The organism is Salinivibrio sp. ML323, from assembly GCF_001995745.1.
GTDB classification, from domain to species: Bacteria; Pseudomonadota; Gammaproteobacteria; order Enterobacterales; family Vibrionaceae; genus Salinivibrio; species Salinivibrio kushneri.
This window is the reverse complement of the sequence record NZ_MUES01000003.1, coordinates 115343-173013: the sequence shown is the minus strand read 5'-3', so window position 1 is coordinate 173013 and position 57671 is coordinate 115343. Positions and strand designations below refer to the sequence as shown.

The window sequence follows — 57671 nt, the reverse complement described above, 5'->3', positions numbered from 1 at the left end:
GCAACATGCACGACGCGAAACATACGATCGCCGACTTAATCAAACAGCTTGAACACTTGTCTTTCTCCTATGGCGAGCGCATTTTTGCCATCAGTGCCAGTGTGGGGTTAGTGGATGTGAACGATGCGACATTAACCCTCTCGGATTTGATGAGTCGCGCCGATGTGGCGATGTATGAGGCTAAATCGTCAGGGCGCGGCCAGATAGTGGATTACAACGATATCTCAGGAACCGCGCAGGGACGCCACAGTGACATGCAAATGGTGGGAAGAATTACACGGGCACTGACTGAAAACCGCTTTGCGCTCTATGGCCAACAGGTCGCCCCCGCACAAGGGCCTGTGGTTGAACACTGGTACGAGCTGTTAATACGCATGATAGATACCGACGGCCATATTATGAATCCGGGGGAATTTATTCCTGCTGCCGAAGCCTTTGGTTACATTCGCGATATCGATGGCTGGGTAGTGAACTATGTGCTCAATACGCGCGCCGCGGAGTTGGCAGAGTCAGGACTCAGGTTCAACATCAACCTCTCAGCAAACTCAATCAGTGACCCAAAATTTCAGGCACAACTCAAACAGCTATTAAGCGCTTCTGTCCTTCCTGCCGAGCGACTGTGTTTTGAGATCACTGAATCAGCACTCATTAGTCATTTAAACACAGCCGTCTCTTTTATCGACGAACTACGCCACCATGGCGCGCATGTCGCGCTGGATGATTTTGGTGCCGGTCTCTGCTCGTTTCATTACTTAAAGCTGTTCAATGTGGATGTGGTTAAAGTTGATGGCCAATTTGTGGCTAACCTGACCGACCGAGAAAACAAAATCGATCGCGTCATACTGGAGTCCATTGTCAGCATTTGTGACACCATGGGTTACAAAACGGTCGCGGAATGGGTCTCCGACGAAGAAAAACTTGCCTGCGTACAAGAAATTGGCATTAACTACGTGCAAGGGTTTCTTATCGACTACCCAACACCGCTTGATACACTGCTTGCCACGCATACCCTCACACCGCCGAGTCACTGACGGTGCCCGACGACCACCGACTACTGTTTGACTCATTCACCTAATACGCAGTGGCGATGGTGGTTGCACACGTCCAATAAAAAAGGCAATTTAGAGGTTTTGCTTGGACGGCTACCTCATGAACCGATATACGCTGGCCGGATGCGGCGCCATCATGCTTTGGAGCAGCAATGTCGCCTTTATCCGTCATGTCACCGAACTGCTTGGGCCACTCGGTGGGGCAGCGGCGATCTATACGCTTGCCTCTCTTTGTTTGATTGTCGTCGTCGGCCTCCCCAAACTCAACACCTTCCCGCGCCAATATTTGCTGATTGGCGGCGTTTTATTTGTCGTGTATGAATTGTGCTTAGCGCTCTCACTGGCTTGGGCGAATACCCGCACCCAAGCGATCGAAATGGGGGTGATCAACTACCTCTGGCCGTGCTTAACTGTCTTGTTTTCGGTTATTTTGACCCGTCAGAAAGTAAGCCTGTGGCTCTATCCTGCGTTAGTCGTCGCCTTTATGGGCGTGGTGTGGACAGTAGGAGGCAAGCAAGGCGTATCTTGGTCTCACCTTGTGGCCAACATTCAGTCGAACCCGGTTAGCTATATATTGGCGTTTAGCGGTGCGATTATTTGGGCGATTTACTGTAACCTCACCAAGATGCGCGCGCAGGGTAAGAACGGGATCACCTGGTTTTTCTGTGCCACCGCGGTCACTTTGTGGGTGGGCTATCTCGCCTCTGACGCACCCGCCATGCATCTTTCATGGCAAACCAGCGGCTATGTGCTGCTCGCTGGACTCGCCATGGGAGGCGGTTATGGGCTGTGGAATATAGGTATTCTCAAGGGCAATTTGATGGTCTTGGCCACCCTATCCTATTTCATCCCTATTTTGTCGACCTTATTGTCGGCCGTGTTACTTTCGACTTCGTTGACGCTCACCTTTTGGCAAGGCGTGGCCATGGTCACATTTGGCTCACTGGCCAGCTGGTGGCTAACGCGTGAGCCCGTAAAAGCCGCCAATGAACAACTCCCACTAAACGCTGCGCGTTTTGACGGAGTTTCAAAAAGAAAGCCTAAGCTGCCTCTTTAGGCTGGTTCCCAGCCTGAATACCTAACGCCCAGTTTAAATTAACTTGCGCACTGGCTACATCTCGGGGCTTCTCACAGCCACAATCGCATGAGTGCCAGCGATCAGTTAAGGTTTTTTTCTTCTTAGCTCCGCAGTCTGGGCAGGTTTGACTTGGCTTAACTTGCTTTGTTGGTACTTCAACGTATTCGCTACCAGCTTCTTCCGCTTTATAGGACAGCAAATTAAGAGTCATGGCTGGCGCGGTATTCAGGGTTTCCCGATTCAAGCCAGCCTTTTGTTTTACGTTCTTCCCATGCTTCTCAGCAGTCCCTTTGGCGGTGCTGGTCATGTTCTTAACGGTTAGTTTTTCAGTGGCAATTAATGCCGCCACTTTCACTAATTTTGTAGTTTCTTTATGAGTAAAATCGAGTCGTTGACGGGCGATTTTTTGGTGCAATTTAGCAATTCTGTGCTTCAGTTTGCGATGGGCGCGAGTCCCCCTTTTTGCTAACGCAAGGTCGCGTTGCAAAGAAGCTAATCGCTCTTTGCTGTTTCTCAGGTAGCGAGGGTTTTCGACTTGCTCAAAATGACCATCTTGATCGATGGTTGAAAAATAATGAGAAACACCCCAATCAAGACCAATGGCTTTAGTGCCACACTGTCTTTCAATGGAATCGTATTCCATTGAAACCGAGATAAACCACTCACCATTCTTGCGAATGATCTCGGCAGTTTTTGGCTTACCGCCAGCGTTTCTGGCTTTGCCTCGGATCTTAACGATGCCGACATTAGCCAGATAAACTGCGCCATGTTTTTTCTCTTTTAGGTGAAGTTTCCATCCATCACCATGCGCTTTGTAACCCCAGCCTTTAAATCGTTGAAATGGCTTAAATCGTGGAAAGCCAGCTTTCTTATCGCCTTTCTTCAATCGACGAAAAAATCCGTCAAAAGCCAATGCAACACGCTTTAAAGTGACCTGCTCGCTCTGAGCGTTGGCATTGAAAATGCCATGCGCTTTGCGAGTGTTGCGCCAGAGAGTATTAATTTTGCACTGCTCTGAAAAGCTAAGGCCATAATCAGAATTGCGGTAAGTTTCGATGCGATCACGTAAAGCCCAGTTGTACAACTGGTGATGATGCACAAACAAATCCATCAGCGACTCTTCTTGAGAAGCCGATGGTTTCAGTTTGTATGTGACTTTACGGATTGCTTTTTTCATACAAATGATTATATTTAGTTGTTATGAAAAAACAAGCTCTAAACACGCTTTATCACAGCGTTTATAACATTCACTACCATTTGGTTCTTGTGACTAAATATCGCCGTCATTGTATCACGCCAGAGGTTGCTGCGTACTTAGAGTCTCAGTATAAAAGATTACTGGAAGCTTGGGATTGTGAACTCTTGGAGTGCAACGGTGAACCAGATCATCTTCACCTTTTGATTTCTGCGAACCCCAAAATACAACCAAGCAAAATGGTGAACAGCTTAAAAACTTCCACATCAAGACTTGTTAGAAAGAAGTTTTCTGAGTACTTGGGTAAGTTTTACTGGAAGCCAGTTTTTTACAGCAGAAGTTATTGTCTGGTTAGTTGCGGAGGTGCGCCACTTGAGATCGTGAAGCAATACCTAGATCAGCAAGAAGGGTTTGATTAAAGCCACCACTTCGTGGTGGTGCGCCTTTCACCACCACCTAAATTAATTTCGCTTAGGCTCATTATATTTAGATGGAGCACTTGGCGCTTTCGGGTAGACGTCAACAAGTGAGCGCTCAATGACGCCTGAACGCCCTCATTATATGAGGCGTGGCGGCGAGATGACACAGGCGACTAGCCGCGAGTGGCGGCTAGTCGCCCAGAAAGTTAGGACTCGATGGCGGCCATCGACGGGGACGGCGTCGCGACGCCATAATACAGACAAATGCGCTGCCCGTTTATCTCCTCCACTTCAAAATCAATCTCGTAAATCTGCTCCATGATGGGTTTAGTCACCACATCTTTTACTCGACCACTGGCAACAACCTCACCCGCTTTCATCGCAATCATGTTATCGGCATAACACGCACTAAAATTAATATCGTGCATCACGACCACGACCGCCTTATTGTATCGGTGTGCCAACTCTCGTACCGTTTTCATGATCGCCACAGAATGACGAATATCGAGATTGTTGAGTGGCTCGTCGAGGAAAACATAGTCAGTGTTTTGCGCGACCACCATGGCAATGAATGCCATTTGCCGTTGGCCACCACTGAGCTGATCAATAAAGCGATCTTGCAACTCTGTTAGCCCCAGCTGCGCTAACGCATCGTCAATCATGGCATTGTCTTGTTCGGATAGCCGCCCTTTGGAATGGGGAAAGCGTCCAAACGCCACCAGTTCACGCACCCGGAAGCGCATATTGACGTTGTTTGCTTGACGCAACACGGCCAGCCTTTTTGCTAATGCCTCATTGCTCCATTCACTGAGCGGTTTATCGCCAATCAAGACTTCACCCGCATCACTGTCTGTCAGCCGGCTCGCCATCGACAGCAGCGTACTTTTCCCCGCCCCGTTAGGGCCGATGATAGCGGTCACTTTACCGAGAGGAAACAGAGCACTGGCTTGATTCACCACCTGTGTTTGGCCGTAAGCTTTCGATAATCCAATTAATTCAATCATAATGTTAAAACTTGTTTTTCGTCAGGAGATACAAAAAGTAAGCCCCACCGACAAAGTTAATGATCACACTCACCGTGGTCTCAAACCCAAACCATTGCTCGACAACATACTGGCCACTTAACAACAAAAATGCCGCCAACACACTCGTGGCCACAATTAAAAATCGATGCTCATAACTGACAAACATTTGCCGCGCAAGGCTCACCACAATCAAACCAAAAAAGAGCACCGGCCCGACCAAAGCGGTTGATAAGGCAATCATCACCGCAATCACCATCATTACCTTTAGGGTGAGTCGACGTGTATCGATGCCAAGGCTGGTCGCGTTATCCTCACCCAACAAGCACACATCAAGCTGATTGCTCAATCGATAGAGCACCAGCAAACAGGCAGCGAGTACCGGCACACTGACATAGACCAGTTCACGGTTGGCATTATTGAAACTGGCGAACATCGCATCTTGCAATACAGCGAACTCACTCGGGTCAACCAACAAGGTAAAAAACTGACTGATACTGCCAAATACGCTACCTAGCACGATACCAATCAACAGCAGGGTGTAGATGTTGGCGCGATGGCGACGAAAGTAAAGTGTGAACAACACAGTCGCGCTGATCGTCATTAGCACCACACTGGCGGTAAAGTTCGCGTAAGCATTGATCAGCAATACGCTACTTGAGCCGAATACCACCAATAAAACGGTTTGCAAAAGGACGTATAAACTATCGAAGCCCAGAATCGAAGGCGTCAAAATCCGATTGTTGGTGATGGTTTGAAACACCAGCGAAGAAGCCGAGATCGCCACGGCAGCGAGCGTAATAGCTAAGACCTTAGGGGTTCGTCGTGAAAGAAAATACGCGTAATTATCCGCCGTTAATCCATGCCCTAAAAAGTACCCTGCTACGAGCACCACACCCATTGCGACAAGAGAGAGCTTGATACCATCACGCATTGGCTTTGTCCCTCATCACCAGATAGATAAACACCGCACCGCCTAAGATAGAAATAATCATCGCGATCGGGACTTCATAGGGGAAGATAATGACGCGGCCCAGAATGTCGCAGCTCAGCACCAACACCACGCCCCAAAAGGCTGTCCAAGGTAGGTTACGTTTAATGTTATCGCCCATAAAAAGCGAGACAACATTAGGCACAATTAAGCCAAGGAAAGGGATAACGCCGACAATCATCACCACAGCGGAAGACAACAACGCAACCACCATGACACCAAATAGCACCACCTTTTGATAATCAAGGCCGATGTTTTTGGCAAAGCTTTCACCAATACTGGCGGCGCTGAATTGGCTGGCATACGCATAGGCGATACCACATACTGGAATAGCCACAAAAAGCACTTCGTAATTTCCCGCCAGCACCGACGAAAAGTTGGCGACCGTCCACGCTTGCAAGGTTTGAATCAGATCGTACTTATAAGCTAAAAACTGGGTCAGCGAAGAGACCACATTGCCGTACATGATCCCTATCAAGGGAACCAGCACGGTATTCTTAAACTTCAGACGTTGGAGAAAGTGGACGAACAACCAGGTGCCGGCCATTGCCATTCCCACAATAACGGACAGATCCAGCCATTGGCTGGCCCCCCCAAACATAACCAACGTCAGTACATAACCCAGCAGCGCACAATCAATGGTGCCCGTGGTATCAGGCGCGGCAAAGCGGTTTTGGCATATCTGCTGCATGATGAGTCCAGCCACACTTAAGCCCGCACCAGCCAGACAAATAGCCAGTAAACGAGGAATACGGCTGGTGGTAAAAATCGTCCACGCTTCTGGGTCGCCCGCCCATAAGCTCGCGAGGGACACATGCGCCACACCAATGGATATCGACAAGATCGCCAACACCACAAGGACAGGAATAGAAAGATACTTCACAGAATCACTACCGTTGAGGTCTAGAACCACAAAGACCCAGGTCCAGCCTGGGTCTGCTTGTTTGTCGTATGATGATTAAAGCACGCGGTTTACATCATCAATCATCTTATCCATCGCCGTCATGCCAGCCATAGTGATGTACCAAGCGGTTGGGTCGAGATAGCTGATACGTTGCTGTTGGTGAGCTTGCGTTTTATTGACCAAAGGATTGTCAAAACGCGCTTTCGCCTTGCCTTCACCTTCCCCAATCGCCTGCTCACGATCAAGGACTAATAAGACATCTGGGTTGGCGTCAGCAATATATTCGAATGAAATCAAGTTACCGTGTGAGCCGGCGACTTCCACATCGTCGCTTGTCGCTGGCTTTAAGCCTAGCTCATCAAACACCATACCAAAACGACTATTCTCGCCAAACATCGCCACTTTACTACCGTTACTCATGACCATCAGCGCGTTAAAGTTGTCCGCCACCGCTTTCTCATGCGTCTGCGCAATTTTGCTGCTCATTTGCTCAATAATTGCGTCGACTTTATCTTGCTTATTAAACACTTCGCCAAGCATGCGCCAGTTGGCTTGCACACTTTGCCAATAGTGCTCGTAGTCGGCTTTAAACATGATAGTCGGCGCAATTTCCTCTAACTCGCCCATGAGCGATGCCATACGCGCTTCCGCAATGATCAAATCAGGCTTTGCGGTAAAAATGGCTTCATAGTCAGGCTCTTTCACCGTCCCGACCGCAACATATTTATCGTCTTGATAGGTTTTAGCGAGATAATCCGGCATTAAGGACTTCACCACGCCAACAGGCTCAACGCCAAGACGATCGAGTACATCTAAACTGCCTTGCCCCAAGACAACGACGCGTTGTGGTACGCCGTCGATTTCAACCGTGCCCATCGCATGGGTGATTGTTTTCGCCGCAGCATGGCCGCTTAGCACTAAGGAAACAGTAAGAAAAATAAATTGAAAAAATGAACGAAAAGCTTGCATAGCCCTTTCCTCGTAAAAATCGGTGGAGGAATGCTAACGCAGTTGAATAATTAAGTCACGAATAGAAGTGAGAATTATTCATATTTATAATGTTATTGATCAAGCGCATGGCATGAGGCGATAGGTTTTGCACGCACAAACCAGTCATCATGTCTTGCATTCAAGCATACCAACGACGCTTACCAAAACTGTTTTGATCTTGCGCAAAAAAACCGCAATTGAGTCGACGACATGCGGACAATGCGTCACTAGCACGCGTTATAGAAACGAAAAAACCGCGCGACTTGCGCAAAACGCAAGCGATTGCATCGACACTATCAACATATTTAGTAATCATTAAGGGTTTTACGCGCTAATATGGGGATAGTTGTGATCAGGATCGCGCGTAAATGCGCACGGGTTACATACACTGGGCCCATCTCATGCGGAACCACTTAAAAGACAATAAAGACAGCTATGACTGTCGCAATTTAGGTACCGATTTGAGCTGGACTGCACCTAACTAGATGTTTGAGGGTTATAATGAACGAAATTTTACTTGCGGTCGTCGCTGGTGCCATCGTTGGCTTTTTCTTCAGCGCGATCAAGTTACCATTGCCTGCTCCCCCGGTCATTTCTGGGATCATGGGCATTGTTGGTATCTACCTTGGCGGCATGGCTTACCAAGCCGTGATCGAACGCTTTTTCTCTTAACTAAAGATAATTGGAGCACACTATGGCTACCCCACATATTAATGCTGTAGACGGCGCATTTGCTGAAACTGTCCTCATGCCTGGTGATCCGCTGCGTGCGCAGTACATTGCCGAAAACTTTCTCGAGAACGCGGAGCGCGTAACCGACGTGCGTAACATGTTCGGCTACACCGGTACCTACAAAGGCAAAAAAGTGTCTGTCATGGGTCACGGCATGGGGATCCCATCTTGCTCAATCTACGTCCATGAGTTGATCAAAGATTACGGTGTTAAAAACGTGATCCGCGTCGGCAGCTGTGGTGCGGTTAAAGACGATGTCAAGCTGATGGATGTCATCATCGCACAAGGTGCGTCCACGGATGCGAAAGTCAACCGTACACGCTTTGGGGGTCACGACTTTGCAGCGATCTCAGACTACCACCTGCTTGAAACAGCAGTCGGTGAAGCACGTAAGCAGAATGTTGCCGTGCGTGTCGGGAACATCTTCTCTGCCGATCTGTTCTACAGCCCAGAAGCTGATTTGTTCAACAAAATGGATAACCTAGGTATTCTGGCGGTGGATATGGAAGCGGCCGGTATCTATGGTGTCGCTGCAGAGCTGGGCGCTCGTGCACTGACCATCCTGACTGTGTCTGATCATATTATTCGCGGTGAAGCACTTAGCTCAGATGAACGTCAAAAATCATTTAACGAGATGATGACTGTTTCGCTAGAAACCGCAATCAACCTGTAAGTGTTGGTCGGAGGAAACGTGTCTAGCGGTAAACTGCCCCTCGCGGCCGGTGATTTACAGCTGAACTTCTGTAAAACCCTCACCTGCCCGAATTTTGGGTCAAAGGATGAGCAAGATTACTTGGTTCAGCACACCAATCCAGCACGACCAACCTTGGTGTGCCGTGAGTGTGGCGCGTTTCCTCCACTGTTAAATAACCATGATGTTCACGCTGAGCTAATTACTCAGCGCCAACTTCATGCCGATGGCTTGTGTGCCTGCACCAACCCAGAATGTGAACATTTAGGCAAACCCGTGCTCACGCATCGGCATTGTTATCATGCGTTCGGCTATAGTGGCGATCGTCAACGCTATCGTTGCAAAAGCTGCCAAAGCACCTTTGTCGATCGCTGGTCTGGGATCAACAAAAAAAGTGAGTTACAGCAAAAACTGTTGGCCTTTCTTTTTACTGGCCACACAGTGCGTGACATCTGCCGGCGGCTGTCGCTGAATCCGAAAACCTTCTACGATCATCTTAACCAAATAGCCGCACGTTGCCGACAAAAGCTTGCCGCTTACGATAGTCGGTTTTTAGCTGATACCTCAACCGGTCACCTAGCCAGTGTCCACACCGCATTGCAGCCCAAGAGCGACAATGGCGTGCAATGGCTAGCAACGGGTGAAGCGCATAGTGGCTACGTGCTGCAGCAAGATGTGAATTATCATGCGGATGACCATCACCACTTGACCACACACCATGACCCTTACCAACCTGATTGTCGGTTTATGTCGACGCACAGTGCGGGTCAGCCGCAAGAAACAGTGGCACGGCCAGAAGGATTATTGGGTCGGGTTGATGCCAAATACCGCGATGTCTTTGCCCGCTCGAATGTCGAAGATCCTTATACGCAGCCACTGCATTTTATTTATCCTAATCGCGGCACGCTGATCCGCCCTCAATACACCACGTATGCACACTACCTCAACCTCAAGCCGTTAATCGAACATTGGCAGCAAATTGTGGTGTTTTCGCCACAAGAGCCTTTATTGCGCTCCGCTTGCCTCTCCGTTTTTGAGGCCGATATTCGCGATAAGCGCGTCAGCCATGTATACGTCGAGCAAGATGCCGGTTGGCAGCCCGGATCAGAGCCAGAAAAAATTGATATCGTTTTGCTAAGCTGGTGGCGTGACCGTTGGGCCTTTACTCGCCGTGGCGACGGCGCTAAGGCGATCTGCGATCATGGCCAAAACAAAGGTCAAGAGGCCTATTGGTTAACCCATGCAAGCTGTGATGCATTAAAAAAATATCAACAGCACTTCCACCAGCAGTTTTCACTGTTGGTCAATGAGCCGAGACGCCGACTGCGCCCGGGTGGACTGCTACCCTTGCTTGATATCTATCGCGCATGGCACAACTTATGTTGGCAAGACCGCGCGCATCTCACCCCAGCCCAACGGCTTGGCTTGACCGAACGCCCTTTGACCTTGGCGGATCTGATGCTCTGATTGATATCGCGCGCATTCACTTGACGTGCATCGAGGTTTTTTGCCTAAATGCCCAATATCGCCGAGAAGGAAACCGCCATTGGACATTCAACTCCTGCGCACATTTATTGAAGTCAGCAAGACACGTCACTTCGGTCGTGCAGCGGACAACCTTTACCTGACCCAGTCCGCTGTGAGCTTTCGCATTCGACAACTCGAAACGCAGCTGAATACATCCCTGTTTATTCGTCAGCGCAATAATGTTCGTCTGACCGATGCGGGGGAGCGATTACTTCCTTACGCTGAAACCATGCTGCAAACCTGGCAGCGCGCCCAACAGGACGTCAGTGCGATGCACCACGCGAGCGCGCAACTGACGCTAGCCGCCTCCCCGATGCTGTGGGAACTCGATGGCGTCAGCGCATGGGTAAACCGCGTCTGTGCGGCACACGGAGACTGGTTGATCCGTACCGAATCGACGCCAGCCCAGTTGCTAGCACGCCATTTGATTGAAAAACGTATTGATGCCGGGTTGACCTCAGAGCTGCCTAAGCTTGAAGGATTACAATCGCATCACTTAGGCGATTACCAACTTCAGTTAGTCAGCCATATACCGGGGCTCACGCTGGACACGAGCGAGACCCTCCCCCTGATCTATCTCGATTGGGGCACTCGCTTTTCGCTCGAGCAAAGCCAAATTGCGTCCCTGCAACGTTCACCTGTGTTACACACCCAGTCATGCCAACTCGCATTAAACTATTTACTCGTACACGGTGGCGTCGCGTTTCTACCGTCATTAGCGGTTCATCCTTATCTCGACAATGGACAACTCCACCTGATTGACCACGGCCATATGTTGACCCATCCTCTTTACCTTACCTGGCTAACCAATAGTGATAAAAGCAACCTAATCAATGATTTAGTATCATCCGCCGGTCAGTTATAAGGGCACAGAAAAAATCGCTAAATTCACGCCTATTTCACTAGTCGACGGTCAATTTTTAGGCTATCTTAGAATCGTTAGGCAAACATTATGTGTCTAACACTTCGGCTACACATAGCACTGACAATCAACAAGCGTTAGGAAAACACCACCATGGCACAGTGGGATCAATGGTTAAAACACGGCTCGCAACAAAAAGAGAAGTTTAAATCTCGCCACCACGACGATTTTGATGACGATATGCCACGCGGCAAAAAAGACAAGAAGCGCCATAACAAACGCGCGCAACGCTCTCAATACGACGACAGTTATTTTGGAGAGGATCGCTAATCGCGAGGTAAGGCTCGCGGCATGAAGCACTGGTCATTGATAGGATAAAGGCAACGGTATCGCGTTGCCTTTTTGTTGTGGTTTTTAGACACTGGAGCACTCACTCAGGCTTGTTGCGCTTGCCACTCTGCTGCGTGTCGTTTAATCGCACGCTGTGCTAGCTGCCAACGCGGATCTTGCTGTAAGCGTTGCCAATCCACGGTTTGGCGCACCCGCAACCTGTCAGCCGCAGTAACCGACTGAATCGGCAACGCGTCGAGCACCGACACCGCACTGTGACGATCATTGCATATCAAGGCCATGTCGCATCCCGCATCAAGCGCCGCTTTGGCACGCGCGGGCGCGTCACCGAACAAATGCGCACCGCCCATACTTAAATCATCCGAGAAAATAATCCCTTTAAACCCAAGCTGTTGGCGCAAAATCTGGCTAAGCCAGTATGGCGAGCCGCTCGCAGGCAAGGCATCATGTTGTGGGTAAATCACATGCGCAGGCATCATCGCATCCACGAGCCCCTGCTCAATAAACGATTGGAAAATCGCAAAATCGTCTGAGTGCAAAATATCGCGCGTGTCCTCAGGTGTCACTAAGTGCGAGTCTTCTTTCACCCCTCCGTGTCCCGGAAAATGTTTCCCTGTCGTGGCCATGCCCGCCAGGCGCATCCCCTTAGCAAAGGCGCCGGCATAGTCGGTGATAGCTTGATGTGTTGCGCCAAAGGCGCGGTCTTTGATTGCCGCACACCCAAACCCTAAATCCAGCACAGGTGCAAAGCTAAGATCAATCCCATGGGCGATCAGCTCCATTGCCATTATCCAACCCGCCTGCTCCGCCAGCGCTGGACTGGCGCTCAACGCACCATATGACTGCGCGGCGGGGATGGGCGTAAACGCGTCGCGAAATCGCTGAACACGTCCGCCCTCTTGGTCGACGCCAATTAAGATCTCACGCCCAGCCGCAACACGAATCGATTGCGTTAGTGCACGAAGCTGCTCTGAATCGTAATAGTTGCGCGCAAATAAAATGACGCCGCCAACACTCGGGTGGGCCAAGATTTCTTTTTCTTCGTTATCGAGCTGCTCTGCATGCACATCCAGCCAAACCGGTCCCATTGTTTCTCCTTCATACGCTTGTCAACCCACTGACAACCATGCTCGGTATTCTCCACCATCATGTCTTACCGACTGATAAGATGTCAGTATCACAGACGCATAATCAAGCACTTTGCCACGTATCGCAATCTGTTTATACTCAGTGCGTTTTACCTCATCGCCATCTTATTGTTTGACTAACGTAAGGAAACACCCGATGTCACAGCCCGCCGCCGATATCTATATAGGTGTCATGTCAGGGACGAGCTTAGATAGTATCGATGTCGTCGCTGTAAGGTTTACTCACGCCGGTTACGTGGAGTCTATCGCCCGCCACAGCGATCCGCTTCCCCAAGATATTAAAACCACGGTGATTACCTTGAGCCGAGGCCATCCGATGTCGGTCAAAGCTTTGGGTGAACTCGATCGTCGTTTAGGGGAATGTTATGCCAATGCTATCAATACCTTACTTGAACAAGCAGCATTACGGCCCAAGCATGTCGCCGCCGTCGGTTGTCATGGTCAAACCGTCTATCACCAACCCAGCGGTGATTATCCATTCACCATGCAGCTTGGCGACGCCAATGTGATTGCAGCGCGAACCGGCATTACCACCGTCGCTGATTTTAGGCGCAAAGACATGGCGTATGGCGGCCAAGGCGCGCCTTTGGTGCCCGCCTTTCACAATGATTACTTTGCTGATAGCGAACAAGCCACCGCGGTGGTGAATATCGGCGGTATTGCCAACGTATCGATGATTTGCCCTGACCGCCCCTTGTATGGCTTTGATACGGGCCCTGGGAATATGTTGATGGATGCCTGGACGCAGCGTCACCGCCATCAAGCCTATGATAAAGATGGCGAGTGGGCAGCCACCAGCTGCGCGTATCAACCCTTACTCAACCGCCTGTTGTCTGACGCCTACTTCTCACGTCCCGCCCCCAAAAGTACCGGGCGGGAATACTTCAATCTTGACTGGCTCGATCGCCAACTGCTCGCGTTTTCACTCTCTCCAGACCAAGTGCAAGCGACCTTGCTGGCATTGACCGCCGAAAGTATTGCATTAGCCATTCGTCCATTAGAACGTGGCCGCGTCTTCGTGTGTGGCGGTGGCGCGCACAATCAAGCATTGATGCATGCGCTACAACAGGCACTTCCGCAATGGTCGATTGCACAAACTGACGATGCCGGGATCAGTTGCGACGATATGGAAGCTATTGCCTTTGCTTGGCTAGCCAGACAAACCCTTAATCACCAACCAGGCAACGTGCCCGCCGTGACGGGCGCAACGCAAGCCTGTTGCCTTGGTGCCATTTATCTACCTTACTGAGGAACGATTATGTCAGCCCCCAGCGTCGATCAGCTAAAAGGCTTACTCTCAGAAACACGCAACCCGCATACACTGACGATCGACCAACAAGACACACTGGGCTTGGTGGCGATGATTAACGCAGAAGATAAAGGAGTCGCCGCCGCCGTGCAGACGCAGCTCCCTGCGATTGCCAACGCGGTCGATGCGATTGCGGCAAGCTTTAACCAAGGCGGCCGTCTTATCTACATCGGGGCGGGAACCAGTGGTCGACTTGGCGTGCTTGACGCCGTGGAATGCCCGCCCACCTTTGGGGTTAATAATCAGCAGGTCATAGGACTGATTGCCGGTGGCGAACCTGCCATGTTCGTTGCCCAAGAAGGTGCCGAAGATAACCCTGATGCGGGTAAATCGGATTTGGTCGCGCAACACCTCACCGCGAAGGATGTAGTGGTCGGCATCGCCGCCAGTGGTCGCACCCCTTATGTCCTCGGTGCACTCGATTATGCCCAGAAAATCGACGCGGTGACGGTCGCGCTGTCATGTAATCCCCATGCGGCGATCAACACCCACGCCCAGATTGCCATTACACCCGAGGTTGGCCCCGAAGCGCTCACGGGCTCAACCCGAATGAAATCAGGTACGGCGCAAAAAATGGTATTAAATATGCTAAGCACCGCCGCGATGATAAAGACAGGCAAGTGCTATCAAAATTTGATGGTCGATGTAAAAGCTAGCAACGATAAACTGGCGACCCGTTCAACGTTGATCGTGATGGAAGCGACAGGGTGTGAAGAAGATACCGCGACACATGCCCTTTCACGCGCTGATGGCGAAGTAAAAGTCGCGATCTTGATGATCTTGGCCGACCAGGATCCCGCTACAGCCCGGCAACGCCTTCAGCAGGCCAATGGGCACCTGCGTGATGCGCTGGCGTTAGGGTAATACTCGACAAGCCTTATCCATCTGAGGAGGAGCGCAGGCTTTTCTCTTGCAATATCGCCGTCGGTTGCACACTGTCCATGCGCTCAACATAAGCCTGATATTGTTGGAACGGAAGCGGCCGAGAGTAATAATAGCCTTGTGACACATCGACGCCATACCGGCGTAACAGGGCCTCCGCTTCCTCTGTTTCCACGCCCTCAGCAACAACCATTACCCCTAGTGAGCGGGCCATGTCTGTGGTGGCGCGAACAATGCTTTGATGACGGCCGCTCTTGTGCAGATCTCGCACAAAACTGCGATCAATTTTAAGCTCAGTGAATGGGAGTTGAGAAAGGAAATACAACGAGGAATAGCCCGTGCCGTAATCATCGATCGATACTTCAATCCCACTGGCAGACAGTGCTGAAATCAGTTGTTTTAGCCAGTTATAGTCCTCGACCATCACTGATTCTGTCAGTTCCAACGAGATGAGGTTTGTCGGTATATGATATCGGTGCGCCAGCTCGACCACACGATTAGCCAGATCCGGTATATAAATATCAGACGCACTGATATTGATGGAAAGGCGGCGGCAATGGCCGTTACGGATAAGCTGCGCTTGTTGTTGAAACGCGCGTTTCATCACCCATAAAGTAAGATTATTAATGATCCCAACATCTTCCGCCATTTGCACAAAGACTTCAGGCGATATTTGCCCGTACTCAGGGTGCGTCCAGCGCGCTAAGACTTCCGAACCATGGATAGAGCCAGTGCGCAAGTCAATCTGCGGTTGATGATAAAGCTCGAGCTGATCATTCTCGATGGCGTCTCTTAAATCGGTCACGAGTGAAACATGCAGTTGATGATGTCGCTGCTCGTCGGAGTTAAAGCGTGCATAGTGAGTAGTGAGTGACTGGTGTTGAGCAATAGCGCTTAGGGCACGGCTGATTAATAAGCTCGGATGATCACCATCGGTGGGGTAGTGACAAGCACCAATCCGGACTCTCACTTGTGTGACAAACCCACCAACACACAATGCACCATTTAACTCTTTAATCAGGGCATCGATGATACGATCACAGGCTGCGCTGTCAGCATCATCCATAAAAAAAGCAAATACACCTTCTTTTAAGCAGCCCAAGCGATAAGCTGGCATGTCAGTGTCCGTTTTTATAAAGATCACAGGCGGTGCAGCCAGGACATCACTGATACGCTCCGCAATCGCGGTGATGTATTCCTCTCGGGTGTGCTCATCTAAATACGGTAAGAGGCTGGTATAATTATCTACCGAGAGACAATATAAATTGAAAGTCATATGCCGACTGATCAAGTCGTCGATCATCATATGTAACACATTATTATTCGGTAAGTAGCTTAAGGTATCGTAGGTGAGCGCTTGCATTTCTTGTAACCGTTGGTACCGGAAACGCTCAGCCAACGCCAAGGTAAACGAGATCATGGTGATGCCCAGCAACATCATCAGGGCATAACGCGATAGTAAGCTGTATTCAACGTAATTGAGCATCAAGGCATAAAGCATCACCCCACCCATGATGGCGGGGATCCAGCTCATGGAAAAAAGAAAGAGCCAAGACTTTCTCGGCTGCCATTGCAACCATAGGTAGTAGGCTAGCAAGCCATAAACTGGCAATTGCGCGATAAAAACGAATGCCAGTGACACATACGTCGGGGTAATAAAACTTAATACAGCTAAGCCAAATAGCCCTCCACAAGTCATATAAAACAGTGATCTGGCACGCTGATAAAGCCGACTTCGCTCAAAGTCTAAAAAATAATAAGTAAACCACAATCCCGCCATGAGTAAGCAAACGGCCAACGCAACCAAGTGGTTACTGATGACTATTTGAACCGTATCTGGCAAAAAGTAACGACTGAAACCGTGATTCACGCTCACGAGCATCGCACTCATTAGGGCAACGGGAACAAAAAGGAGATAGACGCGTTGACGGCTATAGACATACACCCCAGCACTATACAGCGCCACCATAACCGTAAAGGTGACAAATCCCCCCCAGACCAAATGCACCGATCTGGACAGATGATCAAACGCGTGGTGCGACATCACACTTAACGGCATGATCGCCATATCATTCGAGGTGACTTTGAGCAGTAATTGGTTGTCGCGATCAGGGAGTAAATTGATCGGAATAGAATCGGGCATTGGCAAGCGATTCAAGCGTGCCGGTGTTTTATCCCCTGCTTTTATCTGTGAGCGCACCTGATCGCTATCCAAGATATGGTAGGCGTCCAAATAGTCAATCAGTGGGTTATCGGTGAGCACATGAATGTCGCGCTCAGCCAAGCCACGATAATTAAAATCAAGCTTGATCCAATAGGTTTGATAAGCCAGCTTCCACGGAATGTCACGCGCGCTATCGGCTGGCGTAAACGGCGCATGATCCAACACATAGTTAAGAGAGAGGCCGTTGGTCTCATCAATGAAATAACTATAGTCGGTGCTGACCAGTGATTGCGCAGGGGCGGTGGTGCGGCTCAAACTCGTCATCCAAAACCCGACAGCCAATACAACCACCAATGTGAACAAGGTCGTCACCCAAATAAGGGGCTGCCGAGACTGTAGTGCGTGCATAAACATACACTCCTTAACCAAAAACGAGTCTGCCGCCCGAGGTTACTCCCCTTCCCTTGTACTTCTTGCGATTTAATCTGCTCGGAATGCTGGCGGGACGTAATAAAAATAGATAGTGATGGCTACTTTTTCAAACAGAACGCCTTTAAAAACGCTGCCTATACGATTAATCAGAGGGTTACATAGCGCGTCGTAGAAGCCAAAACAAATGAACATAAGTTTTAAAATGGAACATTTGTTCAATCATCATAAGCGCGATACACTGAGACCCATTACAGTGAGCCGTACTGTGTGCGGTGAGTTTGATCCGATCGATGAGCGAGACCAACATCCATGAGTACGCCAACGTCCCCAGATAACGTTCACGAAGACACAGATTTGCTGACCGAAATCGCCATTCTGTATTACCAGCAAAGCGCGACCCAAGAGGAGATCGCACGCAAATACAAAATAAGTCGCCCCAAAGTCAGCCGTCTACTCCGAAAAGCACGCGAGGAAGGGATCGTTGAAATCACGGTGAAGTTTCATCCCGTGCATAGCGCGCAATTAGAACAAAGGCTCATGGCGCGATTTAATCTCAAACGCGCATTAATTTCTCTCGACCAACCCAGTCCCGAAGAGCAGCGCACTCAAGTCGCGACCCTGGTTTCCACTTATTTGGATGGCAACCTTAACGACGGCATGGTAGTCGCAGTGGGGCAAGGTCAAAACGTCGCGGCGGTTGCTGATCACCCAGGGGTCGTCTCTCATCGCCAAACGCGCTTTGTTTGTGCGATCGGCGGTACCCACCGAAGTGGTGATGCCTTTAACGCGGATCATATTTGCCGGCGTCTCGCCAAAAAATTTGGTGGCAGCAGTGAAACCCTGTATGCCCCCGCCTACGTCGATAACGAGTCAATCCAGCAAGTGTTTGTCTCTCACCCCAATATCAGTGAAACCTTGAATCAGGCGAGAAAGGCAGAGTTTGCACTGGTCGGCATTGGCGATATGGACGAAAATAGCCATATGGTCAAATTAGGCTGTTTTACCGCACGCGAATTTGTTGAAGCACGTGTTAACCATGGTATTGTCGGAGACATCGGTGGCTTTGATTTTTTCCGCCTTGACGGACAACCTACCGACAATTTGATGCGAGGGCGCGTGGTTGGGCTAGCCATGCCTGACTTGGCACGTATTCCCAGTGTCATCGCCATGGCCAGTGAAAGTCGTAAAGCCTTGTCGATACTCGGCGCTTTGCGCACTGGGGTGATTGATGTGTTGGCGACCAGTGCCAGCTGCGCCATGGCGCTGCTCAACATGTCTGAGCCTGCCCCCGATGAAGCAGCGTTCACGTTTCAACAGGATGAGTAAATCCGTGACCAAAGAGTGAGACTTAACTCTCTTTATGTCGCAATACAATTGACAAGTGACGTAAAAAACTCAAAGATCGTCACATCATTTGCTCAGACGCGTTGCATCTGTTCATATTCAGAGCAAGCGTTAGCACGTCATACGGCGTCTGGGCCTACCACGTAAAGAAGGTGAGTGAAGATGAGCAACAAACTGGACCAACTCCGTGCCCTAACCACAGTGGTCGCTGACACAGGCGACATAGAAGCGATTAAAAAATACCAACCGCAAGATGCCACAACCAACCCTTCTCTGATCCTCAAAGCCGCGCAAATCAAAGAATATGCGCCGCTGATCGATGAAGCGATTGCTTATGCAAAATCACACAGCAGCGACGCAGACCAACAGGTTGCCGATACCTGTGACCGTCTCGCCGTCAATATTGGTAAAGAAATCCTCAACGTGATCCCTGGCCGTATTTCTACCGAGGTAGATGCACGTTTGTCTTACGACACAGACGCGAGTGTGGCTAAAGCGCGCAAGCTTATCAGCATGTACAACGAAGCGGGGATCAGCAACGAGCGCATTCTGATCAAACTGGCGTCAACTTGGGAAGGCATCCGCGCCGCAGAAATCCTGGAAAAAGAAGGGATCAACTGTAACCTGACGCTCTTATTCTCATTCGCACAAGCACGCGCCTGTGCCGAAGCGGGTGCTTACCTGATTTCACCGTTTGTGGGCCGCATCATGGATTGGTACAAAGCCAAAGAAGGCCGCGATTTTGAGGCGGCTGAAGACCCAGGTGTTAAATCCGTCACCACCATCTACAACTACTACAAAGCCCACGGCTACGACACCGTCGTGATGGGCGCGAGCTTCCGTAACACGGGCGAGATTTTAGAGCTGGCTGGCTGCGATCGTCTCACCATCAGCCCACAGCTTCTCCAAGAGCTGAGCGACGCCGACGGTGACGTGCCTGTGAAACTCAAAGACGCGGGAGCCACCGAACAACGCCCAGCGCGTATGACCCACGCCGAATTCTTATGGGAGCACAACCAAGACGCGATGGCGGTTGAGAAGCTCGCAGAAGGCATCCGCAATTTCGCGGTTGACCAAGGCAAGCTTGAAGACATGATTCGCGAACAACTGTGATCCAACACAAAGCGTGATTTAACACAATAAAAGCGGCTGAGTCCGCTTTTATGATACTGTTTAACCCTATTTCACCTGTTCAACCTGTAGGTAAACACATGGAACGCAAAATGCTAGCTAACGCCATCCGCGCCCTTGCGATGGACGGTGTGCAAAAAGCCAAATCTGGTCACCCAGGCGCCCCAATGGGCATGGCTGATATCGCCGAAGTCTTGTGGCGCGACCACATGAACCACAACCCACAAAACCCAGATTGGGCCAACCGTGACCGTTTCGTACTGTCAAACGGCCACGGCTCTATGCTGATTTATTCGTTACTGCACCTGACCGGCTATGGCGTATCCATTGACGATCTTAAACAGTTCCGTCAATTGCACTCCAATACCCCAGGCCACCCTGAATATGGCTACGCGCCGGGTATTGAAACCACCACAGGTCCTCTCGGCCAGGGCATTACCAATGCGGTGGGTATGGCAGTGGCAGAAAAATCACTCGCGGCGCAGTTTAACCGCGACGGCCACGACATTGTCGATCATCATACCTACGCATTCTTGGGCGATGGCTGCTTGATGGAAGGCATCTCGCACGAAGCATGCTCACTCGCCGGCACCCTGGGCCTGGGCAAACTGATCGCTTTCTGGGATGACAACGGCATTTCTATCGACGGTCATGTGGAAGGTTGGTTCTCTGACGATACCGCGAAACGCTTTGAATCTTATGGCTGGCACGTGATCCCTGCCGTCGACGGCCATGATTCGGCAGCCATTCAAGCGGCCATCGAAGCGGCAAAAGCAGAAACTGGTAAGCCGACATTGATCTGCACCAAGACCACCATCGGTTACGGCTCACCCAACAAAGCAGGCAGCCACGACTGCCACGGTGCGCCACTGGGTGATGACGAAGTACAAGCCGCGCGTGAATTCCTCGGTTGGGAGCATGGCCCATTTGAGATCCCACAAGATATTTACGCACAGTGGGACGCCAAAGAAGCCGGTGCGGCTAAAGAAGCCGCATGGAATGAGAAATTCGCGGCGTATCAAGCACAGTATCCAGAGCTGGCCGCTGAGTTTACTCGTCGCATGAAGGGTGAGCTGCCAAGCAACTGGGACAGCGAAACCCAGAAGCTCATCAAAGATCTACAGGCCAACCCCGCCAAAATTGCATCGCGTAAAGCGTCACAAAACGTGTTAGAAGCATTTGGCAAGCTACTGCCAGAACTGCTCGGTGGCTCTGCTGACTTGGCACCGTCTAACTTAACCATGTGGTCAGGCTCGAAAGCGATCAGCGCAGACGATGCTAGCGGTAACTACCTGCACTACGGTGTGCGTGAGTTTGGTATGACCGCCATTATCAACGGTATTGCCCTGCACGGCGGTTTTGTACCTTACGGCGCCACCTTCCTGATCTTTATGGAGTACGCCCGTAACGCGATGCGCATGGCTGCCCTGATGAAGGTGCAAAACATTCAAGTGTATACCCACGACTCGATTGGCCTGGGTGAAGATGGTCCAACTCACCAGCCGGTTGAGCAAATGGCCACTTTGCGCCAAACGCCGAATATGAGCATGTGGCGCCCGTGTGACCAAGTTGAATCTGCGGTCGCGTGGAAAGCAGCGGTTGAGCGTAAAGACGGCCCAAGTGCCCTGGTGTTCTCGCGCCAAGGCCTGGCTCAGCAAGAGCGCGATGACGCACAATTGGCTAACATTGCTAAAGGTGGCTACATCCTAAAAGATGCAGCGGGTAAGCCTGATCTGATCTTGATTGCGACCGGCTCTGAAGTCGAATTGGCGATGGAATCAGCCGCGAAACTAAGCGAAGCCGGCAAACAAGTGCGTGTCGTCTCTATGCCAAGCACTGACTTGTTCGATAAGCAAGATGCCGCCTACCGCGAGTCCGTGCTGCCATCAGACGTGACAGCACGTATTGCCATTGAAGCGGGTATCGCCGATTACTGGTACAAGTACGTGGGTCTCGACGGCCGTGTTGTCGGTATGACCACCTTCGGTGAGTCAGCACCGGCTGACGAGCTGTTCAAAATGTTCGGCTTTACCGTTGAAAACGTGGTTAACACCGCTGAAGAATTGCTCGCTTAATCGCACCTTCACGGCACGTTAATTCAGCTAAGGCCAGTCAGCGATGACTGGCCTTTTTACATCACACCGTTAAGGCATTCATCCAAAGTTGAATAAAAATACTCACAACGCTTTACAAGTGAGTGGATTGCTGTATGGTGAACACAGCTCTGGAACATGGAGCATCAATGATACATCAAGTAAAAGTCAACATAAGCTACGCTATTATCAATATTATAGAGTTTCTAACGTTACCCGCTTTCGCTTTTAGACATTTCATCGACTCCGTTCAAAGCTATCCTATTTTTTGTAATTTAAGAGAGAATGATTATGTCTAATCAAGCAACTGGTATCGTAAAGTGGTTTAACGAAGAGAAAGGTTTCGGTTTCATCACTCGTGACAACGGCGAAAAAGACGTGTTTGTACACTTCCGTGCGATCGTTGGCGAAGGTTTCAAAACCCTAACTGAAGGCCAACGTGTGAACTTCACCGTTGAGCAAGGCCAAAAAGGCCCACAGGCGTCTGACGTTACTGTAGCGTAAGAAGCCAGACCTAATTGATAGAGGGCGCTCAGGCGCCCTTTTTTTGTGCCTATCGTTTGGCGAACGTGATCAACAGGGCGGATGGCAAACGATAGAGACAAAACATTTAAACAAAAAAGCCCCAGCTGTCTGGTGTCTCACCAAGCTGGGGCTTTTTATCAGAGTAACCGACCAAGGTCACTCGCGACTTATGGCTTAAATCAGCCTCGCTGCATTTTCTGACGCTTTTTCAAAAACGTTAACCAGCTTTCTACCGCTTCATCAGGGGCAATCTTTTTAGCAATGCGTGCTTGCTTGAGGGCCTGGTCAAACTGCTTTAGTTTGTAGTAGGCGCGCACTTTTGTCAGCGCTATCTCTTTAGCAGATGCCCCTTTACCCGCTTTATCAAGCGAAGTAAGTGCTTGCTGATAGTCGCCTTGCTGAATTTGCATTAACGCCAATTGCCAATGGTACTGACGGTCTTTTTGTGCCGCCAATTGCCAAGCTGAAACAGCCTGAGGCCATTCCCGCGCTTGCTGCCATAAGCTTGCTTGCTGCGCGAGCGTTTGCGCATCTTGTTCGTTCTCAGGCAAGCGTTTGAGCCACGTCGCTGCTCGTTCGGGGACACCGACATTGGCATACAACTGCGCCACCGTACGCTGCTCACTGGGTTCAAGCTCCACCCCTTTACGCTGGGCGAGTAAATAGGTGCTGATCGCCTCTTTTGGCTGCTCTAAGCGCACATAGTTGGCCGCCAATTGGCGCCACCATTGCTTGTTTTCAGGCTCGCGCTTCAACAATGCTTTAAGCGTCGGGGTCGCTCCACGCCATTGCTCGAGTTGTAGCTGCGCCCCCAACTTCAACGACAATGCCGACACGCTGGCGCTATTTTTCACCACGTCCTGGTACGCCGGATAGGCGCTTAATACCTTATTCCACTGTTCACGCTGATAGTGCGCCTGCAGAATGCGCAGCCACACATCTTCCGCTTGATCCGATTTCTCTTTGGGAACCGAACGCGCCAACGGATAGTAGTATTGCAACGCCGACGCATACTGGTCATCAATCAACAATAAATCAGCGAGCATGCGCTTGGTTTGCCAGGCTTGCGCGTCTTTGAGCTGTTCACTGTCGACCGCGCGTTGAATATGGACAATCGCCTTATCATTATTGCCATATTGCCAATAGAACACCCCCAACGCCCGGTTTACAAAGGCTTTATCGTAGGCGCGTTCAGCAGACAGCGCTTCAAGCACGGCAATCGCCTCACCCAGTTTGGCGTCTTGCTCTAACGTTTGTGCTTTTTCAATCGAGCGTGCCACCGATGGCGAAAGCTGCGCAGCGGCTGGCAGCGAGATGACCAATACGAAGGTAACAATGAGTCGTTTAAACATTAGCGTAAGTTAAACTCCAGTTTCACCTGTTGACCGGGTTGAGCCACGGCCTCTCCGTTAACCACTTTCGGCTCATACTTCCATTTACGCAGCGCGCGTAACGCCTCTCGCTCAAACACGCGCGGCGGGTTGGCATCAACCACGGTCAAATCTTGTGGGCGTCCCGATGGACTAATGGTAAAGCTCACCACCACGAATCCCTCTAGGCCGCGGCGCATGGCGCGTGGCGGATAATTCGGCTCGACCCGAAACAGCGGCATCGCCTGCTGGTTGTTCGGCCCGGTGCTGACATTTAAGTCGCCGAGCGACGGCGCTTGCACCATCACCCCTTGAATATTGCTTTGCACATTCAAGTTCGGCATATCCGGCTGTGGCGCAGTACTGGATTGTGTCTGCGTTTGCGTCACCGGCGTCGGTGGATCAGGCACCTCTGGCGGTGTCGGGCGCTCCGGGACACTGCGTTGGCGACGTTGTACCTCGGTATCCGGCTCTTGCATGAAAATATCAATGCTTACCGACTCAGCCTTCTCTTGAGGCCGCTGAGACGAATGTCCGACCATTAGCGCCATCAACATAAACAGGCCAAGCGTAACCATCAACGCCGCCGGCAATGAGATTAGCCATCGCTTCATTACGGCGACTCCGTGGCCAACGCAATGCTGCCAATACCGGCCCCTTTCGCCGCATCCATGACTTCAACCACCGTTCCGTTGTACGCCAACTCATCGGCTTGAATCACCAGCGAAGCATCGGGTTTATCGAGCAATAGATGCTCAAGCGTCGCTTCGACACGTTCCACATCGACAAGGCGCTTATCAATGTACACCTCATTCGAGGCGGTGACCGCGACAAAAATACCCGCCTCTTTCTGACTGGTTGAGTGGCTGGCTTCCGGGCGGTTTACTTCCACGCCAGACTCGCGCACAAAGGAGCTGGTAACAATAAAAAAGATCAGCATGATGAACACAATGTCCAACATGGAGGTTAAATCAACCTGCGCTTCCTCGCGCTGTTTTTGGGCTCGAATCAATCGCATTACTGACTCCGAAGCGCCTGCTCCAGCGCGACTTCACGACGCTGACAGGCTTTAACTAAACGGGCATGGGCAAACATACCGGCCAAGGCAGCCACCATACCTGCCATCGTGGGTAAGGTTGCCATTGAAATACCTGAGGCCATTAAACGGGGCTCACTGGTGCCTTGGCTGGCCATCACATCAAACACAGAAATCATCCCCGTGACCGTGCCTAACAGCCCCAACATCGGGCAAATAGCCACCAAGGCTTTAATAAAGCCAAGATAACGGCCGAGATCCTGTTGGGCTTGAAACAACCAGCCTTGGCGAATGGCGCGTGCATGCCAAGAATGATGGTCGGTACGCGCCTGCCACGCGGCGATCCACGCGCGACGTTGTGCGGGGAATCGTGAATAGAGATATAGCAGGCGTTCAATCACCAACACCCAGCACACCATTACCACCACACCTAACCACCAAAGCACGGGCCCACCTTGCGCCATAAAATGACGCAAGGTGCTCAAAATATCCTGCTGGCCAAGCTGTGAAAATAACGCCACGTCTATCATGCCGCTTGTCCGGTTTCCACTCGCTGATCACTGTTTTCAGCTTGTTCCGCCACCAGGCTAATGCTTTGTTTTTCCAACATGCCACGAATGTGATCGGCTTGCCCACTCAAGATGTTATGCGCCAGCAGTAGCGGAATGGCGGCAATCAAGCCAAGCACTGTGGTGACCAGAGCCATCGAGATGCCATCCGCCATCACTTTCGGATCGCCATTACCAAACTGGGTGATCACCTGGAAGGTCTCGATCATCCCGGTCACCGTCCCCAGCAAGCCAAGCATCGGCGCCAATGCAGCAAGCAGTTTCAGCATCGATAGGCCTTTTTCACAGCCTTGCTGTTCATCCACCACCGCTTCCAATAAACGCAGCTCCAGTGATTCCACATCGCGCTTTGGCGCATCATGATAGACCTTCAGCACACGGCCAAGCGGATTATCCTCCGGTGATTCTGGGTGTTTAAGCTGGCGATGCATTTTGGCGTGAACCGAGAGCAAGACTGCCCCACGGTATAGCGCAATGAGCAAGCCGACAGCCAATAGGGTCGCGATCACTTTGGCAACGAAGCCACCCTGCGCAAAGCGTTCGCTTAAGCTTGGCGCATTTTCTAGCTGCCCAAGTAACGTGCCACGTGACGGATCGACGAGCACGGTCTCACCGACGTTGGCGATGGCTTGTTCAAGCTTTGCTGATGTTAAAGTGTTGTCCGGTTGTGCCCGGTACGGGACAGCCACTTGTCGTTCAGCTTGCCAGTTTAAATACCCTTGCTCATTCACCAGCCCAAGGTTACCCACTCGCACCACCGACTGCTCAGACGATACACCTTGCGCATTCACCACAGGTAAAGAAAGGGTTTGCAGCTGACCGCTGGTTTGCATTTGCGTGAGCATGCCCTGCCACAGGCTATTAAGCTGCTTGAGCGAGGGTAAGGTATCCGCGGCCACAATATCTGCCACCGTTTGATTAAACGCAGGCTGAGTGATCGCCACATAGCTGGACGCGCCGTCGGTCTGGATAGTTTTACTTGCTTGGCGCACCACACCAAACAACTCACCCAAACTGCCCGACTCCAAACGCAACTTATCTTCCAAAGACGCCAGTTGTTGCTCGTTATCGCTGAAGGTGTCACTCAATTGCTCTGTTTCCGCCTCTAACGCATTGCGTGTGGCTTTGAGCTGATTGAGCTTCGCGCGCAATTCACGCTCGGTCAGCGCGAATTGTGCTTCTCGCGCTTGGTTATGCTCATTCGCCTGCTGATGTGCCTGTTGGGTCTGCTCGACAAGATCATCGGCGTGGGTAAAAGGCGCCATCGCGGCAAAACAGGTTGCGACAATAAGGGTTTTCCAACTCATGACTTCACCCCTTGGTTAGCACTCAATGGCAGAGATAACAACGACGGTGCCATTTGCTTTTGCGCCACCGCAAAGGCCTTATCCACCGCTTCCGCGACACTGGCATCCAGCGCGACCCACTGATCATCGCGGGCGCTCCACAGCCAATGCTGCTGACCATCTAAGCTACGCGCCACCAGCGACATTCGACCCAAGTGCAACACATCCACCTGGTGATCTCGACCATTAAGCACAACGGTATCTTGATAGGCATCAAGCTTGCTGCCATAGTCTCGCTCAATTTGATACGCCTCGAGAATACGACGGAATTTCTCTGAGTCCGCCACATCGGCGCGGCCCATCATCGCCTTCAGTTTTTGCAAACGGGCGTGGCGTTGGTCGGCTTTAAGAGGAATATCCTTGGCAAGCCACTGCTCGAGCCCACCCAACATGCGATACATCAACGGCACGATGCCTTGGCGAGTGTCTTTGATCTCGTCGATTTGGTTCCGCAGGCTGGTCGCCTCTTTATCCTGATTGGCCACCAAGTTTTGCAAGTGATCGCGATAGATTTCCAGGTTACTAATCTGTGCCTGCAGCTGCTCAATTTCTTGGCGCATGGCCAAGCTGCTATCAGAGTGGCGATTAATCCGTGACTGTGACTGCGCGGCCTCTTGGGTAGTGTTACCCTCGATAGCTTGCGCTTTTTCGAGTTGATCCGCACTCACTACTGGCGTAAACGCCAAACAGGACGCAACGCCCAGCACGAGCCGAAATGAAGACGATTTTATCATGGTGATATCTACAAACATGCTTGGTGATATGGCTTGCGCCATAAACAAAAGTGAGAATAGTTTCTATTTGCGTGTAATGTACCGAGTTTGGCGGAAAAGATCTAGCCTAGCAGGCCTAGAAACGCGGGAATATTGCCCATATCGAGTCATGATGAGCTGACGGTGAAACAAGGCGGGATAGCGCATGTGCCTCGCGAGTGAGCAGTATCTCGACCATCAAACAGGTCAACATGCTCGAGCTCAATCAGCCACCATAAATCCTGTCACGGCCTTGGTGCTTGGCGTCATACATAAGCTTGTCTGCCCTCACTAATAGTGTGCGGAGCGAGTCCTCTTTTTCTAATTGAGCTAAACCGACACTCACGGTTAGCGACAAAGCAGGGGCTTGTTCAATGTTTGCCTTTCTCAATTTATCGGCGATACGCGTCATCACCTCGTGAGCCTCACGGCGATGACAGCCAGGGAATGCGAGTAAAAACTCTTCACCTCCCCAACGTGCTACCAGATCACTTTTTCGACATTCGCCTCTTGCCAAGTCAGCAAATATCGTTAGCGCTTTATCACCGACATCGTGCCCGTATGTGTCGTTGATGTTTTTAAAGTTATCAAAGTCCACCAGTGCAATACTCAGCGGCTGCTCATCCGCAAAAGCTTGCATTATTATTTGTCTTAGCGCTTTATCACCATAGCGACGGCTATAAAGACTCGTGAGTGAGTCTGTATTCGCTAACCGCGTGATTTCTTCCTTGGCTTGCTTTAATTCACTGATATCCCTCATTCTGGCCAATTCATGCCCGAGCCAGTCAGCAAATAGTTTTATCATTTCATAATCTTGCCGAATAAACGGACGGCAGGGACTCGCGCTCGAGAAGTTGACCGTACCGTAACGTTGACCGTCGACAAAAATCGGTGCGCCTAGGTACGCTTCTAAGCCAAAGTTTTTAAAGCACGGATGCTCAGCTATTTCACTGGAAGAGACATGGTGAAAGCCTTGCACATCGTTGGCTTTGTAAACATGACTACAGTAAGTGCCCTTCAAGTCAAACACCGTGCCCTCTTCAATCGCGTCGTCAGGGTGATGGGCGTGCTTCACGATATAGTCATCGTCAATGATCTCACTGACAATACCGATAGGCAGCCCGAACATTTCGCACCCTAATGCCAGGATCTCGAGTGTTCGCTCACGAAATGATAGCTGTCGATTAGATGTAACGCTGTGGAGTTTGTTCAGCCCATACTCTGCTTTGAGTTTGACCGTTTCATCGGTTATTAGTCCAACGTACAACGCATTAACGCCGTCGTCATTTCGAATGATACCGCCGTTTAACCGACCTTTAAAAACGTCACCATACTTAGTGACACAATCGATGTAAAAGGTCTCGTTAGGGTTGTCACTGCGGGCGTTGGCGATCACTTGGCCGACACGAAGAAAATCACTTTCACTCGCATAAAGGATTTGCGTTGGTTTTCCTATCACTTCATCGTACTTATAACCAAAACAATCAGTAAAGCTTTGATTTACGTGTATAATCTCTCGGGACTCATTCGCAATGAGAACCGCTTGATCTAAGTTATCAAAAGCTCTAAAAAGCATAGAGAGCTGAGTAGAATTAAAGTACTTCTCTGGCATCATCATGTCTTATTATGTCGATGAATAGATATAAATAATAGCCTAGTCAACAGGGATATTTCTACTAAAAGTCTGATTAATGAGACAGATATTAAGTTTGTACTCATTCCGCTGGGATGAAACTTTCTCTCGTTCCCACGCTCCTGCGTGGGAATGTATACCAAAGTTACCCTCTAACAATCAGACTTTTCCCCAACGCCTTTAAATTTATCAACAAACGCAGCAATTGTGTCACGATTGAACCTCCCAATGGCCGGCTTTATCAGAGCCGACCCGTTTAATCCTTTGCGCTTGCTGTAACTTGGCCAACGCGCGACCAATGGTGCGAATGTCTTTGCCGATCCGCTCGGCCAGCTGCGGCCGCGTGAGCGTTTTATCGGCCGCTAAGGGCGATGATAGCCTCCGGCGTTTTCAATCCTTGAATATCCACCGCATTAATATCATTTACAGAGGCATTTACAGGGGCGTTTCTCGTTCCCACGCTCCTGCGTGGGAATGCATACCTCGCTACCACTCACGACAAACCTCAAGCAGCCCCGACGTGCCCATGTAATCTCTGGCACTCTAATAACGCCAGTGAGCTACTTCACCTCTCGTTCCCACGCTCCCGCGTGGGAATGCATAACAGCCATTTACTTTTATCCTTCAGTATTATTAATTTTCTGCGGACGAACCTGCGTCTCAAATTCATCCATCAAAATGATTTTCTCGATCAGCTTTTCTTTGATGAACGGATAATCAAATTCGCCGATACGGACCTGGTAGCAACGATAAGTGTTTTTTATTTCATTCCACGGTTGCTCGGTGTCTTCTTTGCAAAAATGCGCATCTGCGATGTTACGTCGCTCGTTATTTGTAATCTGTGCAGAGTAGAAATTGATCACAATTGGCTTTTCGTCACGTCCATCAAGATAAAGCACGATATCCGATTGAACCACCCAATTAACACCGGCGAAACGAATAGCCGGATACCCATGCCAGTTATCAAGGGTGGGTTTCAGCTCTGGTTTTACCGCGCTTTGCAGATCGTGCAGTAAAGCACTCTGCAGCGACTTAATTGCTTTTTCTTGCAGCGTTTCTGCCGCTTTAAAGTCAGCTAGGTGATTCACTACAAAGCTGACACTTTCGTGATCAAGAGTGGGTTGTTCCATCACGTTCTCCAAATGTAAAACGAATTCTCGCAGAAAAATCGACCATTTATTCAATGGATGTTGCAGGAAGTGATCAGCGAGTTTTGCTTTAATAGCTGAAGTGAAGGTGCGGTAGCTAATACCAATCCAGTTCGGGCTTGCCGCTTCACCGGTTGGCGATAGAACAATATACAGCGGCTTTTTGTCTCCAATGCGGGGATCGTTTTTGTTGTCCTCGACGAACCGTTCATAATCATCAAACGGATTATTCTGCTGGTGAAAAATCTTGTTTTCTATGACCATTACCCAGTCTTGGCTCTGCAGCACTAAGTCAATGCGCTTTCCGGAGGCTGTCACTACCTCCCGTTTCGGGTTCCCAACCAGTGTCGTATCTAGCCCACTGCATGTTTCCGTACAGCTAAACAATGCTTTTAAGACTAACGAGCTAAAGCCATGCACTTCGTCCGTATTTAAGAAAAAAGCGAGTAGATCTGTTGTGGGGTTCTCGTAATATCCTCGACTGCCAACATCAAAGATTGTTTTCTCGCTCTCATAGAGAGCAGGCAGCGCTTTTATCGCCTTCAATAAAGCTTTGACGCGATCATAAGGGTCTGTTTCCATACTCAACCTATGCTGGTTTCCGTTCAGTGTTCACCCGAAGGATCAATTGCCTCTTTGCACTTCATCGTCTAAACGCCTTGAGAATGCCGTCAGCTCGGCGTGTAGATCACTACTTAAACATTGGTGATCAACGTATTTAGGAAAGATCATATCGAGTTTCAGTTTTTTAAACTCGGGATGTTCGAACAGTATTTCTATATACCGGTCCAACCGATTTTCTGACGTTGATTCACGCTGCAACTGCTTTTTGAGTAGCTGACGAAACTTATCAACAGCGTCAGGAGAGTCACAAATATCCTCATGTTCATCAACGTAAAGCTCCTCGAACAACACATCTGCAAGCTGTTTCTGGCTCCAACCTAACGCTTCCAGAATATACCGAATTTGTTTTTGCTTTTGGATTGTCCCCATTTGTCCCTACCCAGTGCGTTATTGTTCTCGTGTCTCAGCGGAGACCCTACAGTTCATAAACGAAAAGGAAAACATTATGTCCAAACATAACGTACCAATGACCCCCGAAGCTGCTGCTCGCGTGCAAGCAGCACAAGCCAAACAAAATGGCGGCCAGGTTGCCAAAGGTTCATTCGCCGCTCGCGCACAACGCGCAACCGCTCATCATCAGAAACCAAATAAGTAAGGGATAAGTGATGAACAAACCAAATTCAGCTCCCAAATCCCCTGCGAAGGGCAACCCTAATTACCCTAGCACGACTGGCAAACCATCGGGTAAAGGCCGCGGTAATACACCGAAGCGTTAAAACGAATGAGGCAGCAAACGCTGCCTTTTTATCTCTATGAACAACTTCTGGCGTTTGACTTAAAGTGACTCAAAAAAGGGCTTGATCTGATTTGTAATCAGAATAAGAGACAGACTGTTCAGTTTTTTCAAGCGCGCAGAGACAGACTTGTCGCTTGCTATCGTACCAATCTACCGAGATCATATTCTTTGACGAGTTGGTACACGTATCGACGATGGCATACTCAACAGCTAACGGATACCGATCGTCATCAAAAGCAGCATCAGCCTTATATCCACCAAAGGCACCAAGAAGTAATGCAGTGCCAGCAGACATAAGTTGGCGCTTGCTCAGTTTGAGATCGGTAAAACTCTTCTCACATTTATTGCATTGAATGTTTTCAGTAAGCTCGATCTCATTGTCGGTGTTGCAATGAGGGCATTCAATATTCATGAAAGCTAGTTCACCTCATGTTGTTTTGTGATTGATAACCGCCGGAGTCTAACAGCGTATAAATTTAAGCCAAGATCCGGATTATGTTTATGCGACTCTTTTCTCGCGCCCTCACAACAGTGCGCTTAACTGCTGCTCAAAATAGCATCGTTAACGGCTTATTTAAATCCTAGTTTTAGAGATTCTTCGTAATATGTCTGGGTTTCGGTGGTATTTAGTGAAGCGAGAGATCATTACTTGCATCGTGGCCCATCCATAGCTCCATCAGCTTATCAGATAGCGTATAAATACGATAGAAAACACACTTTTTCAAAAGTACATGTAGTGGGTTACAATATAGAGCCAATCTTTTAGTAAAAATGGGCTAAAAAGATGACAAAAAATGCAGAAAAACTTCGTCATATGGTGCATAAAATACTTGAAAGCGACGCTCTTCATGCTCACCAAATCAATGCGGCTAAAAAAACATTTAACGCTCTCACTGATGACGTTAGAGCCGTTGTTACTGCGGCAGAAATGCAAGCAGGTAAGTCAGGGATCGCTCTTGCGCTATGTTGCTTGCAAAGGGCCAGTTTAAGTGACGCCGACATCTGTGATCGTAAGCAACTAAAAGATACGCTTTACTTGATAACTATGCCCGATAAAGCGCTGAAAGAGCAAGCAGAGTCCGACCTAAGACTAGCAAAAAATGTAGTCGTCAGTAACTTTGTTAACTTCGAAAAATCGTTAGAAAATGATTTTAAAGGCAACCCGCCCAAGCTGATCATCATTGATGAGTGCCACTACGGCTCAAATGTATCTGCTATCAGATACAGCAAGATTTTTGACTACCTTGAAAAAGAAAATGATAGCTGCAAGGTTGTGTTCATTTCTGCCACCCCTTTTGGTGCCCTTTATGGTGCAGAAACTGAGTATCAAGAAGCTATTGGTATTCAACAAGAAGCTGAAGATGAGGACGATAAAGATCTCATTATCGAGGCAAAAAAAGCCGCCCAAAATGCGCTTAAAGACTCTATTTTAAGACGTGACTTCAACACACGATTGGTATTTCACAAAACGAGCAACGAATACTACGGTGTCCGTGAAATGCTAAAAAGTGGCAAAGTGAAAGGGCTGGATCAAGACACGAAGAATTTCCTAGTGAGCTCACCGGAACGCCACGAGTTCATCGAAAAATTCAAATCTCATGAAGGAATGGGATGGTCACTAGTCAGAGTCCCTGCTGGTTCTGCTATGGATGCAAAAGAGCTCTTAATTAGTCAAGGGATCGACGAAAATTCGGTCTATATTTTAGGTAACTCACTATCGGGCGTTCCAGAAGATGAACACTGCAGCATCGAACGCTTTAAACGTGAATTTGATGACGCTCTGATTTTTGAAGATAAATTAATCGCAATAACCGTCGCCGGAGCAAGAGCTGGTATTAATTTCGGTGCCATGATGAAGCGTAATCTGATCTCAACGTGGGACAGCACAGTTGCTAGTGTGGCAGCAGTTGTACAAGCCAACATAGGCCGTGCTTGTGGTTACCACGGTAACAATTCATCACTACACTTTACAAACCTTAGTGCAACAGAAGCATATGCGGCTATTTTGGACCATTTAGAGAAAACTTGCTCCAAGGAAGCAGCATCAGATTTTGATGGCCTCAAAGAGTTCTTTGAAGAGGTCTGTCAAGAGTATCAGGTTAATGGGTTAGATGTTGGCGTAACAATTAAATACAAACGTAGACGCCCTATCGGTGACGTTGAAACCTACCAAACCGATAGTTATGTCGCTGTACCCGCAAAATTATTGGATAACGAAGTAGACTTTCGTCAATACACCCGAGATAAACACTTCCTCCAAGCCATCGAAATGATTCGAGACGAATTTACGGCGAAAGGAGCCCCAAGCGTCAAAGGCCATCGAACTATGCGCGGTAAAAAGAAAAACTGGATAAAAGCGCAATGGGTCAACGGTGATAGTTACGATAATCCAGAAAAAGCTGGTACTGACGGGACTCAACAAGAAAGAACGAAGCTCTACACGTCAATGCTTGATAACGGTGAGTATCTAGAGTTCAACCGTGTTGTCGCTCCCGGCTCAGGCGAACTATCGGAAAACAAACTCATTACAGCGACAATATTCAGCATATACAACATTTCTCGCCGCCAAGTTAATAAAAAAATCATGGACTTAAGTGATATACATAACATGTGTGACTACTTCGGCATAGAACGAGACGATACTATGTTTGTGCTCTACAAGCGCGGAGAGTACGATATTGAACGTTCCTTAGCCAAGAAAAACCACAATAAGCTACCTGAAAAATCAGGCGACCTGAGTGATGAGTCTCATTTTTCAGATAAAACTGGATCCATACATCATTAATATTAATGGATCCTCTTTATCGCCTATTTTTGGAACCACCAATGAAGAACGCTAACAAACATCGCAAGCTTACTGACGTTATCATTACAAGCAATACGTTCCCTCATCAACGTAAAGCAGCGCAACAAGCATTTGCGCAGTTTGAGACAGGTTCGAGGGCAGTCGTCATCGCTGCTGAAATGCAGTCGGGTAAATCTGGAATTGCGCTTGCTTTGTCCTGCTTACAAAGACTATCACTCTCAGATGAGGCGATATCCGATAGGAAGTATCTGAAAGACACGTTGTACCTGGTAACCATGGCCGATCTGGCGCTGCAAGAACAAGCCAAACAAGATCTAGCTGCAAGTACAAATGTTGTTGTCAGTAATTTTACTAATTTTGAATCAACACTAAAGACACACTTCAGGCGCCAAGCCCCTAAGCTGATTATTATCGATGAGTGTCACTATGGTTCGAGCCAAGATAGCGTTCGATACGACCAGGTTTTCGATTATCTTGAGTATGACAATAAACACTGCAATGTTGCCTTTGTCTCTGCAACGCCATTCAGTGCGCTCTATGCGGCTGGTGCGGATTCGATACTACGCCACAACTTTAATACCTCATTAGTCTTTCATAAGACAGGTGATGACTACCACGGCATTCGGCAGATGCACCGTAATAACCAGATCGTAAAATTAGATGAAAATTCGCGAGACTTTTGTGATAGCTCTTTACTGAGAAACCGATTTATTCGTCAGTTTAAAGATCACGACAGCGCTGGTTGGTCATTAATTCGCGTACCAAGTAGTCAAGCAGGGATCGCGAGAGATGTTTTACTCGCTAACGGTATTGAGCCTCATCAAATACATATTATAGGCCAGAAGCTAGTCGGTCTCGATGAGCATGAGCTGTGCTCTATCAATGACTTTAAACGTGAATACGAAACCGCGGTGTTATTCGATGATAAATTGATCGCAATCACTGTCGCTAGCTTTAGAGCTGGTGTTAACTTCGGTCAAGAGATGAAAAAAACACTTATCAACTCTTGGGATAGTACCATCGCCAATATTGCAGCGATTGTACAAGCGAATATTGGTCGCGCTTGCGGTTACCATCAAAATACAAATGCAAAGCACTACACTAACCTGGATGCAGTCAGGGCCTACGGAGAACTACTTGATCACTTAGAATCAAAACATAATAGTCATGATTTTGAGGGACTTCATCAGCTATTTGAACAAATTTTCTCTCGCTATGACGTTAAAGGCTTTGATCGTGGTACTACTATAGCCCCAACTGCCGAAAAAAAAGTAACGAAGAAGATTATCGATACAAAATCCTATTTAACCAAGGGTTATTTAGTCGTTCCCGGTAAACTCAAAGAGCCTGACTTCGATTTTTCTGTGTATACAACTAATCAAGAACTCTTAGCCGCTATCAAGTTAATCCGTCAAGAGCTTATCGGTGAAGATGGGCCTTACAGAAAGAAAAACCGCGCGCTACGTGGCGAGCATCAGAATTGGATAAAGGCACAGTGGGTCAACGGTGCAACGTATGATGATGGCACGCAAAGCTGTATAAAGTCGAAAACATTAAATTTTGTTTCCCAGCTTGATGAAAATAAGAAAGTATCTTTTAATCAGATAGTTAATCCTGGTGGAGGCGAAAAAACTGAAGATAAACGAGTGATGGCGACTATCTTTAGTACTTACAACCTCTCTGGCCAAATGGATGCCTTCAAGCGCTCGTTAGATTCCGATGATATAAGCGAAATTTGTGGACTACTAAACGCGGAGCATGATAGCGATACTCTAATTGTTCTTTACCAAAGGGGAACATTGTCAGACATTATCCCTGACGATAGTCAAGACCTAAGCCACGACATCGAGACTACTCACATACGACATCATAGTGTCTTTTAGATGCAACAAAGCCGCGCTATTCGCGGCTCTGCTTTAACGGCGCCATTTTCTACTAACTGATCAAGTCGAGTCTTCTATGAACCACTGTTGTTAAATTAGCCTGATTGCGCATTCCGAACGTCCAATACTGGCGTCAAGCACTCCTGTAATGATAGGCCACCGTGATTATAGTGATCACCCGACACATAGCCCGAGATACCAGGCGCCATCGCGATGGAAACATTCGGGTTCCAGAACCAAGGCATCACTAAACCATCGTATTGAACATTGGCCTTTAATATCGCGCAACGACGTTGACGGTTTGTTCCCATTGACTTATGAATGTCGCCTTTTGGTAAGCCATCTGGCACCCATAGCCAGCCATGATCTGTGACGATTTTAATTCGCTTCCACCCTGCGTCTAAAAGACCTCGGATTCGTGCGACTACATCATCCAATATCTGCTCAATGTACTGTGGCATCTTTAACTGTTGCTTGTGACCTAAGTTATCTAGGTCTCCTGTTTGTACCCAGGCATATCCATTCGGTTCACCGGTTTCAAGGCCATCCAAGTATTGCCATCCTCGCTCGGCAAGTAACTTCTTAAGGTAGTGGCTACTAAAAGACGCTTGTGTACTCGCTAACGCAGGAATGAAGTCATCGTTACCCTCCAATCCCGTTAATAAATCAGCAAGAGGTGTTACTGCAGCTTTGGCTGTTGCGGTTAATGATGGGAGAGCAGACCATTGCGAGGTCAGGTTAATATCAACACCAATGATGGACAGCTTCTTCTCTAGTTGCTTCGCGGTATCAAAGCGCAACCCATCCACAAAGAAAATCACTTGGCTACCTACAGAATAGTTTGCTGAAGTTTCTTTTAATTGATTATCGCCAGGATACCCATTCAATTTCACTTGGTGTTGGAAATTCAATGCCACTTTTTCCAACCAAGGGGTGTAGATAACAGCCAGTACATCAGCCACCAATTTTTGATGATGAATGTCTTTCGCTTTCGCCATCGCATTTAGTACAGCGGCATCCGCCTGCCAGAAACGACGGGTATACAACTCTGCCATCCCCTCAGGAGAGCCTGAGGTGAATTGGATCTCGGTATATTCAAGAACAATCGTTATTTGCTCGAGAATGTCCAACCAAGGGGAAAAACCTAACTGAGACCAGATCCAATTTTTGCGAGATTGCTGAACACTCCAAAGTGAAGTAAAAGACTGCTTTAGATTTTCGCGATTGCTGCCTGCAATCTGCTTAAATGCTTCCTCGATAACCGACTCATCACGCAAGTTTTCAGATAGATAATGCTGAGCTTCAAAAGCCAAACCTGATGGCGTGACATCTTTGAGGCGCTCGACCAACGCAGGAAGATTGCTAGCAGTTTCTTCAAATCGCTCCCATACGCCTTGCCACTCCCCTCGCGCATCGCATAACAGCGCCAGAGCATGCGACAAATTCTTTTCTTGCGGTTCAAATCCATACCTTGATATGCAAGACTGACTGAAAATCTCCCACTTACTACCTTGCCATTGCTTGGCTTTTTCGCTGGGGTTATTCAACCAACCTAAAATATCCTTGATAGGATCATCGAGCACAATCGAGTAAAAATCTTCCGCTTCTAACTTTTTCCCCATCAACCGAGTTGCTGGGGTTTCTAGTAGATCAGGTAGAACCTTCAGTATCGCTGTTTGGGTTTTCGTATCTCTTGCTAGATCAAGCTCTAAACCAACTTTAGGGTTGGTGAGAAACGATCCAACAGACCAATCACGCCCGGCCGAGTTGTAAGCCCACCAGCAACCTCGATATTGCAACTCAGCTAATGGTTGCAAATACTCTGGACATTCCTCAATAGCTCGCAAATCTTTTCGTCCAACGCCAGGAAGATAAATGATCGGCGTTTTATCTTCAGGTAGTTCGCACTCTTCTAGTTTTGCCGCAATCACACATTTTACCCAAATCGCTGGGCCGGTGCGTTCTTCTGGTTTGTATTCACCAAGTTCAATGAGTTCGGGCAACTGCTGTTTTATGTATGGCATGGCGGATTGCCATTGACAATCAATGTCTGTCCATAAAATAGCGGCAGGCGCTACTTGGACTGACTTATTAAACGTTGCTGATTTTCGCAACTGCTCGATCAAATAATTAACAACTAACATGATTACTACGCCAATGCCTCAATTTTCTTCAGCCACGCATCAAACATTACGCACTGCTCACGCATACTATCAAGCCCAACCTCTAAAGCGGCTAAAGTACCTAATAGTGGCTTCTCGTATCCGCTGATAAGGGTTTCAATACGCTTACTCGGTGCCGTTTGTGGACTATTGTTTATATGCTCCGGCGTTTCAAAGTCACTGGCAATATCAATAAACACTTGTTCAATATCACTTCTGTCCATGCCTTGCGCCATTTTTTGAGGGTCGCTAAACAGTAGTCCTTCAAACTCATACATTTGCACATATGGGATAAATCTGCGTATGACAGCATCTCCCATTTTATCTGCTAACTTTGCCGTTAAAGCGTGTTGTAATGTGGCGGCTTTGATTTCGATAGAAGCTGCAGGATCCGCCTCTTTCTTTCCAGGAAAGCTTTCAGGCAGACCATAAAAGTCGAAAAAGGTGGTGCAATAACAGCTCTTATCAGCAAGCAATCGTTTTTCAACATCAGCACTCAGGCGTTCAAATTTAAAGTTGCCCCCTTTATGACCTGGTCTACCAATTAAAGCCGGCATGAGATAAACCCCCCGATGAGCGAATGGCGCCACCAGTAGCTCACGTACAAAGCTCTCTTCTGTTTGCCCTTCACAGATTACATGAACGAGTGTCATTTAGATGGTCTCCCACCGATGATATTTTTCTCCCAAAGCTCTCCCACTGAGTAATCATCCAGCCAGCTCGCAAATTTTTCTGCATCCAAACGTTTAAATGTGGATGCGCCTTCTTCGCGCTCCACTACAATAAGATCACTCAGTTCAAACTCATTCAGCAACGGCACTGATTGCGTAGAAACAATGACTTGCATCCGTTTTGATGCACTACGCAGTAATGCGCCAAGCAACGTAATCGCGTAGGGATGCAAGCCAAGCTCAGGTTCATCAATCAAGATGGTTGATGGCGGATTCGGCTGAAGCAAGGCAGTCACTAAGCAAATAAAGCGGATCGAGCCGTCTGAAAGCTGACTCGGCCACAATGGGTAATCACTATCACATTGCGACCACAGCAGTCGGATCTGCTCTTCACCTGATGCCAGCTGGGTTGGCTTCAACACAAAATCATCAAAAAACGGCACCGCTAAGCGCACCGTTTTGCAAATTTGCTTATAGATGTCTTGGTTATCGCGCTGCAGCTTATACAGATAGGCGGCAAGGTTTGAAGCATCACTTCGAAGAGATGCACTATCATGTACCGCGCCCACTCGCTTTACTGCCGCCGTTTCACTGGTATCGTGAAAATGAAAGACTTTCCAACCAGAAATAGCTGAATAACAAAACGAAGCGACTTTTGCCGATCTGCCGCTATCCATCTCAGCTTTCAGGTTAGATTCTTTATGCCCTGAACCTAAATCTGGTTGAGTGACCCCATGATAGGGGCCATCAAAATAAAGCTGCTCTCGATTAAAGGTAAACGCATCGTCTGCTGTAGGCGCTAAATCAGCAAGGTAACCGTTATCACCAAAACGAATGTCGGTTTTCAGACTGGCGGTCTCTTTGACGCCATAACTCACCACCCGATCGGCGCCGCCTTGTTTACTCGCCCATACTTGCAGTCGACCTTCAACCAGCTCATGCAACATACGGAAGTAGCTCACAAAGTTACTCTTACCAACGCCATTGGCGCCGATAAGAACGTTAAGATCATTCAGCCGCAACTTTTCAAGCTGGCGAATAGACTTAAAACCATGAATGGTCAGTGTGTCTATTTTACTCATTGGCTTCCTCTCTTGCTTTGCGCTTCTCCGCTAAGCTTAAGTGATGATCATTAATACGGCTGCCGGCTTTCTCACCGTAGACTGGGCCCAGGTCAAACCATGGAGCGGAAGCGACATCTGTACCTCGGTCTTTTTTCCAGTGGATGTTTGGCTTGCCACGCAGTACACCTGCACCTTTTTTACCCACATCTTTCGCTAGCATAAATGGACGGATGTTCAAACGAACCCCATCATTCAAATCTGGGTTCCAACCAATCGGTTGCTCTTCTAACGGTTTCCAGCGCACGAATATATCCAAGCCCTTTTCACCTGCTAGGATAGCTTCCAGTTGTTTTTTGAGGTTCTCAGCCGCTGTTAGGCGAATGTCTGCACCATCTTTGCCGTCAGCGATGTCACGTTTCTGGGTACTAATCCAGTCATCCAAATAGGTGTAAATTAAGCGCTCAAGCCCTTTGTAATCAAGCTTGTGGTAATTTACCAGTGCCGAGAAGCCATCTTTCAATCCATCCCAAACTTGCCAAATAAATGGGCGGTGTTGAAACAACTTACAATGTTGGTCAAAGAACTTATCACGCAACCAGCTTTCAAGACCCTTTGCTTTTACGGCTTTAAGTAGGTTTTGTTCAACTGAACTTGTCCACTCGTCGCCGTAAGCTTTGTGTAAAATCGCTTCTAAACGCTTAGCCGCTGTTTTCTCACCACGTACTGCTGGAATACAAACTATACCGTCATCATCAATCAAACCCGCAAAGTCTGCGTTCTTCTTCATCACCTCGCGCATTTCTGGTGCAAGTTCCATTTCAGGATCAAGTTCCGCAGGCCATTGATAACCAAGTAAGCGAGCGATAGCGACTTGAAGTACAGTGTCATCTTGGCGCAAACTTCCAATAGTGGTAGTTTTCGTATCTTCATCCCAAACGACTGAAGCACATGGATGACCGTGGAAAATCCACTGCGTACAATCACTAGAGTATGGTTTTGGGACACCAAAAGGATACATTTCCTTCGCTAAATTAGACCACTTTTCATGATCGAAAGGCACTTTCAATAATGCCGCGTTCGTAACATAAATACCTCGGTTTATAGACTTTACTTCATCCTTGTATGAACTATCGTTTAAGAATGCAAATAACGCCTCGAAGTCATCATTGTTTTTAGGTGTCAATACTGCTATCGGGTTATCATATTTCTCACCGTTATAATAAGTAGCCCTTATTGTCATTTGACCAATAGCAATACCTCTTTTACCCCACGAACGATTCCCACTTTCATGCATATCATGAAGTTTTGACCTGTTTTCATTAGCGTATTTTTGCAGCTGGCCAGAACCACCTTCCCATAGAATTAAACTCGTGTAACCAGAGAACACTTCACCATTATCCGAGCTAGATGTTTGGAAGTAATCCCACTTAGATATATCTTTTTGTTCCCAAACTTGACAGACAAACCTATTTGCGTCTCCCGTTCGCAAGCCTTGATAACTGTCAGCGTAAACCTTTAGCTCAGAATTATTATCTGAAGTAGCTCCTAGTAGGTAATCTGAACTCTTGCAAACAGAGTCAAATGAAACTAAATCTAGGTTCGTCTCTTTCAATAGGCTTGTCTTAGATTCATAAGAACTATTTTCAGCAAGATCTAATGAAACCAAAAAGTCCCTGTCTTGAGTTTTAGTAAATTGCAACAAACAAATATTTACAACTTCTCCAGAAATAGACTCGAAAGCTCTTGCCCCTAGTCTAGCAACAACATCAACTCCAAAATCCGTAAACATTTTTTGTCGATACTCTTTATACCTAGCCATAAATATAAAGTTCTGTGGCTTGACTAGAGAAACACACCCATTTTCATGTGATAAAGACCTACACTTTTCAGTAAATACAAAGGCCAATTCATTCTTTGAAGTAGGATAATTGCTTTCACAGTAACTCATCAATTTTGGAGACTGTTTTGATCGAGTTAGATAAGGGACATTTGTAATAACCCATTGAAATTGCTCACTAAGAATCCCCGCAGCTTTTGCAAGGCCTTGGGCTGTAGTTTTAGCTTCGCTTGTTGCTTCGCTCTTATACGATAATTCACTTTGAAGCAATTCCCAAGGTGGGGTACGCCCACTTTCTAGGGCTTTAGTTGGGTCAATCAAACTCCCTAAAGTAGGCGCATCTTTAAAAGTATGCTGCATCCAAGCAATAGCATCTGTTAATGCTTCGTCACCTTTTGCTAATTCTTTCCACTCTTTTTGTGCTTCAGCAATCGACATACCTGAACATGCTAATTGAAGCTCAGGTAACACACGGTAGCCACCTGCATTTGGATAACGCCATGCTTCTAAAGCCAGCGCAAATGCCGCCAGCTCTACACAGCGTTGGTCAAGTTCAAGGCCATGAATATTATCGCGCAGTACCGCATCAACCGCTTGCTTCTCAGACAATCCTTCAAGTTGCATACGCATTGGCACTAGCATTAGGAAAACGGCTACTAGGAAGTGACCAGATCCACAGCAAGGGTCAAGTGTTTTAAGCTCTGATAAGTTCTCAGGCCATTTTTCAAACCCACCCGCTGCTGGTTTCCATTGAGTCCCGTCTTCTTCCTTAGAGAAACGAAGGTACTCTAGAGGAACCCGAGGAATAGCCGCTAACTCACGAAGCTCTTGCTCGTTGTTTGCACGAATTAAATCATCTTGAGAAAGGCGTTTGTTGGCCCACCAAGCACCGAGTGCATTATCAAGCAAGAAACTCACCATGTAAGGTTCTGTAAAAAGCTGGGTAACAGGGCTTAGTTCTTGCGCACCAATTTTTACGCCAGACTTATTAACCTGCTCTTTCTTCTTGGTTTGCCAGAACTGGTAACACCAACCCAAGCTATCTTGCGCTTGGTAGGTTTTAGGGTCTAATTGTGCAATTAGATTTTCTAACTCTTCAATGCGGTTCATCGATAGCTTGATATCGAAAACAGGCGAGTCTACGCGGAAAATCTGCGGCAGCATTTTTTGTGCTAATCGACCAGCAAGCTCCCAGCCATCTTTGAAATCAGGCTCCTCTTCTGCCAGCTCAAAACATTCGTCCAATGTGACTGGCGTGTACTCGTCATACATCAATAGGTTGTTTTGCTCTAAGTAGCGAGCAAACAGCATACGATGCCAATGCTCATAGGCCATTTCATTGATTAGTCGCTCAGTTTCTTGTTTACCCTTGTTTCCAGGTGAAGAGTCTAGCTTGTCGCCGAGCTGACGAGCGTGGGCACGCAACTTATTACGTAGCGCACGTTCTTCGTCGTTTAGATAGTTAGGAGCATGCGCCTCTGCCACCCCTAAACGTTGGAGTGCTTCAACGACGGCTTGCTCGACAATATCACGGGCTTTAACAACCGTATCTTCTAATTTGCTACGCAGTGTTTTATCTAATGCTTGTCTCATATCGTTCTCTTCATTCAAATCGTCCGCTCTATCTTGCAAGGAGTCTTTGGACGACTGAGATAGTATCTGTTAACCCTCAACGTCAAATCGCCCAGAGCAACCTCTGGGCGATGGTCTACGCGGCATCATTTTATTGTGGTACTACTGGCCCACGTTCTAGTTCTGATCGCAGTGCATTCTCCACATCTTTAAGCCATGTCTGTAAGTCATCTTCTGTTTCTAGCAATGGCTTATTGAGCTTGTAGTACTTAGTCTTGGGTTGAAGTTCACTGATCGCGTCTTTCAATACCGCATCAAAAATACCGGGAAGCAAGGCAACTTTGTCATTCCATCGCTCAAAGCCGACCTCATCCAGTGAAGTAAACACCGCATCTTCATCGCTTATGTTTAGTTCAGGAATATTATCCAAGTGACGCTTTTTCAGAAACGCATTGCGTTTCTCTTCATCCAGCTTTTGCCAGTTTTCATCCGCGATCAGATCGGCCATACAAGCGCGATACTCTTCTTCGTAACGCTCACGATGTGCGGTCAATGCTGTACGGAGTTCATTGGTCGCTTTGTTCAGTAATGGTTTTACCGGACAAGGTTCTGATAACAAGCTTCGGTTATCAATGATCGCTTGCTGTTCTTGTTGCAGCGCTTTGTATATTGCAAGTGGGGAACAATACTCTAGCGCTTGGGTGAGCTTCTTCCAACGTTTTACACGACGTTCGGCTTTATGCGCTTGCTCTTTCCATTGCTGGAAGTCGCTAATCAGTTGATCTTTGCTCTCAAATGCTTTCTGTAACTGATCATTCCCTGAATACATTTCAAGCTCTGACAGCAAGGTTGTACTAGGTGCCATCGGTAGTGGTGCATCGCCCCCCGCACTGCGAGCAACACTTTTGGCATGAATGATCGCTAACGGTAGCTTGGTGGTTTCTTCACCCGTATTGCACGCTTCTTCGAGCAAGGTAGACACCACACCCCGTACTTTAATCAGCTGTACTTTAGACAGCGTGACATTTTCGGGCCGGAACTTCGTTTGCGTCACTGAGCTACGATCTAGGCTTTTTGCATCTATCGCACGCTCTTGCATGTCTGACGCGCGCAGTGAACCAGCGGCTAACATCGCATACAATGCACCATCAACCACATCTTTACCCCAACCAAATGGCGCATCATTGAAGTGTTCTCGTATCTGCTTACCCGTTTTCATTGTGCCAATAAATCGATAGATCTCAGCACACACAGGTTGTTGACTCGCCTCTCCGTTGAAGCCTAATGCTTCTAACGCATTTGGATCGGCAAGCTTACTGGCTTGATCAAAAACTTTTGCCCAGCCACGGCTGTCTGCCATTTTGAACTTATTGTACAAACGCTGGCAGGCTAGCGCTCCAGCATTTTGGATTTGCTCGGCAAGAGTTTCACCTTCAACTTCTTGTCCACCCGCTAAACGCACTTGTATCTGTGAAAATATATCGTTCAAGTAGCCCTTCTTGGCGCGTTCGGCTTCACTCAAGCGCGTTTCCATCGCCTGTAAGGCGTCTTTACCAGCTTCTGTGGTTGCACGGCCCCGAACTTCTAACGTGTTTTCTGCTGCTTTCAGCGCAACAATGGCGTTCTTTAATTCACTACGATGAATGGTTGGCACATAGATGTAGATGGTTGCACTGTCTGGATCGGCGCCACGAGAAAGATCATTAAATTGCTTCTCGGTTTGCTCTGGCGCCCAAGCATAAATACGTTTGGCCGCATCAGTCGGCAATTCTGAATCAAATGACACATTAATCACTCGCGGCTCGGCAACGTCGCCCTGAGTAATTCGAGCCTGCGCGACTTGCTTAGTAATATAACGTTGTATTTCTTTTGAGCGGTACGCCTCTATAGTTTGAGGGTTCCCCATCAGATCGTTTTCTTGACGACGGAACTCGTCATACCAAGCTTGGCTTTCAACTGTCTGTAGGCTGAACTCTCGCCCCTGCGCCGTTTCACGAGACATGATGAGGTGCTCATCTTCGAGCTGTTTTAGCATCTTAGGCACCATTGAGCGCAGCTTGTGCTTGTCGTTTTGTAGATCTTCTAATAACAAGTCAGAGAGCGTATCAACCGTTGCATAAATGCCATATTCCATCTCTGCTGGTAGCTTGCTAATCAGTAAGATTAGCGATAATAAACGACCTTGCAGTTGCGCCTGTTCATCGCCACCACGTTTACGGCTAATGGTTTCGTAAATTTCTTTAGAGATCACCCCTGTTTGCAGTAAGTTTGTGGAGATTTGATCATAAAGAAAATCAGCCGGTACGACATAGCCGAGTTCTTTTTCTGCCGTTGTCTTCAAGGCTTCGTGCACCACTCGGAGCTGGTTACGCAGTTGCGACCCTGAGCCTGTTTTATCGAGTGCTGGTAAAATACGTTCCCAAAAACGGCGACGAACGGGAAGTAGCGGATAGTCCGGCACCATCCATTTCTCGTCATCTTTGTTGTGCTCAATGGTACTGCCCCGTAGGTGACGAGAGATCTCACCCAGGTTGTTATTTATAACCGTTTTAACCGCACTTTCAGCTGAAGATTGCTTTTGCAGGATAACTTTGCGGATAACTGCGTCTACATCCGTATCTTCTAACTGCACAGGAACTTGGAAACGACCCATTAGTCGCTGCAGGTTTGCCATACCGGACAAAGCACTTTGACCCGTTGCCACAAACAGCAACTTTGATTTAAGTGCACTCGCGCCACTACAAGTTTCTACAGTCTCTTGAACGTCAAACGCTTTTTGAACATTGTCACCGATGTACTGTTGCACCTCATCCAGAACAACTAAAGTTAGTGGCAACTCACCGTCATTAGAAATGGCATCAACAACGGCTGCGACCATTTCATCGTTGGTGACATCATCAACTATCTTGTATTGGGCACGTAGCATCTCGCGCACTTCTTTCAAATCCGCACCTATACCAGGAATAGTTTGTAGCACTGCATCGTGCATGATGGGTGAAACATGCAGATTTTTTAGCTCTTTCGTCCAAGGATCGATACCCTCTTTCACTTTGGCCTTGGCTTCAACAAGCGACTTAACTTGTTCAAAAACGCCTTCAGCTTTGAGCCACATAACAAATCGAGCTAGGTGATATTGCTCGGGTAAACCAACAGATTTAAAAATGATGCCAAGAAACGCCATGCGAACTTTGTCGCCAGCGCCTGCACCCAAGGTACCAGAAGCGGCATGCAAACCACCGTTGCATGCCGCAATGGAAGATAGCTCATCAAAATGCTTTGCGATGTGTTCTGGTAAGTCTGCGGTTGAACGAGCATCAGAGCCGTTGTTTAGCGTTTGGTTTGTCCAAAGTGTACGCAACATTTTAGCAAGGTGAGATTTACCTGAGCCAAAAAAGCCGCTAATCCATACGGCTGGCTGTTCATTGTTTGCCTTAAACGCTGACAAATAGTTGCTGAGAATGCTATCCATGCCTTTGGCATATGCACCATCGCAAACAAAAGTACGTAGTTCATATTCAAGCGTCTCTAATGCACCTTTAGATAGGTCATCTTTGACTTGAGCGACACCATTGTTAGCTAAGCGGCTGCTAACAGGATCATTGACGAAAATTTCACGATTTAACATTGAATAAAGCCCTTATGACGTTGCCGAAATAGCAGTTGCGTGATAACCCCAACCGTCTTTCGCATCTAATAATTGATAGTTATTGTTTTGTACTTCACCCGGGAAGAAGACAACTAAGCGTCCTGTCACCTTTTCAGCTAAAGATTCTACGACCCCCGACACAGATGCGAAGCCAAACAGCGCACCACAACCAAGAAGTCCAATGACGCCATCTTCTGTTTGATTTGACTCGACTTTGCTTGTCAATTCTTCTACTAGCTCTTCGGCGAAGTCATCGTACAGTCCTTTGAGATACTCAGGATCTTCAAAATACGTTTCCTTATAATCTTGATCCGACATCCAGTTTTCAAAACTATGCGTCAAATCGAGTAATTGCCAAGGATGACCGTGCTTGACGCATGCTTGTTCAAACTCTTCGACGCGGGCGCGTAGTTTTAGCTCATCTTCTTTGTGGTAGACTAAAAAGATAGTGCGCTCATCAGCAGAGACCGCGGCAGGCCATGGAATACTAATGTGTTTTTCAAAGCTTTTTAGTAGCTTGGATAATCGATCTGACATCATTGATCCTCGGCATCATTAAATTCGGGGATAACTAAATCTGGGAAAGTCACTTCAACGACTTCACTTGCCTGCTTGAAGTTAAGCATCCCTCGCAACGAGGCTCTATGTGCAAGTTCATACAAACGTGTTTTATCTTGGGCGAGCATACGACACCAAAAGCTATCAAATAAACGTTGTCCGCTTAGCCCATGACAGTGAGCGAGAAATAGTGCATAAGCGACATTAACATAACTAACATCGGGGACCTCTCGGTACTTTTTTGCTCTACCAGACAGGTAGCCAGCTTGTGTCCAGGTTCCATTAATGTTTTGTGCGAAAGATTTTAATGATGCCGCGCTGAAACGATCAGGATCCCCTTGGGCAAGGAGTGCTTCTATGGATTCTCTTGAGAGATGCTCTCCGGGTTCCAGCTGCAGTATTCGTTCAGCCGAAGCTCGCAATAAAGGATCTCTTGCTACCGCTAGCTGAAGAGCCAATACAGGTTGAGATGCTTCATGCCTTTCCCACCATTTACGCAAAACACGAAACAAAAGTACGTCATTATCTAACGCATAAAGATCAACAAGATGACGATAAGTGAGCCTGCGCGATTTTTCTGTCGGCTTATGTAAGATATTGAAATTTATGATATCTTCTTCATAGTTAGCTTTTGTTGCCGATTCATCACGTGAAAACAGCAAGTGGGTCAGCTCTTCAATCATCATACTTCTTGCTGAATGTGCACCGCTTTTCCCATATTTAAACCCAAGCTGGCTTAGCTGCTTTTCACTTCTCATTTTTCATTACCTTCATACCCGGGCGCTAAACGTGCTGTTTCAACACCGTAAATCGCCGCATTTTCTTCTAAAGCTAGCTGGTATTGTTGCGGGTTTAAGTGATAGGAGCTCGAACAATCAACGTTCCATTGATTGAGTAAATAGCCAGCTAACGCTGCACGACACTCTACTTGTAGCTTGCCATCTACCATATTGTAATCAAGCCATATAGCTTCAGGATGTTTAGCTGCCGGATGTGCAATAAAGGTTAAATCAACGATACGGTTCCACTGTTTGTCTGCTGAGACTGACTCTTTAACACTGTCAACTTTGTTTGGATCAGGACTCGAAGATTTGATTCGAGTGAGAACGAAATCCCGGAAAGAACTTGTCGAACGATCGTAGGCACGAACGTGCCAACGGTTTCCATTATTAGCAAGGCTATGCGGCACAATTGCTCTTGTTGACGCCCCAGAATTAAGGGAAACATATTCAACCTTAATCGCCGTTTGCTGATGTATCGCACGCATGATTGCCGACAAAATATCTGTCGAAGGTTTATTCAACTGTTGAGCTTGAACACAGACTTGACTGTCTTCTAATTGACTCGCGAACCCATCACCAAAGCCTCGGCATAGACTCATCAAGATAGTGTCGGGATCGTGCTCAAATAGAGGTACAAACTGCGCTGTTCGATGATAAGACTTTGATTGATGAATAAGCTCTAGATTATAAGGTGCAAGCTCTTTATATGTGGAAAAATCACGAGTCGCTGCGGCTAAACCTGTTTGAAATTTAGCAATGAGATCAGCTCTCGCAACCTCACCAAAATAGCTCAGACTGAAATCGATAAACGCCAAGCGTTCTCGCTGGGCATGGGGTAATTGTTCGAGTTGTTTCATCAGAGGTGTCTGTTGCGAATAACTAAGTGCAAACATACTCCAAACGCTACCATCATGCAATCAAAATGATTAGAAGTTGTACTGTACGGAATTCCCGATAAAAGCCCACACAATTTGCGCATACTCGGCATAGGCTTGGTGGGCGTATTGAGAACATTGCAACCATGCCATCTCACGACGTCAATGCAGTATATTGGCAAGTTTCTATGTATTACTGTACTTGAATCTATCTTTACACTCCGCCAAATACTTGAAAGGAAAAGGTTTTACTGTCGCTAACTTATTACGGATAAAATAGCTTTGAGTCAGTGTTAAACAAACTTGTTTTAAGTCTTCTGGTCCTTCGAGATGTCTCAAGTGGTTGAACTGGCCTCGGTGAAACTTGAACCCTCCTTTTTCAATGCCCACAAAATAAGCAGAATGGTCAGCGTCATAGAAGTGTCCGGTTAAAGCTTCTAGGTATTCGTTGTGCTCACCTTTTATCGAATAATTGAGCATGATGCCTGTTTGCTCAAAGTAACCGTCAATCAATGCTTTTTCTGCGGTTGATCGGTATCCAATCTTGGCAATTTTAAGATCTTGTTTGTCAAACTCTTCCTGCAAAGGGTGCGTGTTTAGCATTGATACTAACTTGTCGTAAACGGGATCTTGCCCATAGGCACCATAAGTAAGAAAGCGTTCAATAAACGCACGACTTATGCCCTGTTGATTGCTTCTTTTTAGATGTTCCAATACTTCAAAAAGCCGTGCAGCATCTGGAATCGCCGCAATTTCCTCATGCACGATGGTGCAGATGCGAGGGGATTGCTGTGCCATGTCGATCACATAACTGAGCGTTTCAAAATAACGTTTTTTTTCAGGCAGTTCGATACCAAGATCATCAAAGTAAAACGCATCTTGTTGTTCATACTGAAAACATCCGTTGCGACATTTTAAGATATGAAAGATTGGATCCTTATTGCCGTATGGGGGATCTTCTCTCTCTACAAACCAATAGACCCCTTGCAATTCTTGAATGAAGAACTGCTGCGCTAAGCACTCTTGCTTAATAGCCATTTCTTTGACTAGCGCATCAATGATCGGGCTCAGTGCATTACCTTTCGTTTTGTTTCGTACCGAAGTAATTGTGACGTTGTAGATACTTTGCGTCACTCTATGTTCGGAATAGAAACTTGCTTTGGGATCAGATCGCCCTGCTTTGTCGTAGTCTTCGGGGCTGTCTAAAACCACGAGTAAAGGTTTGCTCGCATCAATGCTCGCTTCAGAATCCAAGAATTTAATCTTTACCGGCCATCGCTGCTGTTTCAGTCTCTCAAACCCTTCCTCTTTCAATGATGCATTTACCACTTGTAAACCACCATGATTATCAATCACTTGATAAATGCGTTGATACACGTTTTCGACATTACACTTTTTATAATGCTTGCGCCAAGTTGCCTCAATAGACTTTAGCTGCATCGACAAGCAGCCAGAGAAATGATGATTCATCAGGTCAACAAAGTGATAAAGAGCCCCCGTTTTTGTTTTTTGCAGTGATATCAGCTCTTTACCAGATATATCGATGGCATTGGTGGTAAATTTGCCTTTTCCTGGGCTGTGAACAATCAGATTTCCTTTCGGATTGCGTCGCAAAAGCCCACTTTCCATGTCAAATTCAAACTTAGGTAGTTTTTCAATGGTGTTTGCGCGCTTGTGCGCCGTTTCTATTGGCGAGAATGTGGTTCCATCCATGGAGATGAATAACGCGTTAAAACGCACACTTTCTTTAAGATCAAACTTGATACATTTGTACACGGTATGCTCAAAGAACTTCTCCGGCTCCACAAAGAGAAATGTTTCCCCAAGCCCTGAAAAAAACTCACTCGACGCCACTTTCCCAAGGGCTCGCACAAACAGGCGCCCTAACAATAGTGGCGAACAGTCTTCAAACGCCACACGCTCAAAGGCAATATCGGCCGATTCTGGCTTGGTTTTCTCGTGTTGATCGCGAAGTATCCAGTAGTAACCTGAGTGTTTAATGAGCGCTTTGGGCTTAGCCACTCGTTCAACAAGACTCAGTTGATGCGCATAACCAGCATTTCCGATCCTCTTATCCAATGAGGCTTTGTAGATCACGTACTTTTGGTTTAACGCTTCAAAATCAAAGGTTAGGTTAATCAGTGTGGTTAAACTTCGACTCATCGGCTTCACTCCGCAAACTGGTTTAATAATTCGAGTAGTTGATTCATGGGAGGGACATTGTTCGTACCCGACTCTCGGTCAATGATTCCAGGAATTTCAATCACATCCGCGATATTTGGAGTAACATGCTCAACGAATAGTTTATCCTCACTCTCGTATTGGCGCGAATTGATCCCGCCTGCACCACTCCATATAGTATTGATATACAAGGCTTGCAGGTGCTTATTTACAAACTCGTCGGGTGGATTTTTCCTAATTTGCTGCAGCTTGACCTGGCATTTATCTAAAGTGTTGTCGTGAACCAAACATCCCAGCTCTAAGTCCCAATGCTTAACATCAACCAACAAAATTCGGTTGCCGAGTGCTATGTAGCCATCGAACCACTCTACGCATCCACTTGGCATGGCATGCAATGGATAACCAAATGCCATCAGGATCGCACTTACCGCTTCTTCGCCAAGTGCTCCCATGTAGAGATCAAACATGGCTGGCGCTAATACAAACTGAGCCTTACCAAAGGTGGTGGCAAAACCATTGGCGTCGAAATGCGCCGACACCAATGAGTTCTTCATCAGCAAAGGAAGCCGAGCTGCCGCCTCCGATACTTCGCGTAACCCAGATTCATCCGCTGGATTAATAAAAATTTCAGTGATGCCTTTCTCTTCAGAATAATCAATTTGATATTGATACTGACCTACTGAGCTCTGAACATCGATGTAGTAACGAACTTCCTCTCCCATCGGCGAAGATGGCAGAGTCGGTTTTGTCAGCATCCATTGACGCAACCTTTCGTACTGGCCAATCGAATTTTCATTCTGGTGTTCATAAACGCTGGTCACAAGCCTTTGTATATGGGCATAGTTTCTTGAGGCCCGGGGGTGATAGGACATTTGCTGCTTTTCGTGCTCTTTGGCTTGATAGTGCAGCTTAATCTCCGTCACCAATGCTTGGTATTCGTGAGAAAGGAAAGAGAGATTGCGATTGTCTTTTGCCAGGGTTTCCACAAAATCAGCAACTGCGTCATACATAATGGTGATTTGATTTTGCTTCCACTCGGTACGACACATACGGCCCAGCGCTTGTTCGATAAAACGATAAACAGCATATCGATAATCTTCGCTCTTTTTATAACTTGAGATCAGAGATCTAACGGCGGAATTATTCACGCGCGCAGCAATGAGAGATTTGAGCTTCGATTTAGCTTCGTTGGCGACCATAATGCCCTTTTCATGAAGCATAAGGGTATCGTGAATACTCTTTTTGATGGCTAAATCGCGCTCATCCACCGCCAAGTCGTCGCTAATTAAACGACCAATCAAGGTCGTCGGTTGCTCAAGATAAATAGAGTCAATATCTGTTTTATGCTGGAATGGCTTAATGCCTTCAGGGCCTACGTAAGTTAATGTATGATCATCTCTCATCGTGTATGAGGGCGATAATCCCGCCCCCGTCGCCTGGTAGTTAGTGATCACGACGACTTTTTGAGTTGTGGTCTCCAATCGTTTTAAGATCGCTTGGAATTGGTCATTTCTGAATGAAGCGGCATTAATATTCTCAAAAATAGTCACATTATACTTTTCACCCACCCGCTTCATGAAATCCATGAACTCATGATTCCTATAGCTTTTGTTGATCATACAAAAATGGTATCGGTTGCTTGGATGCAGAGAGAATTGACGGATTGAGTCGACTAGCTTATTGGCTCTCTTAATAGAGTACGGTAAGCCGTGAGTGTCCGTGCTTAAAAGCTTACACAGTTCATTCTCAAGTAGTGTTGGATGCAGCTTTGTTCCTTTGAATTCTTGATAAAGCGATTCTACACCGCCCCAATCCACACGCTCGGAAATGCCCTTAACACTAATCAGAATCTGGTTTTCTGTATATCTACGTTTTGCATAGTACTCTGCTTGTATCGCCGCTTTCTGGGCGGAATTGAGACGTACCAAACGGTCAGAAAGCACTTCACTGAGATAGTCGAGATCAAAATTATGAATTGCCGTGCGGCTGGTAGCCGTTGCACTAACACCGAGGACTTTTGCCCCAGCTAGCACCCAATGAGCGAGTAAGCCTGTCGATGTTAATGCCAAATCAAATGTAGACGCCTTGGCGGTATTGTCGGTGTCGCTGTATTTGGCAATATTAGCAATTTCGTAGCCGCTGTCGTGAAAGCTATATGCGCGGTGCTCATTTTGCACTTTAAAGCTTAACCTGGCCGCAATTAACGACATAATATTTGGCGTCAGATCCACCAGCCCAAGGTGGTTGAGGATTTTCTCCACCAGATTTTCTGTGGTGTAAGTTCTTGAGTCTTCTAATTTCGACAAGTTCTTTTTCAGCTGAAGAATGGCACTGAGCATGCCATTGCAAAAGCTCCGAACAAGCCGGGCACTATTGTTAACGAATTGTATTGCGCTTTCACTACCTTCCGAACCAATCTCATGACTGCCTAACTCATGATTAATTTGGGACTTTAACGCTTCGTGCTCAAAGTTAATGGTATGAATAGACATCCGGTCGGAAAGGAGTGTGAATACTCGGTTTTGGTTTTCGCTTCCCTTTTGAATCGTTGCAGTGGTAATGAACGGTCGGTAGTTGATATGCCATTTATCTTTATGATCAGCGAGTGCATTCCGGAAACGATTAAAACACTGATCGACATACCTAAATTCTGGCGAGCCGTGAATTTTGAAGCTGTCAAAACTCGCGTAAATTTTTCGGGTTAAGTCGATAATGTCATAATCAGTGACGGTATTGATTAGGTGGTTTAGAAATTCACTTTGCTGGCGGTCAAACTCATCCAGGATCAATAGTGAGTTATCAAGAAAATCGCTAACTCTGTAGCTTTTATTAAGGCTATGCCAAGGGTAGAGCAACTTAGATGTGGTTAAAAAGAGTACCTGTGTTTTTTCCCGGTCAATCCTTCGTGCCGGGAATATTCGATCAAGAACATCATTCAATTCGACATCTTTGCACGCTTTACCTTGCAAATATGTCTTGAGCATAGAGAAGATTTTGCTGTGTTGAGCTCGCAGGTCCTCATCAAATATCGACGTGTTACTGCTGTTTTTTGCCTGTTCTAATAGAGTGACTTTATCGCGTATCGTTTTGATCGCTTTTCGTTGTTGTACGTCGAGCTGCTCGAATATCGTTGCCCAATCCTGCTCTGATAACCCGGCAATCGCGGTATCTTGAGATGGGATCCAAATGATGTTGCGTTTCAGTTCTAGTTTTTGTTTATCACTTAATGCCGCCTTATCGTCAACGCGCTCAAGTAACGCGTCATACGCTTCTTTCACGTTAACTCTTAAGTTGGTCGCATAAATGAGTGTTAGCTTCGAATCCGCAATAAGGTGCGCTAGCTGAAGCTCGGTGGCTTGATAGGTCTTCCCTAAGCCGGTCTGGGCATCGATGATTGCCAAAAAGCCGTCTTTTGACTGACAGGTTTCGGGTCCTGCCATTTCGAGGTAAGTTTCAAACAATGCACTCATTATCTTAGCTCCGATATTATTTCAACCCTGCCAGCAGCCTGCTCAGTTGACGAAAAAATGTCCAAAAAATACTATGTCGTCAGTAAAGACAGGTAAATACTGAATACATAAACATGTCGAGTAACTAGACAGGAGTTAAGTAATGAAGAAATGGCCGATCCGGTGGGATTTACTCTTGCGATACCGGATGATTGAGATCGTTGCACTCTGGGAGGGAAGGTTAACCACCAATCACTTGATACAAAGTTTTGGTATCGGGCGACAACAAGCGTCCAAAGATATTAATTCCTATCTAGCCGATATCGCACCGGGTAACCTTGTTTACGATAAGCATTTAAAGGGTTATAAACCCAATGAGAGCTTTACTCCCAAGTTGACTTCCGGTCATGCCGACGAGTATCTTCACATCCTTTCCCGCCGTGAAGATATCACCGTAACATTTGGTGACCTTGACATGGGGTTTGAACATACAGCCATGATCCGTCCAGTAACACGTAATATTGCTCCTGAAGTATTGCGGCCTCTCGTTCAAGCCATTCGGGATAAAAAACGTGTCGATATTTGCTACACATCTTTAAAAGATGGTGAATTCGTCGAAAGGATTATTTCGCCTCATACGCTGGTTTGTACCCCGTTACGCTGGCATGTTCGCGCCTATTGTGAGTATGCAAGAGACTATCGTGATTTTGTATTGAGTCGCATCCATGGCATCCCAGACATCAATGATAATGCTGCCCACGGCAAACAAGAGGATACGCTTTGGAATACGAACGCAGTTATCGAACTGACCCCGGACACGCGTCTTAGCGATAAGCAAAAAGCGGTGATAGAAAAAGATTACGGCATGGTCAACGGTACCCTGAGAATCCCCACTAATGCCTCTCTCGTTCACTACCTTTTAATTGCATATAACATCGATATACACATGCAAAAATACAATCCCCAAGGGCAGCAGATTGTGGTGGACAATATGGATGAATTGATGCCGTATCTGGCTTATTAATAACCAGCCGTGGTGCTTAGAACGAAAAAGGGAGCCGAATGATTGGCTCCCTTGGTTAGCTCTAACTAGCCTAGAACGTATTTATCAACCGAGTTCTACCCAATACTCTTTGTTCACTTCTAGCATTTCGTCCAAAATGTCTTTGGCTTTTGAAGCGCTTGGAATTGTGGCTGACAAGGTAAATGCTTGCCATAGTCGTTGATAAGAGCCCTCAACGTGAGCTTGAACAACAAGCTTTTCAACTGATACCTGTTGATTCATCATGCCTTTTTGGAATTCAGGGATTTCACCGATTTGCATTGGTTTTGCGCCTGTATTATCGACAATACAAGGGATTTCAACCATCGCTGTTGGATCAAAGTTACTAATAGCTCCGTTGTTAGGGACGATAAGTAGCATTCTTTCCTTGGTGTTAAAGGCAATCGCGGTCGCTAAGTCAACGATATACGATGCGTGTTCCTCAACCTCAATGGTGGTGTCCTTTGCTGTCCCTGCTGCGATAATGCGATGGCATTCGGTGAACACGTCTTTCTCGCGTCCATCCATCACTTCATTGGCACGGGTATAAACCTTATCGGAGTGCTCCACAACATAATCAGGATACAGATAGTATTTAAGGTATGTGTTTGGGATCGTTTCTGGGTCCAGCGCATACACGTCACGCACTTTGATAAACGTATCCTTCCATGATTCGTCGGTATGCTGAGCACCGTTCATCGCGCTAGGTGGCAAGTAACCATGTTCTTTCACATACGCTTTAATCCGAGGCATGAGATCTTCGCCGGTTTTGGCATCTTTAAACTCTTTCCACCATCCAAAGTGGTTCAGGCCGTAGTACATCACATCAAACTGTTTACGGTCTTCATACCCCAAGATTTCAGCGATACGGGTCTCTATCCCAATCGGCATGTCACAGATATTGAGCACTTTTGAATCCGGCCGTAGCACTCGACAAGCCTCAGCAACAATTGCTGCCGGGTTGGAGTAGTTCAGCATCCATGCATTTGGTGAGTACTTTTCCATGTAGTCGATAAGCTCAATCACAGCAGGAATGGAGCGTAAACCGTAAGCCATACCACCTGGGCCACACGTTTCTTGGCCCACACAG

General features: G+C 47.5%; 46 protein-coding genes (2 of these 46 running past the window's edge). 18 read left to right on the top strand and 28 right to left on the bottom strand.

Annotated features, from left to right (window positions below):
• Together BZG13_RS03735 and yddG are read left to right on the top strand one after the other, a co-directional pair.
• On the top strand, nucleotides 1-1031 hold the 3' portion of the coding sequence (locus tag BZG13_RS03735; protein ID WP_077485136.1) for an EAL domain-containing protein. It extends 2716 nt beyond the left edge of the window; only the last 1031 of its 3747 coding nucleotides appear in the window; its start codon lies beyond the left edge, outside the window; its stop codon occupies nucleotides 1029-1031.
• A gap of 118 nt (nucleotides 1032-1149) precedes the next feature.
• The gene (gene yddG / locus BZG13_RS03730; protein ID WP_077485134.1) at nucleotides 1150-2106 is read left to right on the top strand and encodes an aromatic amino acid DMT transporter YddG; all 957 of its coding nucleotides are present in this window, start codon (nucleotides 1150-1152) and stop codon (nucleotides 2104-2106) included.
• Here the strand turns inward: yddG and BZG13_RS03725 are convergent.
• Nucleotides 2090-3304 (bottom strand): RNA-guided endonuclease InsQ/TnpB family protein, encoded by a 1215-nt coding sequence (locus BZG13_RS03725; RefSeq protein WP_077485131.1) that lies wholly within the window; start codon nucleotides 3302-3304, stop codon nucleotides 2090-2092. The two genes, yddG and BZG13_RS03725, sit on opposite strands and share 17 nt — an antisense overlap.
• A 23-nt stretch (nucleotides 3305-3327) precedes the next feature.
• On the opposite strand from BZG13_RS03725, the gene tnpA reads away from it, so the two are divergent.
• Nucleotides 3328-3741 (top strand): IS200/IS605 family transposase, encoded by a 414-nt coding sequence (tnpA, locus tag BZG13_RS15620; protein ID WP_077485128.1) that lies wholly within the window; start codon nucleotides 3328-3330, stop codon nucleotides 3739-3741.
• Nucleotides 3742-3947: 206 nt separating this feature from the next.
• Here tnpA and BZG13_RS03715 read toward each other — a convergent pair whose 3' ends face one another.
• The 4 genes from BZG13_RS03715 to BZG13_RS03700 all read right to left on the bottom strand — a co-directional run bounded on the left by BZG13_RS03715 (nucleotide 3948) and on the right by BZG13_RS03700 (nucleotide 7627).
• Entirely contained in the window at nucleotides 3948-4745 is a 798-nt protein-coding gene (locus BZG13_RS03715; RefSeq protein ID WP_069360916.1) for an iron ABC transporter ATP-binding protein, read from the bottom strand.
• Nucleotides 4746-4749: 4 nt separating this feature from the next.
• Nucleotides 4750-5697 carry an iron chelate uptake ABC transporter family permease subunit gene (locus tag BZG13_RS03710; protein ID WP_077485125.1) on the bottom strand — a complete coding sequence of 316 codons (948 nt, stop codon included), beginning with the start codon at nucleotides 5695-5697 and terminating at the stop codon, nucleotides 4750-4752.
• Nucleotides 5690-6637 carry an ABC transporter permease gene (locus BZG13_RS03705; RefSeq protein WP_069360914.1) on the bottom strand — a complete coding sequence of 316 codons (948 nt, stop codon included), beginning with the start codon at nucleotides 6635-6637 and terminating at the stop codon, nucleotides 5690-5692. The genes BZG13_RS03710 and BZG13_RS03705 overlap by 8 nt, the downstream gene beginning before the upstream one ends.
• A gap of 75 nt (nucleotides 6638-6712) precedes the next feature.
• A complete protein-coding gene (locus tag BZG13_RS03700; protein WP_077485122.1) occupies nucleotides 6713-7627 on the bottom strand; it encodes a siderophore ABC transporter substrate-binding protein in 915 nt (304 codons plus the stop codon).
• A gap of 522 nt (nucleotides 7628-8149) precedes the next feature.
• Here BZG13_RS03700 and BZG13_RS03695 point away from each other — a divergent pair.
• The 5 genes from BZG13_RS03695 to BZG13_RS15270 all read left to right on the top strand — a co-directional run bounded on the left by BZG13_RS03695 (nucleotide 8150) and on the right by BZG13_RS15270 (nucleotide 11790).
• A complete protein-coding gene (locus BZG13_RS03695) occupies nucleotides 8150-8320 on the top strand; it encodes a XapX domain-containing protein (RefSeq protein ID WP_021023774.1) in 171 nt (56 codons plus the stop codon).
• 22 nt (nucleotides 8321-8342) lie between these two features.
• Entirely contained in the window at nucleotides 8343-9053 is a 711-nt protein-coding gene (gene deoD / locus BZG13_RS03690) for a purine-nucleoside phosphorylase (RefSeq protein ID WP_077485120.1), read from the top strand.
• Nucleotides 9054-9071: 18 nt separating this feature from the next.
• The gene (locus BZG13_RS03685) at nucleotides 9072-10538 is read left to right on the top strand and encodes a lactate dehydrogenase (protein ID WP_077485118.1); all 1467 of its coding nucleotides are present in this window, start codon (nucleotides 9072-9074) and stop codon (nucleotides 10536-10538) included.
• A gap of 79 nt (nucleotides 10539-10617) precedes the next feature.
• Nucleotides 10618-11463: an HTH-type transcriptional regulator HdfR gene (hdfR, locus tag BZG13_RS03680; RefSeq protein ID WP_069360910.1), complete on the top strand. Its 846-nt coding sequence runs from the start codon at nucleotides 10618-10620 to the stop codon at nucleotides 11461-11463.
• 150 nt (nucleotides 11464-11613) lie between these two features.
• Nucleotides 11614-11790 (top strand): hypothetical protein, encoded by a 177-nt coding sequence (locus BZG13_RS15270; RefSeq protein ID WP_155522544.1) that lies wholly within the window; start codon nucleotides 11614-11616, stop codon nucleotides 11788-11790.
• A gap of 104 nt (nucleotides 11791-11894) precedes the next feature.
• On the opposite strand, the gene nagZ is transcribed toward BZG13_RS15270, so the two are convergent.
• Entirely contained in the window at nucleotides 11895-12899 is a 1005-nt protein-coding gene (gene nagZ / locus BZG13_RS03675; protein ID WP_077485116.1) for a beta-N-acetylhexosaminidase, read from the bottom strand.
• A gap of 196 nt (nucleotides 12900-13095) precedes the next feature.
• Between nagZ and BZG13_RS03670 the strand changes: the two genes are divergently transcribed.
• Nucleotides 13096-14208 (top strand): anhydro-N-acetylmuramic acid kinase, encoded by a 1113-nt coding sequence (locus BZG13_RS03670; RefSeq protein ID WP_077485114.1) that lies wholly within the window; start codon nucleotides 13096-13098, stop codon nucleotides 14206-14208.
• A gap of 9 nt (nucleotides 14209-14217) precedes the next feature.
• Nucleotides 14218-15132 (top strand): N-acetylmuramic acid 6-phosphate etherase, encoded by a 915-nt coding sequence (gene murQ / locus BZG13_RS03665; protein ID WP_077485112.1) that lies wholly within the window; start codon nucleotides 14218-14220, stop codon nucleotides 15130-15132.
• Between the two features lie 13 nt (nucleotides 15133-15145).
• On the opposite strand, the gene BZG13_RS03660 is transcribed toward murQ, so the two are convergent.
• A complete protein-coding gene (locus BZG13_RS03660) occupies nucleotides 15146-17722 on the bottom strand; it encodes an EAL domain-containing protein (RefSeq protein WP_158074864.1) in 2577 nt (858 codons plus the stop codon).
• Nucleotides 17723-18055: 333 nt separating this feature from the next.
• On the opposite strand from BZG13_RS03660, the gene BZG13_RS03655 reads away from it, so the two are divergent.
• The 4 genes from BZG13_RS03655 (at nucleotide 18056) to cspE (ending at nucleotide 22818) form a co-directional block, all read left to right on the top strand.
• Nucleotides 18056-19072: a sugar-binding transcriptional regulator gene (locus BZG13_RS03655; protein ID WP_069360905.1), complete on the top strand. Its 1017-nt coding sequence runs from the start codon at nucleotides 18056-18058 to the stop codon at nucleotides 19070-19072.
• Between the two features lie 180 nt (nucleotides 19073-19252).
• Nucleotides 19253-20203: a transaldolase gene (gene tal, locus BZG13_RS03650; protein WP_069360904.1), complete on the top strand. Its 951-nt coding sequence runs from the start codon at nucleotides 19253-19255 to the stop codon at nucleotides 20201-20203.
• 98 nt (nucleotides 20204-20301) lie between these two features.
• Nucleotides 20302-22296: a transketolase gene (gene tkt / locus BZG13_RS03645; protein WP_077485108.1), complete on the top strand. Its 1995-nt coding sequence runs from the start codon at nucleotides 20302-20304 to the stop codon at nucleotides 22294-22296.
• A 309-nt stretch (nucleotides 22297-22605) separates the two neighbouring features.
• On the top strand, nucleotides 22606-22818 hold the full coding sequence (cspE, locus tag BZG13_RS03640) for a transcription antiterminator/RNA stability regulator CspE (RefSeq protein ID WP_046075612.1): 213 nt from the start codon (nucleotides 22606-22608) through the stop codon (nucleotides 22816-22818).
• Nucleotides 22819-23018: 200 nt separating this feature from the next.
• On the opposite strand, the gene BZG13_RS03635 is transcribed toward cspE, so the two are convergent.
• The 9 genes from BZG13_RS03635 to BZG13_RS03595 all read right to left on the bottom strand — a co-directional run bounded on the left by BZG13_RS03635 (nucleotide 23019) and on the right by BZG13_RS03595 (nucleotide 31686).
• The gene (locus BZG13_RS03635; RefSeq protein WP_077457086.1) at nucleotides 23019-24191 is read right to left on the bottom strand and encodes a tetratricopeptide repeat protein; all 1173 of its coding nucleotides are present in this window, start codon (nucleotides 24189-24191) and stop codon (nucleotides 23019-23021) included.
• Complete coding sequence (locus BZG13_RS03630) at nucleotides 24191-24823, bottom strand: energy transducer TonB (protein WP_077457084.1); 633 nt, start codon at nucleotides 24821-24823, stop codon at nucleotides 24191-24193. The genes BZG13_RS03635 and BZG13_RS03630 overlap by 1 nt, the downstream gene beginning before the upstream one ends.
• The gene (locus BZG13_RS03625) at nucleotides 24823-25227 is read right to left on the bottom strand and encodes an ExbD/TolR family protein (RefSeq protein WP_046075609.1); all 405 of its coding nucleotides are present in this window, start codon (nucleotides 25225-25227) and stop codon (nucleotides 24823-24825) included. Before BZG13_RS03625 ends, BZG13_RS03630 begins: the two co-directional genes overlap by 1 nt.
• Entirely contained in the window at nucleotides 25227-25775 is a 549-nt protein-coding gene (locus BZG13_RS03620) for a MotA/TolQ/ExbB proton channel family protein (RefSeq protein WP_069360896.1), read from the bottom strand. Before BZG13_RS03620 ends, BZG13_RS03625 begins: the two co-directional genes overlap by 1 nt.
• Entirely contained in the window at nucleotides 25772-27121 is a 1350-nt protein-coding gene (locus BZG13_RS03615) for a MotA/TolQ/ExbB proton channel family protein (protein ID WP_077457082.1), read from the bottom strand. Before BZG13_RS03615 ends, BZG13_RS03620 begins: the two co-directional genes overlap by 4 nt.
• Entirely contained in the window at nucleotides 27118-27900 is a 783-nt protein-coding gene (locus BZG13_RS03610) for a DUF3450 domain-containing protein (RefSeq protein ID WP_241824772.1), read from the bottom strand. Before BZG13_RS03610 ends, BZG13_RS03615 begins: the two co-directional genes overlap by 4 nt.
• Before the next feature lie 238 nt (nucleotides 27901-28138).
• Nucleotides 28139-29488 carry a bifunctional diguanylate cyclase/phosphodiesterase gene (locus tag BZG13_RS03605; RefSeq protein ID WP_158074863.1) on the bottom strand — a complete coding sequence of 450 codons (1350 nt, stop codon included), beginning with the start codon at nucleotides 29486-29488 and terminating at the stop codon, nucleotides 28139-28141.
• Between the two features lie 674 nt (nucleotides 29489-30162).
• Nucleotides 30163-31275, bottom strand: coding sequence for a PDDEXK-like family protein (locus BZG13_RS03600; protein ID WP_077485102.1), 1113 nt, complete (start codon nucleotides 31273-31275; stop codon nucleotides 30163-30165).
• Between the two features lie 42 nt (nucleotides 31276-31317).
• Nucleotides 31318-31686 (bottom strand): elongation factor Ts, encoded by a 369-nt coding sequence (locus BZG13_RS03595; protein WP_077485099.1) that lies wholly within the window; start codon nucleotides 31684-31686, stop codon nucleotides 31318-31320.
• A gap of 76 nt (nucleotides 31687-31762) precedes the next feature.
• On the opposite strand from BZG13_RS03595, the gene BZG13_RS15345 reads away from it, so the two are divergent.
• Entirely contained in the window at nucleotides 31763-31912 is a 150-nt protein-coding gene (locus BZG13_RS15345) for a hypothetical protein (RefSeq protein WP_198935500.1), read from the top strand.
• A 190-nt stretch (nucleotides 31913-32102) separates the two neighbouring features.
• Here BZG13_RS15345 and BZG13_RS03590 read toward each other — a convergent pair whose 3' ends face one another.
• On the bottom strand, nucleotides 32103-32465 hold the full coding sequence (locus BZG13_RS03590) for a hypothetical protein (RefSeq protein ID WP_241824770.1): 363 nt from the start codon (nucleotides 32463-32465) through the stop codon (nucleotides 32103-32105).
• Between the two features lie 372 nt (nucleotides 32466-32837).
• Between BZG13_RS03590 and BZG13_RS03585 the strand changes: the two genes are divergently transcribed.
• Both BZG13_RS03585 and BZG13_RS03580 read left to right on the top strand, forming a co-directional pair.
• Nucleotides 32838-34838: a DEAD/DEAH box helicase family protein gene (locus BZG13_RS03585; RefSeq protein ID WP_077485097.1), complete on the top strand. Its 2001-nt coding sequence runs from the start codon at nucleotides 32838-32840 to the stop codon at nucleotides 34836-34838.
• Nucleotides 34839-34879: 41 nt separating this feature from the next.
• On the top strand, nucleotides 34880-36742 hold the full coding sequence (locus BZG13_RS03580) for a DEAD/DEAH box helicase family protein (RefSeq protein WP_077485095.1): 1863 nt from the start codon (nucleotides 34880-34882) through the stop codon (nucleotides 36740-36742).
• Between the two features lie 95 nt (nucleotides 36743-36837).
• Here the strand turns inward: BZG13_RS03580 and pglZ are convergent, their stop codons facing one another.
• From pglZ to BZG13_RS03530, 10 genes are all read right to left on the bottom strand, one after another.
• Nucleotides 36838-38886: a BREX-1 system phosphatase PglZ type B gene (pglZ, locus tag BZG13_RS03575; protein WP_077485093.1), complete on the bottom strand. Its 2049-nt coding sequence runs from the start codon at nucleotides 38884-38886 to the stop codon at nucleotides 36838-36840.
• A gap of 5 nt (nucleotides 38887-38891) precedes the next feature.
• Nucleotides 38892-39557, bottom strand: coding sequence for a DUF4276 family protein (locus tag BZG13_RS03570; protein WP_077485091.1), 666 nt, complete (start codon nucleotides 39555-39557; stop codon nucleotides 38892-38894).
• The gene (locus BZG13_RS03565) at nucleotides 39554-40657 is read right to left on the bottom strand and encodes an AAA family ATPase (protein ID WP_077485089.1); all 1104 of its coding nucleotides are present in this window, start codon (nucleotides 40655-40657) and stop codon (nucleotides 39554-39556) included. Before BZG13_RS03565 ends, BZG13_RS03570 begins: the two co-directional genes overlap by 4 nt.
• On the bottom strand, nucleotides 40650-44069 hold the full coding sequence (locus BZG13_RS03560; RefSeq protein ID WP_077485087.1) for an Eco57I restriction-modification methylase domain-containing protein: 3420 nt from the start codon (nucleotides 44067-44069) through the stop codon (nucleotides 40650-40652). Before BZG13_RS03560 ends, BZG13_RS03565 begins: the two co-directional genes overlap by 8 nt.
• 130 nt (nucleotides 44070-44199) lie before the next feature.
• On the bottom strand, nucleotides 44200-47673 hold the full coding sequence (brxC, locus tag BZG13_RS03555; protein ID WP_077485085.1) for a BREX system P-loop protein BrxC: 3474 nt from the start codon (nucleotides 47671-47673) through the stop codon (nucleotides 44200-44202).
• Nucleotides 47674-47685: 12 nt separating this feature from the next.
• Nucleotides 47686-48231: a BREX protein BrxB domain-containing protein gene (locus tag BZG13_RS03550; RefSeq protein WP_077485083.1), complete on the bottom strand. Its 546-nt coding sequence runs from the start codon at nucleotides 48229-48231 to the stop codon at nucleotides 47686-47688.
• The gene (locus BZG13_RS03545) at nucleotides 48231-49010 is read right to left on the bottom strand and encodes a hypothetical protein (RefSeq protein ID WP_077485081.1); all 780 of its coding nucleotides are present in this window, start codon (nucleotides 49008-49010) and stop codon (nucleotides 48231-48233) included. Before BZG13_RS03545 ends, BZG13_RS03550 begins: the two co-directional genes overlap by 1 nt.
• On the bottom strand, nucleotides 49007-49891 hold the full coding sequence (locus tag BZG13_RS03540; RefSeq protein WP_077485252.1) for a helix-turn-helix transcriptional regulator: 885 nt from the start codon (nucleotides 49889-49891) through the stop codon (nucleotides 49007-49009). The genes BZG13_RS03545 and BZG13_RS03540 overlap by 4 nt, the downstream gene beginning before the upstream one ends.
• A 204-nt stretch (nucleotides 49892-50095) precedes the next feature.
• Nucleotides 50096-52072 (bottom strand): hypothetical protein, encoded by a 1977-nt coding sequence (locus tag BZG13_RS03535; RefSeq protein WP_077485079.1) that lies wholly within the window; start codon nucleotides 52070-52072, stop codon nucleotides 50096-50098.
• 5 nt (nucleotides 52073-52077) lie between these two features.
• Nucleotides 52078-55560: a hypothetical protein gene (locus tag BZG13_RS03530; RefSeq protein WP_077485077.1), complete on the bottom strand. Its 3483-nt coding sequence runs from the start codon at nucleotides 55558-55560 to the stop codon at nucleotides 52078-52080.
• A gap of 142 nt (nucleotides 55561-55702) precedes the next feature.
• On the opposite strand from BZG13_RS03530, the gene BZG13_RS03525 reads away from it, so the two are divergent.
• Nucleotides 55703-56563: a helix-turn-helix transcriptional regulator gene (locus BZG13_RS03525; protein ID WP_077485075.1), complete on the top strand. Its 861-nt coding sequence runs from the start codon at nucleotides 55703-55705 to the stop codon at nucleotides 56561-56563.
• An 84-nt stretch (nucleotides 56564-56647) separates the two neighbouring features.
• On the opposite strand, the gene BZG13_RS03520 is transcribed toward BZG13_RS03525, so the two are convergent.
• A protein-coding gene (locus BZG13_RS03520) for a 6-phospho-alpha-glucosidase (RefSeq protein ID WP_206744307.1) crosses the window boundary here: on the bottom strand, nucleotides 56648-57671 show its 3' portion. It continues 317 nt past the right edge of the window; only the last 1024 of its 1341 coding nucleotides appear in the window; the start codon falls outside the window, past its right edge; it ends in the stop codon at nucleotides 56648-56650.

Excerpts from the sequence above, each read along its gene's own strand:
- brxC (WP_077485085.1), bottom strand. The coding sequence starts at position 47,673 with ATGTTAAATCGTGAAATTTTCGTCAATGATCCTGTTAGCAGCCGCTTA.
- BZG13_RS03530 (WP_077485077.1), bottom strand. The coding sequence starts at position 55,560 with ATGAGTGCATTGTTTGAAACTTACCTCGAAATGGCAGGACCCGAAACC.
- BZG13_RS03580 (WP_077485095.1), top strand. The coding sequence starts at position 34,880 with ATGAAGAACGCTAACAAACATCGCAAGCTTACTGACGTTATCATTACA.
- deoD (WP_077485120.1), top strand. The coding sequence starts at position 8,343 with ATGGCTACCCCACATATTAATGCTGTAGACGGCGCATTTGCTGAAACT.
- BZG13_RS03710 (WP_077485125.1), bottom strand. The coding sequence starts at position 5,697 with ATGCGTGATGGTATCAAGCTCTCTCTTGTCGCAATGGGTGTGGTGCTC.
- BZG13_RS03595 (WP_077485099.1), bottom strand. The coding sequence starts at position 31,686 with ATGGGGACAATCCAAAAGCAAAAACAAATTCGGTATATTCTGGAAGCG.
- BZG13_RS03550 (WP_077485083.1), bottom strand. The coding sequence starts at position 48,231 with ATGTCAGATCGATTATCCAAGCTACTAAAAAGCTTTGAAAAACACATT.
- BZG13_RS03540 (WP_077485252.1), bottom strand. The coding sequence starts at position 49,891 with ATGAAACAACTCGAACAATTACCCCATGCCCAGCGAGAACGCTTGGCG.
- cspE (WP_046075612.1), top strand. The coding sequence starts at position 22,606 with ATGTCTAATCAAGCAACTGGTATCGTAAAGTGGTTTAACGAAGAGAAA.
- BZG13_RS03590 (WP_241824770.1), bottom strand. The coding sequence starts at position 32,465 with ATGAATATTGAATGCCCTCATTGCAACACCGACAATGAGATCGAGCTT.
- BZG13_RS03565 (WP_077485089.1), bottom strand. The coding sequence starts at position 40,657 with ATGAGTAAAATAGACACACTGACCATTCATGGTTTTAAGTCTATTCGC.
- tnpA (WP_077485128.1), top strand. The coding sequence starts at position 3,328 with ATGAAAAAACAAGCTCTAAACACGCTTTATCACAGCGTTTATAACATT.
- BZG13_RS03535 (WP_077485079.1), bottom strand. The coding sequence starts at position 52,072 with ATGAGTCGAAGTTTAACCACACTGATTAACCTAACCTTTGATTTTGAA.
- BZG13_RS15345 (WP_198935500.1), top strand. The coding sequence starts at position 31,763 with ATGTCCAAACATAACGTACCAATGACCCCCGAAGCTGCTGCTCGCGTG.
- BZG13_RS03625 (WP_046075609.1), bottom strand. The coding sequence starts at position 25,227 with ATGCGATTGATTCGAGCCCAAAAACAGCGCGAGGAAGCGCAGGTTGAT.
- BZG13_RS03725 (WP_077485131.1), bottom strand. The coding sequence starts at position 3,304 with ATGAAAAAAGCAATCCGTAAAGTCACATACAAACTGAAACCATCGGCT.
- BZG13_RS03600 (WP_077485102.1), bottom strand. The coding sequence starts at position 31,275 with ATGGAAACAGACCCTTATGATCGCGTCAAAGCTTTATTGAAGGCGATA.
- BZG13_RS03670 (WP_077485114.1), top strand. The coding sequence starts at position 13,096 with ATGTCACAGCCCGCCGCCGATATCTATATAGGTGTCATGTCAGGGACG.
- murQ (WP_077485112.1), top strand. The coding sequence starts at position 14,218 with ATGTCAGCCCCCAGCGTCGATCAGCTAAAAGGCTTACTCTCAGAAACA.
- BZG13_RS03715 (WP_069360916.1), bottom strand. The coding sequence starts at position 4,745 with ATGATTGAATTAATTGGATTATCGAAAGCTTACGGCCAAACACAGGTG.
- BZG13_RS03635 (WP_077457086.1), bottom strand. The coding sequence starts at position 24,191 with ATGTTTAAACGACTCATTGTTACCTTCGTATTGGTCATCTCGCTGCCA.
- BZG13_RS03700 (WP_077485122.1), bottom strand. The coding sequence starts at position 7,627 with ATGCAAGCTTTTCGTTCATTTTTTCAATTTATTTTTCTTACTGTTTCC.
- pglZ (WP_077485093.1), bottom strand. The coding sequence starts at position 38,886 with ATGTTAGTTGTTAATTATTTGATCGAGCAGTTGCGAAAATCAGCAACG.
- BZG13_RS03570 (WP_077485091.1), bottom strand. The coding sequence starts at position 39,557 with ATGACACTCGTTCATGTAATCTGTGAAGGGCAAACAGAAGAGAGCTTT.
- BZG13_RS03605 (WP_158074863.1), bottom strand. The coding sequence starts at position 29,488 with ATGCTTTTTAGAGCTTTTGATAACTTAGATCAAGCGGTTCTCATTGCG.
- yddG (WP_077485134.1), top strand. The coding sequence starts at position 1,150 with ATGAACCGATATACGCTGGCCGGATGCGGCGCCATCATGCTTTGGAGC.
- BZG13_RS03545 (WP_077485081.1), bottom strand. The coding sequence starts at position 49,010 with ATGAGAAGTGAAAAGCAGCTAAGCCAGCTTGGGTTTAAATATGGGAAA.
- BZG13_RS03695 (WP_021023774.1), top strand. The coding sequence starts at position 8,150 with ATGAACGAAATTTTACTTGCGGTCGTCGCTGGTGCCATCGTTGGCTTT.
- BZG13_RS03585 (WP_077485097.1), top strand. The coding sequence starts at position 32,838 with ATGACAAAAAATGCAGAAAAACTTCGTCATATGGTGCATAAAATACTT.
- tal (WP_069360904.1), top strand. The coding sequence starts at position 19,253 with ATGAGCAACAAACTGGACCAACTCCGTGCCCTAACCACAGTGGTCGCT.
- BZG13_RS03615 (WP_077457082.1), bottom strand. The coding sequence starts at position 27,121 with ATGAGTTGGAAAACCCTTATTGTCGCAACCTGTTTTGCCGCGATGGCG.
- BZG13_RS03655 (WP_069360905.1), top strand. The coding sequence starts at position 18,056 with ATGAGTACGCCAACGTCCCCAGATAACGTTCACGAAGACACAGATTTG.
- BZG13_RS03620 (WP_069360896.1), bottom strand. The coding sequence starts at position 25,775 with ATGATAGACGTGGCGTTATTTTCACAGCTTGGCCAGCAGGATATTTTG.
- nagZ (WP_077485116.1), bottom strand. The coding sequence starts at position 12,899 with ATGGGACCGGTTTGGCTGGATGTGCATGCAGAGCAGCTCGATAACGAA.
- BZG13_RS03660 (WP_158074864.1), bottom strand. The coding sequence starts at position 17,722 with ATGCACGCACTACAGTCTCGGCAGCCCCTTATTTGGGTGACGACCTTG.
- tkt (WP_077485108.1), top strand. The coding sequence starts at position 20,302 with ATGGAACGCAAAATGCTAGCTAACGCCATCCGCGCCCTTGCGATGGAC.
- BZG13_RS03525 (WP_077485075.1), top strand. The coding sequence starts at position 55,703 with ATGAAGAAATGGCCGATCCGGTGGGATTTACTCTTGCGATACCGGATG.
- BZG13_RS03630 (WP_077457084.1), bottom strand. The coding sequence starts at position 24,823 with ATGAAGCGATGGCTAATCTCATTGCCGGCGGCGTTGATGGTTACGCTT.
- BZG13_RS15270 (WP_155522544.1), top strand. The coding sequence starts at position 11,614 with ATGGCACAGTGGGATCAATGGTTAAAACACGGCTCGCAACAAAAAGAG.
- BZG13_RS03560 (WP_077485087.1), bottom strand. The coding sequence starts at position 44,069 with ATGAGACAAGCATTAGATAAAACACTGCGTAGCAAATTAGAAGATACG.